The organism is Candidatus Neomarinimicrobiota bacterium (assembly GCA_021157965.1).
GTDB lineage: Bacteria > Fidelibacterota > Fidelibacteria > Fidelibacterales > Fidelibacteraceae > Fidelibacter.
On the sequence record JAGGVO010000015.1, the window covers coordinates 1 to 57671 of the forward strand.

Consider the following 57671-nt stretch of genomic DNA (forward strand, 5'->3'; position numbering starts at 1 on the left):
ATCTGAAGCGAATACTCCCCGGGGGCAATGTCTATGCGGCCGGGACGATAAGGCTGGTTATTGATCAGAACCTGGGCATCCGGGGGATTTACTGACAGGTCAAGGGTTGCAATATTGCGCGTTAGGGTATAGCTCAGGTCGTTCTGCTTTTCCTCTTCTATGAGAACCGTATCCACAATATCCAGATACCCGGGTTTCATAATCTTCAGTTCATACTCTTCCGGAAACAGGAAATCACTCCAATAGGACTGACCACGAAGAACTCCATTCAGGTAAATATCCGCCCCTTCGGGTGTCGTCGTGATGGTTACCGGTGTGACATCAATTTGCTTCAATTCATATCCTCGAAAAAGCGTATTATCTTCGGTCACAGTGATTGTTTGCGTGATCCCCCTGTAACCCTCTTTACGCAACCGCAGCACATGGTCTCCCGGCACAATTTTAAAGGTTTCATCGGTACCCAAAGATTTCCCATCAAGGATCTTCTCTGCATCAGATGGATCTGATAAAATGGTGACATTAACCGGCTTCTTCTCCCCTGTCACCTTCAGCTCCCATACCTGGCGGCTTTGCAGACGGATGCTGTAGTCACTCAGGATTACTTTTAACGGCTCATAACCGGACTTATATATCTCCAGAACCCGTTCATCCGGCTGCAAATACACCATGTCTGCGCCGGGAGCACGTTCGATACCCACAATCCCATTATTGGACTGGTAGCTGAACCCCCCCATATCGCTCACAACTTTAATCGCTGCGGCAATCCGGTCATTCACATCCCGGTGCCGGGAACCTACAAATTCATTTCGGAGCAGCCTGGGCGTATCAACCACCCGCATCTGGGGCAATTGCTGACTAAACGCAGTGATGCTGATAAATAATAGAAAAATGCCTCGCCGGATAATACTGATCTTCATGTTCCCATGTACTTATATTCTTATAAGGAAAATAGACTGTTTGGCTGCATGTGTCAAGCGGAAAAATGTTCAAAACTTAACGAAGGCGCCAATCAGAACTGAGAGAAAACCGGGCACGCATGGCTGTGTAATCTCATCCGGTTTTCCTGTATATATGAAATTGATAGGGTTCTCCGGCGCGGGGCATGGTTAAAAAGGGCGGTTGTGATGCTGCTTCCTGACTTTCTTAGTATTTTGACTGCCGACTTAAAAAGTGACGCGTGACGAGTTGACCATCCCTGACGACTGCCGCCTGTCCACTTAAAAAGTGACGCGTGACGCGTAACGCGTGACAAGTTGACCGATCCTGACGACTGACGACTGATGCCTATTTCATCAACACCATCTTCTGCGTTTTCGCAAAACTCCCGGCTTTCAATCGTGCAATATACACACCGGAGCTATAAGGAGATGCATCCCAGGTGACGGTGTGATAACCTGCAGGTGTGTGCTGGTTGATGATCTGCTCAACCATTCTTCCGGTGATGTCATAAATATTGAGGGTGATCTGTGCCGGTTCCGGCAGGGAAAATTCAATATGCGTAACCGGATTAAAGGGATTAGGATAGTTGGGATATAATACAAATGATTCCGATTTTATGACCGGTTGGATTTCCGTAGGCAGTTTTTCCGGAATGCCATGCAATGCCAGATCGGCAACCAGGCCAATCACTGCCCGGGCCCGGTCGTGAAAGACCGGCAGATCGAAAAATTCCATATCATCCCGGCCAAACCCGTGCATATTGGGGTTGGAGATTAAATATTCATAGCTTGTATCCGGATGAAAAATACTCTGCGTAAAGGATATGGACGGCAAGGGATCTGCCTGGCCGTATGTAGTTCCTTCCCATCGTTTTCCAATGGACAAATCGAGATCATTCTGATACAAAACCGACTGCATCCGATCCAGAACATAGCTTTGAATGGCAATATTCTCATCTCTGTCGAAATACTGAGGGACAATCTCTCTCAAATTCAGCGTATCGTACCCGATGGCTTCCACATCCACATTGAAGAGGATCTGATCCCACCAGGGATTGTCCGGCCATTCTTTGAAAGATTCGGCACCAATCTCCCAGGATCCCCACAGAGCAAATAGGATGGAATAAGGTGTATCAACATCTTTCAGGATTCGGGCACACTCCAGAAGTGCGGCCACACCGCTGGCATTTAAATCCGCATTGGGATTGATAACAGACGGTTTTGACCAACACTCTATGCCATCGTAAAAAGCCGTCATGAGTATACAGGAATCAGGATATTCAGTCCCTTCTTTATAAACCAGCAGATCACGGATATCTACACTTCCATACGCCTCAACAGGACGGGCAAGAACCGTGTATCCAAAAGATTCCAGTGTTTCTGTTAAATATTGCTTTGCCAGGGGCATATCATTGGCTTCCGTCATATTGTTGGTGTAAAACCGTTCAACAATTCGTTGGGACGTACCTCCAATAACTGCCGTGGTATCTCCGGATAAAACACGGACCTGCACATCCAGATTCTCCTGTCTGACTGCATCAATAATATCTGTTACAGTTGCTGAGGTTTCAAAATCAAACTGAGCATCAAACAGCTTTTGGACATATTCTTTTGCAAAACGCAAGGCCGCCACGGAACGGATATGGTTGTGTCCCTGGGCAACGATGATGGCCGTCACAATCTCCTGGGTATCGCAGGGTGCCATTTCAAAAGGACCCGCACTGAAGAGGAACCGGCGGTCCCCCGGTGGAACTTCCGTAATATTCAGCCATCCCTCTCCCGTTACCGGATCACCGGTGTAATGAAAGCGGGTCGGCTCACCCGTCGTCGGATCAATCCACGATCCTCCCCCTTTTTTCAATCCCCGGACAACATGATATGCCTCTTCCTTATTGTCGGGATCCTGATTCAGTGTCGGGGACCCCTTTAGAACGATAAATCCGGATAAATCTGCTTCCCTCCAGCCCGGACGGGGGGTACCGGACCAGCTTGCCGTATCTCCGGGGCTTTTTACCTGAGGCCTTTGAAGAAAGGTAAATCCTACTGCAGGGGGTGTTAAACCATATTTCAAATCTTCCGGAACACCATTAAATACATATCCCATTGTTAGACTGGTATCAACCCCTGCACAGTTATCCCACGCCATTCCCAATTCCGGAGCTGCCCAGATGCCGGCATACATCTCTTTATAGTGGTTATCCGATTTGTTGATGACAAGGCTCCGGATAAAAAGCACATCTCCCAATATATCACTCCGGTCAAATCCGTATAATGTCGTTTGTATCTCAACACCCATGGGGGCTCCACCCAGATTGGACGTATGAAGGCTCGTATCCATATCATTGCAGACACTCCATACCATCTGATCACCTGAAAAGAGCGGTTTCCCGGATTCATCCACCGGGGCGCCCTGTTCCGACGGCCAGTTCAGGTAATCGGCAGAAAGACTGTCATGCCGGTTGATTTTATACAACCTGTAAGACGGATCTGCCGGATCTGCCGCTTTCCAGATGCAATGTTCCTGAGGATAGTTACTCATAGGCACCACAACCTGGTTTAATGTATCGAAATAGAGAATCTGTCCGGGCTGAAACTGTGAAAAGAACTCAGCAACCGCCGTCCGGATATCCTCGTGGAATGTGAGCGAATCCTTTTCCTTTGTCTGTCCGCTTACCAGAAAGAGTCCGGACTGGAACACATTCGATATTCCGGAACCTTTCGGCCATTCCATGCCGGGATACGATGTGGCCCGAAAAGAAACCCAGTCCCCCACATTGCTGGTCCACGTGCAGATCCGGTTTCCGTCAAACTGACCATAATCCACGGTAAAATCCTGGGCTTCTGTCACAAAACGATCCGTCCCGTCCAGGGGCATGGCTCCATGCATCACGGATATCCATAGAAAAACAGACATAACGACTAAAATCAGGATATTTCTTTGCCTATTCATAACAGACCTCATTATTATGCTCTAAAATATTTTAACACTTAATTAGTTATATGTCAAGATTAATAGGAACCCTATTTTACAGGATCAGCATTCAGCATTCATCATTCTCATCTGTGCCACCCCGACCACCGTGTTCGGACAATACTCCAAAAATGTCCGCACTCCTGGTTTGTACACAAACGATGATCCAGCCAGACTTCTTTGGTGCCGTGTTCTACTGTTTTATTACCGCTACTGTATGTCGTTGTCAGCGTATGCTCTGATTTGTCCACCAGTTCAGACCCGGCATCAGAACCGGACCAGTTACGGCATTTGGAACACCGGTTATAGAGAAGGTCCGATTTCCATTTGCTGATGAATCCGATCGTCATGCCGAGTACAAAGAGAAAATGAATAAAGAAGTGGTTGTTGAATGTTCCGATATTAACATTAATAAACACAAAATAAATATATCCCAGGATAATCCCGGAAATTGCCGCAACGAGTAAAATGATTTTATTTGCCAGTTTCTGATTTAAACTGACACTGAAAGCGATTTTATTCGAGATATAATAGGGGACAAACAGGATGATATAGAAAAGGGATATAAAACTGATGACCACGAGAATAACCAGTATCCAGGAAAGCCACCGTGGTGGATTATAAATGGTTTCGGATAATCTGTCTCCAAATCTATTGTAAGATTTATGATAACTTAAATCGAACACATGCCATAAATTATTCATAATAATGGGGAAACGGAGGGTTGCACTCAGGGGAAAGCGGCCAATCAGCTGTCCCGGCCGGGCGCTGTAATGAAAATCCTGAATGTTTCCATTTTCAGTAATGACCTGTGTACCTATCTCTTTCCGGTGACCATTGAATAAATAAAGATTGTTGAAAAAATATATTTTCCGTCCATCGTCAATCATAATGGCATGAGGTTCTGAATATCTTCCGATAAATTTTTCAACCGGCCGGCCTGTCCACCGTTTCACGATTCTTTTTTTATTATAACGCCATTCATCCCTTTGAATCAGACGGGGTTGTTTCCAGCCTATCCGTTCCAAATCATAAGAAAAAACCCACCCTTCTTTCCCATCTTCTGTCCGTATACGGGTAAATGCCTGTTTATTCAATGCTTTTGGAGATTCTTCAAGCCGGGTGACCCATTTGCGTCCACGAACTTCCCCAATCACTTTATGACCTGCTGTCTCAGGTTTATCCCAGATATCAATTGTTCTGCTTTCAACTTCCCTTACAAGGACCTTTTCAGATGGTTTAAGGTGATTTTCATGAATCCAGCCCATCGTCCCGTCATCCATGAGAATTTTATACCATTCTGAATGTCCTTCCATCACTTGCACCGGCGTACCGGCCGAAACCTGACCCACAACACGACTTACCCAGTCATCACTGGCTCCCCTCCAACGATGATTAGACATTAAATCAGCATCTTCAATAATAACTGAAGCATAAGGTTCGGCTTCATAAATGCGTCTGTCTTTTTGAAATACATTCACCAAAAAAGTAATGATAACAGCAAAAATGGCGGCATACAGTGCATACTTTGCCTTCATGATGATCTCCTGTTTTGTGATTTCGGATTATAGGATTTTGTACAGTGCCGGATTCGAATACATTCGAATATCCATGGGGATATTTGATATAATAATACCACTATGAATAATTTGTTTCATTTAAAATTACTCTTACAAAATATCACCAACAAGCAAATTTATTGACAAAAAGATTTTTTTATTTTCGGAGTCCGTTCATCATAATTTTTTTCATAAGGCAATCACAATTTCAGGTTTGTCGGTTACACCTTTGATATTCCATTGATAAACCCTCATGTGTTTTTTATTATATTGGTGATCCGCATTATGAGTCTTGATTTCTAAATCAGAGTCCACCAGAACCTTCAGAGAACCTTCTATGCTTACGCCCAGTGCCTTCAACTGTTGAAAATCAGCTTCTGTCGGACTAAAACCTTGTATAGACAATAAGTTTTCTTCCTGAAAGAATACAGAAAAAATCTGCAAATCATCGGTGATAAATGAGTACTTCTCACCTGCTTTTCCACGATAGTCGACGGATATTTGATAACGTCCTTTTCCCACATATTTAACCGATTTAAAACCTTTCAGTTCTTTCAGTTTTTCAACATCTTTTTTCAGTTCGCTCTCTTCTTGTTTACCCAGTTTTCCCTCTTTTTCCAGGGATAATGCCATGACATTCGTCAGTTTTCCTTTATACGTAAACCGGTAACTCCCGTCTTTATTCACATAGAACTGCGCGTCAAAATCTTCGGGAATCCAGCAACCCCACACAAATATGAGAATTAAGCCCATAAGAATAAAAGTAATCGCATGATGTTTTTTCATAATGACTCCTGATTATAAGTAAACATATCTATTTATTTTCAATTAATCAAATAATTTCTGAACGCTGAATTTTTCCTTCTGCAGAGCTCGCTGAAACGCAGAGAGTTTTGAATGCCATGAATCTACTCTTGAATTGCTGAACCCCCTCATTCCTCATGTCAACAGTGTGAAAGCACTTCAGTTTAATCCCCCGGACTAAGTCCAGGGCTGTCAATCATCCAATCGAATCAATCTGATCAATCCTCTTTCGGCTGCCGACTGTCCACTATTGACTGCCGACTTAATAGTGACGCGTGACAAGTTGACCAATCCTGACGACTGCCGACTAAATAGTGACGCGTGACGCGTAACGCGTGACAAGTTGACCAATCCTGACGACTGATGACTGACGACTGACGACTGCCGACTGCCGACTAAATAGTGACGCGTGACGCGTAACGCGTGACAAGTTGACCAATCCTGCCGACTGATGACTGACGACTGTCCACTGACAACTACTGTCCCAATCTTCCTACTTCAGCTTCTCCGGATTCAGCCCTTCCAATTCCGGCAGGACAAAACGTCCGTCTTTACGGATCAGTACGTCATCAAACCAGATTTCTCCACCGCCGTGTTCCGGTGTCTGACGTAAAACAAGATCCCAATGAATGGCACTTTTGTTTCCGTTATTTGTCTCTTCGTATGTATCTCCCGGGGTAAAATGGATGGAACCTGCAATCTTTTCGTCAAAAAGGATATCCAGCATCCCTTCCGTGATCCAGGGATTGAGTCCGATGGCAAATTCACCTACGTACCGGGCACCTTCATCCGTATCAAAAATAGCTTTCAGCTTTTCAGGATGATCTCCCTGAAAATCCACAATTTTACCGTCTTTGAAAGTCAGGCGGATATCCTGAAAGATGGTTCCCTGGTATAATGTGGGGGTGTTGTAGTGGATAACACCGTTTACGCTCTCCTTCACTGGCGCCGTAAAAACCTCACCATCCGGAATATTGGCTTCACCGTCGCATTTAATGCCGTTGAATCCTTTGATGGAAAAAGTCAAATCCGTGTCTTTTCCGGTAATCTTGACTTTATCGGTTTTGTTGATCAATTCCACCAGGGGATCCATGGCTTTAGACATTTTTGAGTAATCCAGGGTGCAGACTTTAAAGAAGAAGTCCTCAAAAGCTTCCGTACTCATCCCTGCCTGCTGGGCCATGGAAGGTGTGGGATAGCGGAGAACCACCCAGCGGGTTTTGGGAACACGAATCTCTTTATGGACGGGATATCCCCACAACAATTCATACCGTTTCATATCCTCTGCGGAAACATCGGACATTTCGGAAATGTTCAGGGCTCCCCTTACTCCGATGTAACAATCCATCTCCTTCATGGCTGCGGCTTCCAATCTGCCGCTGAGGGAAATCTGATCATCATTTCCGTTTCGCAGGAGTTCCCGGGTAACTACCGAGGATTTCAGGTTTACAAATGGATTCCCCTTCCTTGTCCGGACAGACCGAATCAATTGCACTACCAGTGAATCGGGAATATTAAAAGCTTCAATCAGGACATTCTCATTTTCCTGAACATTTGTTGAATAATTAACCAGTACGTCGGCCAGTGCCTTTTCCCTGGGATCCGTCATGCTTCAATCCTCCTTTTTTCCTCTGAAATACCCCCGGTTTATGAGTCCTGCCAGCTCGGGAAAACCACCTTTCAAAGGCTTGTCATCCAACACGATGCCCGGCGTGCCCCAATATCCGGTTTTTTCATACAGGAATTCTTTATAGTTGTCTTTTCCCGTCACTTCGATTTCGGTATAGGGTATCTTTTCATGTTCCAGCATCTTTTTCAGAGCCAGACATACGGCACACCATTCCGCAGTATATATTACAAGTCGCTTTATAACATTTCCCCTATTTCTTCTTCAGAATAGATATGAATTCCTGCGTCACTCAGGACTTTAGCCGTTATGCCGGACCCGGGAACAGTTTTTCCGGTAAATGTTCCATCATAAATGCGACGTGTGCCGCAGGAAGGTGAACCTTCTTTTAAAATAGCCTTATGGATATCCAGTAAATGTGCGATATGTAATGTTTCCCGGGCACCCCGGATGAATGCCCGGGTACAATCCATTCCCTGCCGATTCAGAATTTTACCTTGTCCGGAGAGAATTTTTTCCACCGGCGCCTGCAGTTCACAGGGAATCCGCGGAGTAGCCAATCCTCCGGCCTGTTCGGGACAAACCGGAACCAGATCATACCGTTTGCTTAATTCCAAAAGACGGTCAAGAACATGAGTCCCTCCGTCATATCGGCAATGAAGCCCCGCCAGACAACCGGAAATGATGACTTTTTCTTTCATTTATCCTTAATCTGTTCCAGCAAGACTGCTCCACGGGGATCGAGGACAATCTGACCGACAATACCCTTATGCACCGGAGCATCCAGCCCTGCTTTTAATTCATTGGCCCGAACATCCCACGTGCCGTCAGGAAGTTTATACATGGCATGTTTGACCGGATCCCCGTTCAATAAAATCAAATAGCGCTTTTCCGAAGCAGGATCATTGATTTCATAGCCAATTCCAAACTGTACATTGTCAGAATACTTACGTTTCAGGTGCTTTCGGTCAGCTCTCCTGAGTTCGGGAATCCGTTTACGGAGTTTAATCAGATCGGTATAATAGGACACCAGCTCTTTATTCTTTGCCATTATATCATAGTTGATATAATTGGTTTCATTATCTTTTTCATAGGAATTATGGTCAATATGGCCTACATGAGAATTTTCCACACCCGAGGGTGCAATAACTTTGGAGCGGGCAAATTCCTGTCCCGAATGGACCATCATGATGCCCTGTGAGGTGGCCAGCGTAAAAGCTGCCAGGCGATTCAATGCAAGCATGTCCCCTTTTACCAGATGGTACTCATCAACGCTTTTATTCTGAGGTGTCCAGTTCAGAAAAAGACGGATAAAATCCCCCAGAGTATAATCATCATGGGATGCAAGATAATTCACCGAATGGGCGGATGTCTGAAAAAGTCCCCCGTCATTAACCAGTGTCCCGGTTAAAAATCGAAAAACGTTATCCCGGTTCACCCCGTCATCCCAGCGTCCAAAAATAAATCCAGGCCGATTATCGGGATTCTGGCCCTTGACGCCATTCCGGAACTGATCATTCCATGCTGCCCACCCCAGTTCGCTGAAACGGTCCGGTTTATATCCGCCACCCCAGGGTTCAGCGATGATCACCACATGGGGATTCACTTTCCGGGCTTCCTCAAGGATCATGGCACAGGTTTCTTCATCAATCATGGCAGCCAGATCGAAACGGAAGCCGTCTATATGGTATTTTTTCATCCAGAAAATCACACTGTCGATAATCAGCCTGCGGGCCATGGGACGCTCCGTGGCGTAATCATTGCCGCATCCGCTTACAGAAATAAAATCCCCCTTTTCATCCAGCCGGAAGTAGTATTTCTTGTCAATATATTTCAGGGGATTATAATCGTATTCACTGACATGATTGTACACGACATCCATGAGAACGGCAATACCTTCGTCATGAAAAGCTTTCACCATATCCTTCATTTCCAGCACCTGCCGGCCGTCGTGCCCGCTGTATCCTCCCTCTTTCAGGGATGGATTTGTGGCATAGTAGGATTCGGGGGCAAAAAAGTAGCTGGTCATGTATCCCCAGTGATTCCGTTCATAAGGATTCCAGGTGTTGTATTTCCGTTCCACACTGTCTTTATAGGGAATTTCAATGTTGCCGAAATCCATCAGTGGGAGGAATTCCACTGCATTGACACCCAAAGATTTAATGTACTCAAGTCCGCCTGTTATCCCTTTTTCCACCGCACCCCTATATGTCCCCGGTTTTGATGCGCCTGAAGAAGGATGGGCGGTCAGGTCCCGAAGATGGGCTTCGTAAATTATCAGATCCCGGGGATCTTCCGGTACGATCCATGTGTCACGACCCCAGTGATAATCATCTTTCAGGATGATGGATTTTCCTTCATGCGTAAAATGATTTTTCGTCGAAACAGCAATGGAATAAGGGTCGGCAATCACAAGACTGTCATCAAACATCTCGCCGGGACCTTCCGGGCCGGAAACCTGATACCCGTAATAATCACCCCAGCGTTTTGCAGGACTGACATACTCCCACACCCCCTGATCATCCCGGATCATGTACAGGGTTTCATAGGGAGTTTCATCACTATATTTCTTAAAAAACAGGATTTTCACCTGTGTTGCCCGGGGGGCAAAGACCCGGAAAGTCATCTTTCCGTCTTCCACATTCATACCCAGGGCTTTTTCGGAATAGAGCTTGTCAAAATCTTCTTCCGTAAAGGGTTTCACCTTTTGCGGAGACTGATAAGCGGCGTTTTCGCCCATGCATCCTCCCAATAACATCACCATGCACGCAGTAATGATTGTTAACTTCATGACTGTCTCGATTTATGATTTATCCAAACCGTTCAAAAGCGATGAAATCAGGGATTTCATATTTCCGCTGACTTTCAGAGCTGCCTCTGTGACTTCTTCATGATAAAGAGCTTCCTTTTTTATCCCGGCCGCATAATTTGTGGCACAACTGAAGGGATAGACTTTCATACCGTAAGATCTGGCCCGAATAACTTCAGGCATGGTGGACATTCCCACCACATCGGCTCCCAGTTCTTTGAAATATTGTATTTCTGCCGGTGATTCATAAGATGGTCCTGTAGTCCATACATAAATCCCCTGTCCGATAGACACACCGGATTGCATGACAGCCTTGTCAATAACCTTTTTTTCATCTTCGCGGATTCCGGCAAGGGAAAGATCACCCGCCGCCGATGCTTTATGAGTAAAATCAATAAAATCATCAATCCTCAGAATCACCCCTTTTTCATATTTTTCATTGATTAAACCTGCAGCATTGGTCACGATAAGATGCCGGATACCCACGTCATGAAAATACTCCACAATCGCCAGGATCTTGTCCATGCTGTAGCCTTCATAATAATGAAAACGGCCTTTGGCAGCCAATATTCGATGACCGTGCCAATCACCCAGAATAAACTGTCCGGCATGGCCTTCCACCGTGGATTTCGGAAAACCGGGAATTTTATCATAGGGTAAAACCTGCTCTGCCTGGATTTCAGAAGCCACATCTCCCAGACCGCTTCCCAGGATCATACCAAAATCGACAGGTTTTTTTTCAAGATATTTTTTTAGTGTATCAGTCATAGACTTCCTTCTTCATTTGGGTGTATAATTGTCCGCACGCTGCCTGTTTATCGGATCCACCACTCCACCGTATCATGACGGGAAAAGGCGCTCGTTGCTGTAAATAGTCTGTAAAAGACTGTATCTCTTCTTCAGCAGGCCTTTCATAGGGAGCCTCTGTCATATTGAAGGGAATCAGATTCAGTTTACAATCCAATTCACCAAGACGGGAAACCAATTCATCGGCATCCCTTTGTGATATATTGACATTCTTCATCATCACATATTCAAAAGTGACTCTGCGATGGGTTTTCTGCGTGTAAAATTTAACAGCTTCCAAAAGTGCAGACAAAGGATATTGTCTGTTGATCGGCATCAGCGTTTGCCGTAAGTCATCCCGGATAGCATTCAGCGAAACAGCCAGTTTAAATTGATAGGGCAGCTCTGCAAAGGCAAGGATTTGGGGGATAATTCCTGCTGTCGACAGGGTGATATGCCGGGCGCCGATATTGAGACCCGATTCATGATTCAGGATCCGTGCTGCCTGAATCACTGACTCAAAATTGAGAAAGGGCTCTCCCATGCCCATAAACACAACATTTGTGATTTTTTCAGATACCATACGACGGATATGCAAAACCTGATCCACAATTTCCCCGGGTGTCAGATTCCGGTGAAACCCCATTCGGGCAGTCTGACAAAAAGAACAGTTCAGGGTACAGCCTACCTGGCTGCTTACACATATTGTTTTTCGGTTTTCAGCCGGGATATAGACACTTTCCACGGCTTTTCCGTCCTTTAATTCAAAAAAGAATTTATGGGATTCCGAAAAATCTTTTGGCACATTACCGACAAGACGGATCAGTTGCAGGTTCCCTTCTCCAAGAATTATCTTCCGAAGTTCTTTGGGCAGCGTATGCATTGCTTCCGGATCGTCCAATCCTTTCTGAAAAATCCACTGTGCCATTTGCCGCCCTTTATAGGACGGATAGCCTCTGAACCGGACCCAGGATTCCATTTCTTCAGGAAGCAGATCTTTCAATGAGTGCTTTATCATCATAGCGTTAAAAATAGTGAGTTCACAGCTCAGGGTCTATTCTTTTCCACTTTTTTCACTAAAATAGTTTCTCATCCCTTGCAGATTCATTAAATTGCACAGCTTTTTGAGAATCCATCGGGGTGTAGCGCAGCCCGGTTAGCGCGCGTCGTTCGGGACGACGAGGTCGGAAGTTCGAATCTTCTCACCCCGACAACAGGTCAATAATGAAATTTTTAAGTCCGTTAGATATTCTCTCATTCTCATTGTAAATTTAATTTCATGAAAAGTATCAAAGACAAACTGCAGGAGCTTTATCACTCCTCCTCTCCCTTTAAGAAGCACGAAAATGATGGGAGTCATGTTAAACAACAGCTTGAACGGATTTACTCCCGTAAAAATGAGATCAAACATTTTCCCGACACACGACTTCAGCAGCAATCTTCCGGTCTGGAAGAGCTTGTGGGTGGCTGTTGGATCAACTCATCTTTCGGCGATATTTTCCGGGCAGAATATTCCTGGAGTTTGAATAAATTATATGGCAATTGTAATCTTTCTACTATTTTCTCTATCGACCCCCGGGACTTTTCTACCGTTTTTAACACTCCATCCCTGTCTTCCTGGGAGTCTCTCATCTTTTTGGATACGGAAACAACCGGCCTCAGCGGCGGTTCCGGAACGGTAGCATTTATGATTGGTCTCGGCTTTATTAAAAACGGCTTATTTCGTGTGTATCAGTACTTTATCTCCCGCCTAAGCCATGAAGAAGGGATGCTTGAAATGGTCCGTGCTCTGCTTGATGATTTTCATACCATCGTGACATACAATGGAAAAATCTACGACATTCCCCTTCTTAACACCCGGTTTGTGATGAATCATCTTCCGCCCCTGAGTCCGGAAATCCCCCATGGAGATTTGCTTCATCACAGCCGCAATTTGTGGAAATTTTCCCAGAAAAACTGCAAGCTGACAACTCTGGAGCGGGAAAAACTGGGTTTCGAACGGGATGAAGATATCCCGGGTGAGATGATTCCGGGTGTGTATTTCGAGTATATGCGCCTGAACCGGGTGGATCTGCTGGCAAAGGTTTTTATTCATAACCGGTGGGATATTATCACTATGCTGGCCATTCTCATCCGCATTCTGAAGAGTCATGAGCGACTTCAGGCAGAAGACAATCCGCTGGATGACTATGCCAAGGGACGTCTTTTCAGGAACCGTATGGATTTTGAACGGAGTATTGCCCATTACCGGTATGTTCTGGAATCGGACATCACACCTCAGCGACGACAGAAAACCCTGCTGGAGCTGGCGGCTATTCTGAAAAAACGGGGAGACTGGACTGATGCACTGGATGCCTGGACGGAAGCCTGTGACTCCCAATATCCCTTTTCATACGAGGCTTACACAGAATTGGCAAAGTACTATGAACACAGGGGAAAGAATTTTGAAAAAGCATTGCAGGTTGTTCATAAGGCTTTATCACGAATACCCGGCCGGCGTCAGGCAGATCGTGAAGCCCTGAATCACAGGCAAGCAAGACTTCAACGTAAAATCAAGGCAGGAAAAAAGGATGACAGAGATCATGCATAAGGAAACCCGCTCGGTTGAGACTTTATTAACCCGGTCGGAACGCTTTCATCCCAACATAGTCCATATTCATCATATAGAAGGCAACGAGGGAGATTTTCGTGACTTTCCCGAAGAGCTCCATCCGGATATCAGGCATGTTTTGAAATCACGGGGAATTCACCGTCTCTATTCTCATCAGGCGGAGGCCTGGGAACAAACATCTGCCGGTAAAAACATCACAGTCGTCACACCAACTGCTTCGGGAAAGACACTGACTTATAACCTTCCGGTTTTGCATAAAATCATTGAGAATCCCAAAGCCAAAGCCTTGTACCTTTTTCCCACCAAAGCCCTGAGTCAGGATCAGATGACCGAACTCCACGAGTTAATCACGGCCCTGGAGCGGGATATCAAAGTCTACACCTTTGACGGGGATACACCCACCAGTGCACGGGCAGCCATACGGAAGCAGGGCAATATCGTGGTCACAAATCCGGACATGCTCCATCAGGGCATTTTGCCTCATCATACCAAATGGATGCAGTTTTTTCAGAATCTGGAAGTGGTCGTCATCGATGAAATGCATATTTACCGGGGAGTTTTCGGATCCCACATGACCAATGTGATCCGGCGACTGAAACGGATTTGCCGGTTTTACCGTTCAGATCCTCTCTTTATCCTTTGTTCCGCCACCATTGCCAATCCGGGAGAACATGCCGGCCGTTTGATTGAGGATCAGATCACCGTGATTGATCGTTCCGGAGCACCGGTAAGCCCCAAAACCCTGATCTTTTACAATCCGCCTATAATCAATAAAGAACTGGGAATCCGTGCCAGTTACATCAAGCAGGCCCGGTATCTGGCGGAGTTTCTCATTCGGAACAACGTGCAAACGCTTGTCTTTGCCCTTTCACGTCTGAATGTGGAAGTTTTAACAAAATATCTCAAGGATACCTTCGACTCGGACCGGGAATCCATGGGCCGGCCGGAAATGATTGCCGGTTACCGGGGAGGATATCTGCCCAACAGGCGTCGGGAGATTGAAAAAGGAATACGGAGCGGTCAGATACGCGGGGTTGTATCCACAAACGCCCTGGAGCTGGGGATAGACATCGGAAATTTGGATGCGGCCATTCTGGCGGGATATCCGGGGAGCATATCCAGTACCTGGCAACAAATCGGTCGTGCGGGACGACGGGGAAAATCCGCCATCGGTATTTTTATCGGCCGTTCCGACCCGCTGGACCAGTTCCTCATGCAAAACCCCGACTATTTTTACGGGCAGTCCCCGGAACACGCCCGGATGAATCCGGATAATGTGATGCTTCTCGTGGATCATATTAAATGCGCCGCCTTTGAACTCCCCTTCCAGGAGGGGAATACCTTTGGGAACGTGGCGGCGAACGACTTGCAGGCAATTTTGGAATTTCTGACCAATGGCGGTATTTTGCATTATGACAACCGGCGTTGGTACTGGTCTGATACGGCGTATCCGGCCGTGAATGTGAACCTCCGGCGGTCACCCGAAGGGAATTTTGTGGTAGTGAATACGGAAAACAACCATCAAATCATTGGAGAAGTGGATTACAGTGCGGCGATTCTCACCATTTATCCCGATGCCATCTACCTGGCGTCCGGACAGCAATACATTGTAGACAAACTGGACTGGGACGGCCGGAAGGCACTGGTCCGCCCTACCGATTCCGATTACTACACCGATTCCATAGACTATACAAAGGTCAAAGTCTTAACTGAGGACGAAGAACGCCATGCCCGGAATGCCAGGGTTTTTCAGGGAGAAGTACAGGTCATGACCCGGGCGGTAGGATTCAAGAAAATCCGCTTTTATACCGGTGAAAACACAGGTTATGGTAAAATAAACCTGCCGGATCTGGAAATGGCCACTACTGCCTATTGGTTTACCATACCCAACAGTGCAATTGAACGCCTGCCCCGGAATCGGGCGGATATTGTGGATGGTTTGTTGGGCATCAGCAAAGCCCTTCACTCCGTCGCATCACTCCATATCATGAGCGAACCCCATGATATTCATAAAGCCGTGGGAGACAAAAGCTCGGAATGGTTTGCCATGAACACCATTACCGAACGGGGTATCTATTCCGCCCCGGATGAAAACAAGAAATCCGTCAAACTCAATCCGGAGGATCTGGAAAACTTCCAGCCGACATTGTTTATTTACGACAACTACCCCGGAGGCATTGGTTTCAGTCCCCTCCTCTACGATGCCCATGAAAAACTCATCCGGGAAACTTATTCCCTGATTAAAAACTGTACCTGTCCCAATGGATGTCCCTCCTGTGTAGGACCGTCAAATGAAGTAGGAATCAATACCAAAGAAATCGCTCTGGATATTTTAGCCGTTTTGATGGAACCGGAATCCTGACCTATCATATCAATTTAAAAACCTGTTGAAAAAAACGCCCGTCTGCAGTAAACTATCGGGCTTTTGGGAGGATTAGGCTAATTGGTAAGTCAGCGGTCTTGAAAACCGCCGCCCTCTGGGCTTGGGGGTTCGAGTCCCTCATCCTCCGCTAACAGAGTTGAGAGTAAAGAGTCGTGAATTTAGTTTTTGAGTCGGGAGTTTGGTTTGAAACGTTAATTGATGATTGTGCCGGATAATCTCCCCTCTTCAGAGGAGTCGGAAATGTGTAAAAACGTAACAAAAATGCATGACAAGGGGGAAGATAAAATGATGAGTGATGAATTGGGTACAGTGCGTCAATAAATGCACAAGCCAATCTAATCAATCCTCCCAATCCTCCTTCTTCCCCCCTTCCATTCTTCCAACAAATGTCATATATTCATGCCAACATGGCACAATTTAAAGTCAAATCGCAGTTTAAGCCAACGGGAGACCAGCCTGAGGCAATACAATCCCTGGCAGATGGACTGAAACGGGGTGAAAAATTCCAGACGCTCCTGGGTATTACCGGTTCGGGCAAAACTTTTACAATGGCAAAAATTATTGAAAAAGTCCAGCGTCCTGCTTTGATCATTTCACACAATAAAACGCTCGCTGCCCAGCTTTACGGGGAATTCAAAAGTTTTTTTCCGGAAAATGCAGTGGAGTATTTTATCAGTTATTACGATTATTACCAGCCTGAAGCTTACCTGCCGGTAACGGACACATATATTGAAAAAGATTCAGATATCAACGACGAAATTGAAAAACTTCGTTTAAAAGCTACGGCTTCCCTCCTTTCCCGCCGGGACGTGATTGTGGTGGCATCGGTCTCGTGTATATACGGCCTGGGCTCTCCGACAGAATACAAGGATCAGATAATTCTCCTGCAAAAAGGACATGTATATCCCCGTGAAACACTGCTAAAAAAACTCATCGCCATTCATTACGTACGGAATGATATGAGTTTTTCCCGGGGGACCTTTCGGATCCGGGGTGATGTGATGGATATTTATCCGGCGTACAACGACAATCCAGTCAGACTCGAATTCTGGGGAGATGAACTGGACAGCATTACCTTTATTGACCCCATTACCGGGAAGACGCAGAGCAGTTCGGAATGGATCATCATCTATCCCGCCCGACATTTTATCACCAACGAAGAAAACATGAAAATTGCGTTGAGAGATATCCGAAAGGAGCTTTCCGAACGGCTGACGGAACTTCGGCAGAACGGAAAACTGGTAGAAGCCCAGCGTTTGGAGCAGCGTGTAAACTATGACATGGAGATGATGCAGGAGCTGGGATACTGTTCGGGAATAGAAAATTACAGCCGGCATCTGACCCGCCGAAAACCGGGAGAGCGCCCCTTTACCCTCATGGATTTTTTCCCGGAGGATTATCTCCTTTTTATAGATGAATCACATGCCACCATCCCACAGATACGCGCCATGTACAACGGAGACCGTTCACGAAAGGAAGTCCTGGTGGAATACGGTTTCCGCCTTCCCAGCGCTCTGGATAACCGTCCCATGAAATTTGAAGAATTCGAGGAGACAATTCATCAGGTAATTTTTGTCAGTGCCACACCGGCTGATTATGAAATGGAGAAGACAAAGGGGGTTTTCACAGAACAGATCATCCGTCCAACTGGACTCCTGGATCCGGAAATCGAAGTCCGTCCCACAGAAAACCAAATTGATGATTTGATAGATGAAATAAAAAAACGAACAAGCCGGAAAGAACGGGTCCTGATTACCACATTAACCAAGAAAATGTCTGAAAATCTGGCGGATTACCTGAAAAATGTCCAGGTGAATACCCGATACCTTCACTCGGAAATTGACAGTCTTGAACGAATATCCATCCTCCGGGATCTAAGGCTGGGAGAATTTGATGTGCTGGTGGGTATTAATCTCCTCCGGGAGGGACTGGATCTGCCGGAAGTCTCTCTCGTCGCCATCCTGGATGCGGATAAACAGGGATTTTTACGCTCTGAACGTTCATTGTTTCAGATTGCAGGCCGGGCCAGCCGGAATGTGAACGGCAAAGTAATTTTTTATGCGGATCGGATCAGCGATGCCATGAAAACAGTGATCGATGAAACCAACCGCCGTCGGAGGGTCCAGATGGAATACAACCGGATTCATGATATTACACCTGTCACAATCTATAAAACTCAGGATGCCGTTCGCCTGAGCACATCCATCGCGGACTACTCACATGTAAAAGAGAAACAGGCACGCTACAAGCTTGAAAGAGACACAGCAGCACTGTCCAAACTGGACATTCTGAAACACATTGACGAACTGACCAACGAGATGAATCAAGCGGCTGAAAACCTGGAATTTGAGCTGGCAGCCAAACTCAGGGATCAAATCGTGGTCTTAAAACGGGCTTTGAAGAAATAAAATGATTGAAATCGAACAAAAATATGGCATCATCGGTAAATCCGATGCCATCAAAGAGGTCATCAGTTCTATTGAACAGGTGGCTCCTACGGATATCAGCATACTAATCAGCGGGGAAAGCGGAACCGGAAAGGAACTGGTTGCCCGGGCGATTCATCGCTTAAGCCACCGGAAAAACCGGCCTTACATCGTGGTCAATTGCGGAGCGATTCCTTCGGGAACAATAGAAAGCGAACTTTTCGGTCATAAAAGGGGGAGTTTTACCGGAGCGACGGAAGACCGGAAAGGTTTTTTTGAGACAGCAAACCAGGGGACAATCTTTCTGGATGAAATTGGTGATCTGCCTCTGGAAACTCAGGTAAAACTCCTCCGTGTCCTTGAATCGGGCGAAATCATTCGCGTAGGCGAAAGCATTTCCCAAAAAGTAGATGTCCGCATTCTGGCAGCCAGCAATAAAGATTTGAAAGAGCAGGTAATGAAAGGAAATTTCCGGAAAGACCTATTCTACCGTTTAAAAACCATTTCCATTCATCTGCCGGCATTACGGGATCGCCGGGAGGATATTCCCATGCTGGCGGAATTTTTCATGATTGAATATGCAGACCGTAACAATCTGCAATACAAACCCATCGCCCCATCCGCCATGAAAATCCTGGAATCTTTAAACTGGCAGGGAAATATCCGGGAACTGCGAAATTTTATCCATTCTGTATTTGTTCTGGAAAAATCCCATATTATTCAGGTGGATACTGTCCAAGAATATCTCAGAAAACATGCGGGGTTTATCGAAAGCGGACATTTTGACACACGTTTTCCGGTCCGGATAGATAAAGATGTGGACAGGATGGAACGTGAGTTGATTCTCCGGCAGCTTTTTCTTCTTCGGCAGGATGTGGATGAAATCAAAAGCATGCTGAAGCAAAATAATCAAATGCTTGAAAAGGGGCAGGTTTCACTGGATGAAATTCCCCAGCGGTTGAATCGATATGACAAAGAAGCAATTCAACCGGGAGAAATTTTACCCGCGGAGGATAAATCCATCCGGGATATGGAAAAAGAACTGATAGAACAGACTCTGGATAAATATCATGGTTCCAAGCGAAAAACAGCCCGGGCTTTGCAAATCAGTGAACGGACCCTTTACAGAAAGTTGAAAGAGTATGGCATTCAAAGTTAAATTCACGACCTTTTTATTATTAGTGACACATCTGTTTTTCACCGGTTGCGGAATTTACTCGGTCCGTTCCGGAACCATTCCTCCTGGCATTAAAAGTATCGCCGTGGAAGATGTACTAAACGAAACCGCCGAATTTGGTCTGGGAAAAGAGCTTACTGCTGCCCTGATTTCCCGGATCTTATCGGAAAACATCCTGCCCCTGTCTGAACCCCAGACTGCCCACTCGGTCATACGAACCCGTATTACACGCATTTCAGACGATCCCCACACCTTTGATGAGACCGAGACAGTCAAAGAGTATAAAGTGTCATTGACCCTTCAGTTTGAATGGGTTGCTACACCGGAAGAACGGGAGCTCATGTCCGGTTCCTTATCTCAATGGAGTATCTACTACAGTGATAATTATAACAATCAACTGTCCTCCGGAGATCAGATTGTGCGGGAAGATGCCATTGAAGATGTCCTGGATAAAATCTCACAGGATTTGATTGAAAAGCTTACATCGGATTGGTAGTATACTTTTACTGTTATTTGGATATAGTTGATAATCAACTTATTACAAGTTTTGTCTACACTTGATTATTCCTGATTATCTAAATACCGTAAATGATAAAATTAAAAACAAATGTACATTCAACGGGATTTAACTATTGGTAAAAATCAATCAGTGCCGTAAAATTTGAGAATAAAAAACAAACATAATTGATGGCGAAAAAAAGAGACAAACATCATTCGGAAGATCCATTCAGAGTAAATTTTCATTCACGACACCGGTGGAAAGATAAATTAATTCATCTTGCAAATCCCATTTTAGAGCATATGTTTGCTTTTGGGCGTCTGAATAAATTGTATTCAAAACTCCTCAACCGGCAGGATCATGAATCGTTTGAAGCCTGTGTGCTGAAGAACATGAACATCACATACGCCATTTCCGATGCAAAGACACTGCACAATATTCCGGAGAAAGGTCCATTTATCATCATTGCAAACCATCCCTTTGGTGTTCTGGACGGACTCATTCTCATGGATTTGATCTACCGGATCCGGCAGGATGTTAAATTCATTGCCCAGAAAGAGATAAAATACATTCCGGATATTCGGGACCGGCTTATTCTGGTGGATACTCACCGGACACCGGAAGCTAAATACATGAACATCCGGGCAGTTCGTCACAGCCTGCAATGGTTGAAACGCGGCGGCGGACTCGTTTTATTTCCTTCCGGGGCAGTTTCACAATTTCGTGTCCGTCACCAGGATATTACAGACCCCGGATGGATTGAAAATACAGCCCGCCTTATCCAATTGGCTTCTGTCCCTCTGATTCCCGTTTATTTCGAAGGAAGAAACAGCCTGACCTTTCTTTTAGCAGGCATGTTTAACCAGAATTTGCGCATGTTCATGTATCCCCGGGAATTTTTAAAAACAAAAAACAAACACATCGTTGTGAAAGTCGGTGATTCTATCCAGCCGAAACGGTACCACAGTTTTGAAAATCCAAGAGATCTTTTAAATTATCTCCGCCTGAAAACCTATGTTCTTCAATACAGACCCTTATCTTCCGATAATCAGAAACAGCAGAATACCTTGAAAGAAAACCCCTTAGAGGAAATTCCCGAACGGTTTGATACTGAAGTTCTGACAAAGGAAATTGAATCCCTGTCACCCGGTCAAGTGCTTCTGAAAAATCGGGAATACAGTGTGATATACGCCAAAGTTGATGATATCCCCTTTTCTGTCCGTGAGCTGGGACGCCTTAGGGAAATTACATTTCGTGATGTAGGTGAAGGAACAGGGAAAAGTCTGGATTTAGACATTTTTGACGAATACTATTACCATCTGATCGTATGGAATCATGTAAAAAAAGAAATTGTCGGTGCATACCGCCTTGGCCCAACTGACGAGATAATCCGCAAATATGGTCCTTCCGGACTTTATACAAGCACATTGTTCAGATACAAACCGGATATTTTTGATAAAATGGGACCTTCCATTGAACTGGGTCGATCATTCATCCGTAAAGAATACCAGAAAAAATACGCTCCCCTCCTACTCCTGTGGAAAGGCATCAGCCTTTTCATTGTGCGAAATCCTCATTACACCAACGTTTTCGGTCCTGTCAGCATTACCGGAAACTACAATGCCGTTTCACGGCAAATTTTGGTCAATTTTTTAAAAAATCATTACATGGATAAAGAACTGGCCAGATATGTCCGCCCCCGGAACCCCTTTAAACACAAATCCATGAAAATTTGGGATAAAATCCCTTCACAGCACCTCATCAAAACCCCTGAAGAAGTCTCTTCATTGATATCGGATATCGAACATCAGATAAATGGAATTCCCATTTTAATTAAACAGTATCTGAAACTGGGAGGTAAAATTTTATCATTTAATATGGATCCGGATTTTAACTATTGTCTGGATGGACTGATATATGTCAATCTTCCCTCAACGGATGGTGAAGTTCTGAAATGGTATATGTCTCCGGAAGGGTATGAATCATACATTAAACATCATCAAAACTGATTATCCTTCAATTAATATTTCATTCAGTTTTTGAAGATTTTTTAATTCAATGGTCCGGCCTTTTACAGCAATCAGTCCCTCCCGGTGTAATTCCGACAAGACACGGGACACAGAAGGCCTTTCCACATTAAAGAGATCTGCCATAGCTTCACGGCTAATGGGCACCAGGACACTAAGGGACTGGTTTTTGCGGAGGGACAGAAGATACCGAGCCAGTTTCTGGCGGATTGTGCGGAAAGAAAGCATCTGTATCTTCTTTGCCAGCATAACGGTCCTGTCAGTTACATCCCGGATAATCATCCGAATAAAATCCGGATTCTGTGCAATGAACATAAAAATGAAATCTTTTGGAATCAGTACAATTTCACAGGATGATACAGCTACGACATTAACGGGAAAACGATTTTCTCTTGCAAATATAAATGCAGAAGCCACCGTATCGGGAGCATTTATCACTTCCACCGTAAAGGAGCGTCCGGAAAAATCCAGCATCTCGCCCCGGCATTTCCCCTGTATTAAACAATAAAGTGACTCTATGGGATCTTTTGAAAAAGCAATAACATTTCCAGGTATATAATGCCGAACATATATTCTGTCTTCCGGCAGATATTTGGATAATGCCTCTTCATCGAAAGAGCTAAACAGAGGAATTTTTCTCAATTTTTGATATATATTTTCCATATTTGTAACATATGTTACGTTATATAACCCGGAAATACCATTATATTTTTAGAGTAAAGAAAAAAGGAGAACTGAATGTCAAACATGTTTTGTTTTCAATGTCAGGAAGCGGCAGGAGGTACCGGATGCACCATCAAAGGTGTTTGCGGTAAAAAACCGGAAGTCGCCCGGATGCAGGATCTGCTCATATACACAGCGAAAGGAGTAGCTGTTTTAAGCCGTGAAAAACGCAAACAGAACACGCTGTGTGAAACACTCGACCGATATCTGGCGGATTCCCTGTTTACAACCATAACGAATGCCAATTTTGATATGCAGGTCATCGCGGATAAAGTCTTACAGGGACTTGCTTTACGGGATCATATCAAAGAGAATATCGATATGGATGCACTCCCGGAATGGCTCAAGAACCACGATGTCATCACCTGGAAAGGAGCAACCATTCCCGAATTGGAAGAAAAAGCAAAGAACGTAGGTGTTTTAGTGACGAAGGATAAGGATATCAGGAGTCTCCGGGAACTGCTCACCTATGGTTTAAAGGGAATGGCTGCTTATGCAGAACACGCACTGAACCTGGGTTATTCGGATAATGATGTCTTCGGTTTCATGGAAAAGGGGTTGATTGCCACCCTTGATGAGAGTTTGAGTGTCGAAGATTTGACAAATCTGGTGTTAGAATGCGGTAAATTTGGTGTCAGCGCCATGGCTCTTCTGGATAAGGCAAACACTTCCACCTATGGTCATCCAGAGATCACACAAGTAAATATTGGCACCCGGAACAATCCCGGAATTCTGATCAGCGGTCATGACCTGAAGGATTTGGAAGAACTTCTTAAGCAGACCGAGGGATCCGGAATCGATGTCTACACACACAGTGAAATGCTGCCGGCCCATTATTATCCCGCATTCAAGAAATATGATCATTTTACAGGGAATTATGGGAATTCCTGGTGGAAGCAGACCGAAGAATTTGAGACCTTCAATGGCCCCATTCTTTTTACCACTAACTGTCTGGTTCCTCCCCGTAAAAAATCCACATATAGAGACCGTGTATTCACTACGGGGACTGCCGGATTCAGCGGTTTTCCCCATATCGAAGACCGGCCAAAAGGTGGCACCAAGGATTTTTCACCCATCATCGAGATGGCAAAAACCTGTAAACCGCCGGTAGCCATCGAAAACGGCACCATTACTGGCGGGTTTGCCCACAATCAGGTTGAACAATTAGCTGATAAAGTGGTAGACGCCGTAAAAAGCGGAGCCATCCGGAAATTCATTGTCATGGCCGGATGTGACGGCAGAATGAAAAGCCGTGAATACTATACCGAATTTGCCCAAAAACTTCCGAAAGATACGGTCATCCTAACGGCCGGTTGTGCTAAATATCGTTACAACAAGCTGCCTCTGGGAGACATCGGTGGAATTCCACGAATTCTGGATGCGGGGCAGTGTAACGATTCATATAGTCTTGCTGTGATTGCACTCAAGCTGAAGGAGCTCTTTGAACTAAACGATATTAACGAGCTCCCTATTTCATACAATATTGCCTGGTATGAACAAAAGGCAATCATTGTCCTGCTGGCTCTGCTCTACCTTGGTGTAAAGAATATTCATCTGGGACCCACACTCCCCGCGTTTCTCTCCCCCAATGTAACAGATGTACTTGTAAAAAACTTTGGAATTGCTCCGATTGGCTCTGTTGACGAAGATATCAAACTTCTTGCCTGAACAAGACCCTATAACTCACTGGAAAAAAGACCGGTATAAAATCCGGTCTTTTTTTTCAGGGATAATCTTCCCGGATCATGGAAAAAATTCACATTTTATGACAACTTTTTCGGTAAATTTTCAATCCGAATTTGGATAAACAAGAGGAAACGACCATGAATCACACTGTATTACGGACTGGAATGATTATACTTTCAGGACTTGTACTGCTTTTCAGCATAGCATGTACTCCGCAGGAGATGCTGAAGGAATCTGCAACTGTTCAAATGTATCCTGCCTTTGATATATCCAATATGGATTTGTCCATCAAGCCTGGCGAAGATTTTTATCTCTATGCCAATGGGAAATGGTTGCAGAATAATCCTGTACCCGATAACAAAGTCAGCGTGGGTGCTTTTCGGGAAGTGTACGACCGGAATCAGGATATGATTAAAACCCTGTTAGAAGAAGCCGCAAACAACATGGACTCAGATCCTTCCAGTTTACGTGGTCAGATAGGGGCTTATTACACCAGCGGACTGGACAGCGCTTTAATTGAAGAAAAAGGGTTAACTCCATTAATGTCACAACTTGAGATTGTGAAAACCGAATCTCCCCGGGAGATTGTTAAGACAATTGCCTGGTTTCACTCACATTTTATGGCACCGGTTTTTGATATATCTTTTTATGAAGATCCAAAAAATACAGATCTTGTTATTGTGCAACTGGGACAAAGCGGCTTGGGCCTCCCGGAGCGGGAATATTATTTGGGACAATCAGAAAGATTGAAGGAAATACGAAATGAATATAAAGCCTTTCTGAACCGTTTTTTTCAGGCAGGAGGATATACACCGGAGAAAGCTGAAACAGCGGCGGCATCCATCCTGTCATTTGAAACCCGTCTGGCTGAAGCATCCATGAACATTGTAGACCGCCAGGACCCTCAAAAAACATATCATAAAATGTCCCTGTCAGAATTAAAAGAATTGACTCCTGATTTGGGTTGGAATCTTTATTTTAAAGCTTTGGGACTCGATTATAATCAATATTATAATGTTCACCAGCCTGACTTTTTCAGGGAAGTGAATCAAATGCTCACAGAGATCCCTGCTGAGGTGTGGAAAGATTATTTTACCTGGAATATGATGAACCGCATGGCTCATTATTTACCGGATGAGATCAATGCTCTGCGTTTTGATTTCTTTAACCGGTACTTATCCGGGCAGAAAGTTATGGAACCCCGGACAAAACGAGTATTAAACCAGTCAAACTGGATTCTGGGCGACATGCTGGCGAGGCTTTATGTGGAAACCTATTTCCCTCCGGAAGCGAAAGAAAAAATGATCGAATTGACAGGGAATTTGAAGCTGGCCCTGAAACATCGTATTGAAAATGTAGATTGGATGACAGATGAAACGCGGCAAAAAGCCCTGGTTAAGCTGGAGGCAATGCGGATAAAAATTGGATATCCGGAAAACTGGGATGATTACTCAGGACTGACGGTCAAACGAGATGATTATTTTGGAAATTTTTTGCGAATTGCTGCTTATAATTTTGACTTAGAAAAGGTAAAAGCCGGGCAAAAACCGGACCCGGAAGAGTGGCACATGCCGGCTCATATTGTCAACGCCTATTATAATCCTCTGGGAAACGAAGTAGTCTTTCCTGCCGGTATCCTCCAACCTCCATTTTTCAACCTCTATGCCGACGATCCCATAAACTACGGAGCCATTGGTGTTGTTATCGGTCATGAAATGACCCACGGTTTTGATAATCACGGCAGGCAATATGATGAGAACGGAATGCTGAACGACTGGTGGACTGCCGAAGATGCCGAACAGTTTGATGAGCGAACGAAAAAACTCGTCGAACAATATGATAACTACGTTGTCATCGATACATTCCGCATCAATGGAGAACTGACACTGGGAGAAAATATAGCAGATTTGGGCGGTGTAAATGTGGCTTATGATGCACTGCAACTGGCTAAAAAGAACCATGAAATGAAAAATATCGACGGGTTCACACCCGATCAGCGCTTTTTTCTTGGTTTTGCCCAGATCTGGCGGCGAAACATGAACCGGGAAACCATGATACGGCGTATTATGGAAGATGAGCATTCTCCGTCACATTACCGGGTTGTGGGACCTCTGGAAAATGTGGATGCCTTCTATGAAGCTTTTCAAATCCGCCCCGGTTATCAAATGTACAAATCTCCGGAAGAACGGGTTGTCATCTGGTAAAAAATGCCAGTACAATCAAATTATTAAGAGGGTCTAAGACCCTCTTTTTTTATATCCAAAATATGCGAATTCATTAAAACACATTCGATATATTTCTATATAGCAATATATTTGACTATCTCCCCCCACCCCGGGGGAAAAATACACCGGGACCCAGAAAATGTCAAGCTTATATTATTATTAATATTATTGTATATTTTTAATTAATGATTTTTATACTTCGGTTTTCGAATTTCCGTCAAATCTTGTGTATCGGGGAATACAGGGATAAAGGGACGGTTTATCCGCTTCAGACTCGAAAATATATTATCCACAACATCTATTCGGGGATTGAACTCCTGAAGGTCATTGAGCCATTCTCTGATGCGATTTCGTCGTGAATGTTCCGCTGCAGGACATGTTTCAGGGGCAACAGGCACTTTTTGTTCTCCTGCATAGGTTTTTAAAAGAGGTGCAGGTATCATGTACATAGGTCTGCAAATATGAAACTGACCATCAAAGAGAGGTTGTTTTGGTAGCATGGTACTGATTTCGCGACCATATATCTGGTTCAAAAGAAAGGTTTCAACTACATCATTTTTATGGTGACCAAAAAATATTTTATTAAACCCATTTTTTACTGCAAAGGATACAACAGTTTTTCTCCTAAGGCGCATACAGATAAAACAGGGGTTTTTCCCTGCATCGGGTGCAAAAGCCTTTTCGTGAATGTCGGTTTTAACCAGATGAATCCGGGCGTATTTCTTGCAATAGTCCAGAAAATGGACCGGCAGTTCGGAATTGAGCTGCACGTGTACTGCATGGAGTTCAACAGGAAAGCGGGATAAAAGTGTAAGGAGGCTTAAGGAATCTTTCCCGCCGGAAACACCCACAAGCAATTTTTCCCCTTCCTGAAACAAGTCCCAGTTGCGGTTTGCTTCCCGGATACGGGCAAGGAGGATTTTTTCCAGTTTTGTCGTCATGATTGAATTTACAAAAAAAGGGAACAGTCAAACTGTTCCCTTTTTGGGTTATCTGTGTTATTTTGTTTATTCAGCCATTTTTCGGTATTCTTCATAACGCTGTTTAGCATATTCCACAAACTTTTTCCTGTATTCTTCTGCATTTTCAGGAAAAGTTTGCTTCAGGGAAGAATAGCGTTTTTCTCCTTCGAGGAAATCCAGAACATTCCCTTTTGGTTCTTTTGAATCAAGAATGAAGGGATTTTTGCCTTGCTTTTTCAGGGCCGGATTATAGCGATAGAGCAACCAGTATCCTGTCTCAACGGCTTTTTTCTCTTCCAGCTGGCTCTGGCTCATGTCAATGCCATGATTGATGCAGGGAGCATAAGCGATAATGATGGAAGGTCCGGGGTAGGCTTCAGCTTCGGAAACAGCCTTAATCAGCTGATTCTTATTAGCCCCCATAGAGACCATGGCCACATAGACATAACCGTATGTCATCATCATCTTACCAAGATCTTTTTTAATGGTTTTCTTGCCTGCTTCGGCAAAACGGGCAACGGCACCAAGCGGGGACGCCTTTGACGCTTGTCCGCCGGTATTGGAATAGACTTCCGTATCCAAAACAAGAATATTGATATTTTTTCCGGAGGCAAGGACATGGTCCAGGCCACCGAATCCAATATCATAAGCCCAGCCGTCACCACCAAAAGACCAGATGGATTTGTCCACAAAATAATTTCTCAGTTCGTAGACTTTCTGAGCAATAGGTTTCAGTTCAGCAGGGGCCTTTTTCAGGTATTCCGGCAGTAATTCTTTGATTTTCCTTGCATTGGCTTTTGTTTCCTGATCCACGGATGCCCAGTTTTCCACTGCGATTTTCAGGGCTTCACCCAATTCGCCCTTTACACCGGCATCCAGAAGTTTCTGAACCTTATTTTTCAATTGTTTCCGGTTGGCATCCACAGCCAGACGCATTCCAAAACCATATTCAGCATTGTCTTCAAAGAGTGAATTTGCCCATGCCGGACCATATCCATCTTTGTTTTTCGTGTAGGGAATCGTGGGAAAAGTCCCGCCGTAAATGGACGAACATCCCGTGGCATTGGCGATGATCATTCGATCGCCGAAAAGCTGTGTGACCAGTTTAATGTAAGGTGTTTCACCGCAGCCGGCACAGGCACCGGAGAATTCAAACAAAGGCTGTTTGAACTGGCTTCCTTTAACAGAATTTTCGCGATTGTTACCCAGGACATCGTTGGGCAATGTATTGAAAAAATCCACATTGACCCGTTCTCCTGCTTTACGTTCATTCTCGATGGGAGAAAATGTCAGAGCACCGGTGGGACAGTCATTAATACAAACACCACAACCCACACAGTCGTCAATATACACCTGGATTTTATATTTATATTGGCTGTCTTTTCCTTTCACATCCAGCACATTGAAAGTTTCCGGAGCATTTTCCAGATCAGCCGGATCGATAAGTTTGGCCCGGATGGCTGCATGGGGACAAACGAAAGAGCACTGGTTGCACTGAATACATTTTTCAGCTTCCCAATGGGGAACCCGGGGAGCAACACCCCGTTTTTCAAGGGCTGTGGTACCCGTTGGAATTTGTCCGTCATAAGGCATCTGGCTCACGGGAATCTCGTCTCCCTTTTCCCGCATAATCCGCTCAATCACGTTTTTCGTAAAGCCTTCGGAGTCTTTGGGGACCAGATCATTGACTTTTGCACTCTTTGAGATTTTTTCAGGAACTTTAATCTGTTTCAATGCCTCGTCGGCTCTGTCCACAGCTTTCCAGTTCATCTCAACCACATCTTTACCTTTTTTCATGTAGGACTTTTCGATGGCTTTCTTGATCATTTTTACGGCATCTTCCCGGGGAAGCACCTTAGAAATAATGAAAAAGGCAGCCATCATCACCGTATTGATCCGGGATCCAAGTCCAACATCCTGAGCGATTTTCAATGCATCGATATTGTAAAGATTGATATTTTTTTCGATAATAGTTTTCTGCATATCTTCTGTGAGATTTTCGAAAACTTCATCATCTTTCCAGTTGGAATTCAGAAGAAAGACGCCGTTTTCTTTAATTCCTTCGAGGATATCATAACGTCCGATAAAGGCTTGATTATGACAGGCGATAAAATCAGCGTTTTCAACCAGATATTCGGATTGAATTTTTTCTTTTCCAAAACGGAGGTGACTGCGGGTAATTCCCCCGGACTTTTTTGAATCGTACTGAAAATATCCCTGGGCATACATATCCGTATTGTCACCGATAATCTTGATGGAATTCTTGTTGGCACCGACTGTTCCGTCTGAGCCAAGTCCCCAGAATTTACAGGAAATCGTTCCTTCGGGGACGGTATTGATATGTTCTTTAACCGGAATGGAAAGGCCGGTTACATCATCTGTAATTCCAACGGTGAAACCATGAAAGGCTTTCCCGTCAAGATGATCATACACTGCCTTCACCATGGACGGTGTAAATTCCTTACTGGAAAGTCCATAACGTCCACCAATGATTTCTATCTCTTTCCGCTCTTTCAAAGCGGCCACAACATCCAGATAAAGAGGCTCACCAATGGAACCCGGTTCTTTGGTCCGGTCTAAAACGGCAATTTTTCTGACAGAATCAGGAATTGCTTCTGCAAATTTTTCAACAGCAAAGGGACGATACAGGCGAACTTTTACAAGTCCCAGTTTTTCGCCATTTTTATTCAATTTATTGATTGTCTCTTCAATGGTGTCACAGGCACTGCCCATGGCCACAATCACCTTTTCCGCACCGGGATCCCCGAAATAATCGAAGAGATGATATTGGCGACCGATTTTCTCAGCCACTTTATCCATATATTTCTGCACGATATCCGGAGTTGCCAGATAATATTTATTGACGGTTTCACGGCCCTGGAAATAGACATCCGGGTTCTGGGCACCCACTTTAGCCATGGGGATTTCCGGATTCAGGGCTCTTTTTCTGAATTCTTCCACATATTCCGCGCTGCCTTCCAGGAGTTCTCCCATGGTACCGTAATCAATCATTTCAATTTTCTGGATTTCATGGGAATTCCGAAAACCGTCAAAGAAATTAAGGAAGGGGACTTTCGCTTCGAGGGTTGCCAGATGGGAAACAAGGCCGAGATCCATGATTTCCTGGATGGAAGATGCAGACACTAATGCAAAGCCTGTATTCCGGGCAGACATTACATCAGAGTGATCACCGAAAATGGAGAGAGACTGAGCTGCCAGTGAGCGGGCACTGACATGAAATACTGTCGGAAGCATCTCCCCTGCTATTTTATGCATATTCGGCAACATGAGCATGAGTCCCTGTGAAGCCGTAAAGGTTGTTGTAAATGCACCGGCAGACAAGGAACCGTGCACTGCTCCGGAAGCACCGGCTTCACTTTGCATTTCCACTACATCCACAACTTCATCAAAAAGATTCTTTTTCCCTTTGGATGCCCATGCATCAGCATATTCACCCATATTTGATGAAGGTGTAATGGGATATATGGCAGCCACATCGCTGAACGCATACGCGACATGAGAAGCGGCAAAATTTCCATCAATCGTCTGTTTTTTAAATTTGCTCATTTGCATATCTCCTATTTATATTTTTTAATCTCAACAATCCCATAGCATTAAAATATACAAAATTATTTTCTGATTTTTTAAGCTCTTTATTGATATTTTCTCACTTATGAAATGCTTCAATGTGTCGTTATTTTACCTTTTTTAAATGGATGAAAGATAATCCCTGATCGTTTCCGGGAGCTTCTATTCACATGTTACTAAACACTCTATGATGCAGAAGAAATTATGTTTCGTCTGGAGAGCTTGCAGCACGGATGAAGGTTGAAAACAGTAAATTCCGGTGTTGTAAATTGTCAATACGTTCAGGGTGCCATTGAACACCCAGCTGGAAAGACCGTCCGCGAACTGAGATGGCTTCAGGGATACCGTCTGGAGCCAGGGCAATGATATCCAGCCCCTGACCCACATAAGCCGGATCCACCGCCTGGTGATGGTAAGAATTGACAATCAGGGTTGTTTCAGAAAATATCCCGGCAAGAAGTGAACCTTCATGGATCGTTATTTGATGATAATATTCACCGGTATGACGCATTCCTGTTTCAAGATGGGGAATCAGCCGGCCACCGGCGGCAATATTCATCATTTGCATACCGGCGCATACAGCAAGTAAAGGTTTTTGCTGTTTTAAAACCTGTTTCATCATCAACAGATCATGTTTCGTCCGCCGGGGATGGGCCAGTTCCATGTCCGGTAACACTTCACCGCCGTACAAACCCGGATCATAATCATCTCCCCCGACAAAAAGAAAACCATCCAAAAAGGAAAAATAGGATTCCAGGTGGTACTCATCTTCAAAAGGCGGAATGACTACCGGAATCCCTCCATTTTCATATACCGCATCAAGATATCTTGCGGGCACTGTCACCCAGGGCGCTTTCTTTCTCTCTTCAAAATTACTGTTCACACCTATCAACAGTTTCTTATCCATCATACTCCATACCATCTTTCCACTAAACTCAATTCATCTTTCATCAAAACCAATATTTCAGCTTCATCCTGAATCGAAATTCGTTATACTCTTTCTCCACATCCACTTCATCACTTACAACAATCAAATCCATATTACCGTTAATTGTAAAGTTTTTCATTATTTTATAACCCACACCGGCTTTAAGTGTAAATTTGCTGTTATCAAGCTGGATTTCATCAGTATAGGGTTCTCCTTCATTGTACTGGCCGTCTTCATTGATGTCCACGTAGGATTCCCCGGGATCAAACAAACCGTTTTTATCCCTAAAACCATCAACCATACTATAGCCGATATATGTGTTCAGCCGGTTATTCATCCATTTATACCCTATCCGGCTGCTGTGAATCATAAAACGTGTCCCGGCCTGAGTCACATCCTCAGGATTTGTTGTTGAAAATCCACCGCCCAGTGTTACGGAAAGGGGAAATTCAAAACCAGCTGTCAAAGCTGTTGTCAGCGACTGGGTCAGGTAGTTTGTATTATAATCTTCCGTGGAGTTTGCGTCCTTATAATTCATTAACATATAGCTGGCATTGATATTAAACTGCGTTTTAAACGCCGTAAACTGATATGAGGGACTCACCGTATGTGTAATGGTGACATTGTCGTTCAGTGTCAGTTCTTCGGGATTCTCGTAACCTTCCGCCGGTTCGCCAAGCCTGTTCATAACCCGCATGGAATAATTCAGCATGGGGAAACCATAAAAATTGAGTCCGATACCTCCAATCAGGGATTCAGTATTTGTGGTTTGATTCTTGGTATTTCCGGCTACGTTGTCAAAGGTATTTTCAAATCGGCCGGTCAGCGACAATTGGTTTTTAAGAAGACGTATTCTGGCTCCGGAACGGAATCCCATAATATCTGTCTGCAAGGATGGATTACCAATTGTAACAAAATTAGCCGGAATCCTGAAATATTCTGAGTTTAAATCTATTTGGAGCCATTTTAAATCGAGGGGTGTGCGAAATGCTACCCGGTAGGTTCCTCTTTTCACCACATCTTCAATCAGATAGGACGCGGGGTCAAAATCATCCAGATCCGGAAAAGGAATTGAAAGTCCCATTCCCTGTGCGCTTCCCAGAAAGATATCATCCGTTAGTGGATAACCCAACAAATCATTGATATCATTGAGCAATGTGGTATCCAGTCCGCCTTCATGAATCAAAAGGGAATCATCCGCTCGAAGATCATTGGTAGCGGAAATTGCCAGTTCTGCAGATAAAACCGTCCGTTCATGGTTAAAGTGGAGCTCGGAATTAAGCCCCACCACAGAATTTGCTAAAAACAGATAATGATCTTCCAGGGGTTCATATTCCAAATTGAGTGAACTCACATCATCATAGGATTTAAAAGCGGAAATACCGACCCGGAAATGGCGATAAAAATCCAGGGATGTAGACAATCCCCTGAATTCCCGGATAGGCGTTCCTTTATCATGATGTATATAGAGAGTATCCCCTGTAAGATTCCGCATCATTTGCCAGTGTGTTGAATCGGGGTTAGTTTCCACAATGGGTTCAATAAGCTGCCGGGTTGTTCCATGGACATAAGCCGTTTGCCACCAGCCCAGCTTAAGCCATGCAGATATTCCGCGAACACGGGTTCCTTTTAACGTTAATTCAGTAAACTCCGGTGCGGCATCACCAAAGGTTACATCGAGAAGAGGCGACCTGAAATCAACACGCAAACGGTTTAAAGGCTGTCTTCGCAAACTTAAATCATGTGCCTTTTTATCAATAACATGGGTATTCAGGAGAGCTGATGTATTCAATTGGATTTTCCCATAGCGCAGGCGAACCCTGGCGGACGCTTTGTGGACATCCATAGGACGGTTTTCCGGTTGTTCCTTCCCATAGAATATGTCGTAATCCGAATCGAGTCCTACATTCGCATTGATTTTCAGCTTATCCTGCCAGGCCGGCCGTATCCCGCGGCCTGCAACGGGGACTCTTTTACCGATGCTGACGGGATAACGTTTCATAAAAAGGGTTTTCCCACTTTTATCTTCCAGAAGAATTTTCACTTCCTGAGACCCGCTTGAAAGTTGTCTCTCAGGAATATAAGTCACAACAGCCCCGTCCTGAATAATTTTATTTGATACATCTGTTGCATTCAAAACAATCCGCAATTGATTTTTACTAAGCAAATTCTCCGGATCATGGACCAAAAACACAAATGTGGGTTTATCATCATCCGTCTGAACATTGGGCTCAGGATAGAGCATCTGAATGGAAAAACGTTCAGGTTCAATCTCCGATTCAAAACGGCCCACTTTAATCCGCAATGGATCCTTTTCTCCGCCTTCCGGATAGAAAGCCTGATTGTTATAGGCATCTTTTGCCCAGAAATAATACTCTAAAATGCCTTCAATTACTTCAAATCCGGGGATCTCTGCTGTATAATTCACATCCTTTTCCATTTCAACGGATGTAAACCCACCGGTTTCCGCCGTTTTATAATAGAGCCTGACCGATTCAATGGGGGATGCATCGGTGATAACAATTTCAAATCGGATGGGACTGCCGGCTGTGATATTACCAATTTGGGGAACAGATACAAATGTGGGAGCCTGTCCGTCATCCTGGGCAAAAAGCGAAAGGGTAAAACCAAGCACGATCAGAACTATTTTGCGACACTTCATGGGACATCTCCCCGTCATTTAGGTTCAACAAATATTCTGAGACTGATAGTCCCGTCCGGATTTTCAACCTGTATAATATCCAATACCTTATATTCCCCTTTATCAACCTTGTCCAGAACATCATTGACAGTCTCACCGGCACCACTGACTTTAGCTGTCTCAAGTTTTCGGTTCTCCGACAATTCGCCGATTTCTTGAATTTTAGAATGGGAACCCAACCTTTCCACATTCTTAGCGATTTTCTTTTTTTGTTCCACCGTCCTGTCAAATTCAAACATCACTCTTCTGGATTCAGCCCCGTCCATGGAGAAGGTACATCCAAAATCACCAGGATTGAGTCCCTTTAAGGTAAAGGTTCCGTTTCCGTTTGAGATGGCAATTTCAGCCTGATCTTTCAATGCATCGGAGGAAACGCCCACTTTCAGGGATGGAGAATCGGATACTACGGTAATCCGGCCGGAAAATTGATTGGCTGTCTTATTAGAGGATAAATTTTTCACCTGAATCGTCACATTGACCGGTTGCCCGGCCGGAATTTTTCCCTGTTTTTCAGGAATCACGTGAAATCCCCATTCCGGCTCGATTTTATCTTTCCATCCGGGTATTTCCGATTTTTTCAATTTTGAAACACGCTGTGGTTTTTGCCGGGGTTCAATACGTGACATGGTCATTTCTCTTGCCAGAATGGTTCCCAGTTCATTACTGAATTCCACGGTGCCACTGATCACAAAAAGATCGGATATATTTTCAACCTGGTTATACAAAAGGTCAAATTCCGTGCCTTTAACGGAAGCAACAGAGACAGGAGTTTGAATTTTAAACTCGCCCTTTTGTTTTTGCACTTTCGTCCAGATTTCTCCCTGAGTCAGATATAAATCTGTATTCTGAACAGATTGGGATACCTTCTGAGCACGTATTTCGAGCTCCGTTAATTCCCTGATTTTCAGTTGGGATCCATCCATAAAGACGATGGCTGCAAATTCATCCCTATTTGTCTTCAACCAATCACCATCATAGAGTATTTGACCGACATAACTTTGTTTATAGAGTTTTCCCGCCGCAGGTTTCACCATGACATTCCCCTTGATTTTAATCACTGCGGCCACTTTTTCTGCTGCCGTGAGGGATAGTGAGAAAACCAGAAGCAGCAAGAGACATTTATTCAGGTGTTTCATCATTCACCTCCTTCGGCAGCAGAAAAGATTAATTCAATTTCAATCACCTGCCCCTTTATTCTGAATTTACCGGTTTGAGACGGATCCGCCAGATGATTCCCTTCTTCATCCGATGAAATAACCCTGCAGAAATAATCCATGGATGGATTCAGGGGCACTGGAGCTTCAGCCGGATAAGAAAACTGATTGGCACTCAAAGGCGGTGATTCAAATAAAACCGATGTAAAATCGCTGCTGGTGCTGATCTGAACAATAGCATGACTCACTCCGGCAGGTCTTTTCCAGGAAAAGGAAATGTTTCCCGGTTCAAACAACTCATCGAGGGGATACTCCAGGGTTGTAATCCGGTCGCCTGACAGGGTAAACTGAAAAGGAGCTGACCATGGGAAAGCATTAGCACTTGAAATAAGACTCCGGACCCGCCAAAAACAGTTATGATCATACTTCAACTCTCTTCCTACAGCTTCAGGAAGACTGATATTTGCTTCTGTCACCCGGTCGTGGTTCCAAATCAAAGAAGTAAACTCTTCGTCCTCGGCAACCATGATTTCATAGCGGTCTGCGTAACGAACATTTGACCAGGAAAAAACAATGGCGGAAGAATAGACTTTTTCTCCATTTGCCGGAGATTCGAGGGTAGGCGTCATATTGGAAACCACCTGAAAGGTGAGCACGTTGCTCCAATCTGTCAGGGGATTATTCCCTTCGTCAAGGGCCCTTACGCGGGCAAAAATATCCCGCCGCTCTTCAAAATAACCCGGTGCTGACGGCTGAAATTCTTTTGCTTCAACCCTTTCAGTCCGTGCGTCACTAAAGCCATCATCGTAGGAAAAACTTATTTCATACCGTACACTGCCTTCCGGTTCCCCACTCCACGCCAGTCTTAGCCGATTTACCGGATATATGCCCTGATTGGCAGGTGTAACAAAGTGGAGGGTTTCTTCTTCATTACCGGAAATTGCAGGTAATTCCTGAAATGCAAATGAAAAAACCGGTGAAATAACAACCCCTTTCACCGGATGAATTCCGCGAACTCTCCAGTAGTAGGGCTTATTAAGCTGAAAAATCCCTGTTTCTCCGTCATAAGACACTTGTTTTTCTGACGTTTCCCTGGCATAGAGGAAGGACTGAAAGCTTTCATCTTCCGAAATTTCCAGAACAAAGGTCAGATTTTCGGGACACGACCAGCTAAAGGTTGGGAGATTGATCAGTGAAGTTTCGGACCGGGGTGATTCAAGCTGGATATCCGGCCCAGGTGAACTCCTGTAGGATTTTACATTACTCCAGGCACCCCAGGGTTCGTCATCATAGTCCACTCCGCGAACCTGCCAGAAATAAAGGGTACCCCAATACAGATCAAACTGATCTTCCGTTATCAGATTTTGACTGACAACTGTTTCAATTACCTGACTGCGGAAATCGGGATCTGTCGAGAGTCTCACTTCATATTGAGGAGCCGGTGGAATTGCCGGATCCCACATAAGAAGGCTTTCGGACAAGACAGGCGGAACAACCGGTTCGATATAGACCCGCCGGATTTCAGACGGAATTCCATGGATTTCATCGTTTGCCAATGGGGTAATTTGAAAATAGACATTGGAGTCAAAAGGAAGGCCCAACTCTCCCCTGTCAATGGTTGCAGTCATGCCCGTCATGGCATCAAGGCGCCAGATTTCATCCATTCCTTCGGCATCGGAATAAGCCGTCAGGCGATAAGTATCCGCTCCGGCGACGGAATTTGTCCTTTCAACCATCATTTGGTTCTGATCTCTGAGCCAGTTTGCCACAATTCCCACCTGTTGGTTGGCGCCCGGTCTGGATGGAAGGATGACTTCATAAACTCCGGACCCGTTTCCAAGCGGCATCCCGTCCCGTAAGAGCACAAGCTGAACATACATCTGTTGACCGTATTCAAAAAAGTCATCAGTTACAAAGACCGGCAGGGCATTGGTTGAATACTCTTCTGAAAAGATAGGGGTTGAAAGTTCAGGATCTGTACCGGCATTCACCATGACAGCCCGGGCAAATGGTACAGGTTGGGTGTATCTTACCATAAAACCCGGATTTCCAGCCGGATCGGGTTCTATCAGGAATGGTTCATAAAGGACAGATACAAAGGCAGCAGGATTGATAACGATCGGTTCATTCGTAGATGCAATGATATTCCCCGATGAGAGAGCCTGTACATTTACATAAACCTGATCATATCCTGCAATCTGATTCCACACATCCTCAAGGGGAAATGGAAATCCCGGAGTGAAAAAATCCATAATCACCTCTTCACCTCCGGCATCCGATGACAGGGTAATCATATATTCATCAACGCCACTTACACCCTGAATCAGTTCAACGAGAGGCTGAAGTGGATTTTGTGGATTCCGGCTGAGACGAATAAACAAATCCACTTCATTAAAAAAGTTAAGATTCAGGGGACGTGGGACATCCCAGAAGAATGTATTACCATCCAGCGTTACCCCAATTTGTCCATAGAGTATCATTTCAGGCGTTATCTGCAACTCATTCACCGGCAGGCGCAAAGAGGTTTCCAACAACATATCGGAGTTCCATAGTGGCTGGATCAGACGTCCGTCTTCCCGGATATCCGGCATATCGGAGATCAAAATCTCATAACCCCGTGCTGACGCATAGGGAGACCAAAAAGCCGTAAGGTCCCGATTTGTCAGAGACCAGTCCACCACCGGAAAATCAAGAGTTTTTACTGAAAAAGAGTATGTCACAGAAGGACCGCCTGCTACTTCGTCGGGATTGAGGGGGATCACCTCCCAATAATAGGTTTCACCTGGCAGCAAAGGTACCTCGGAATCGGAGGGATACTGATACATTTTTTGCCGCAAAACGGTTGTAAAAAAGGGATTCTCAACATTTGGATCATCGGCGTATGAAAGGTGAAATTCAAACAAATCCTGACCTGCCGGTGCTTCCCACGAAAAAACGGGATTGGTTTCAGCCTGATTTTCTCCATTGGCAGGAGATTGCAGGGAGATATTTAATATTTTGAAATTGCCGATCACCGTATGGTCGTCGGGAAGTCCGAGCATGGTTTCATTGGCATCCAGTGGAATCAGTTTCCAAAAATATTGCTTTCCGGGATATAACCAGCCGTTTTCATCCATTCGCAATTTATAGGGAAGTGTCTGGATTACCGTATTAAGGACATTCCCGATATCTACGGTTTGATCATTGATATCACTGATCCGAAGCTCATAATAGGGGACTGCTGCGGGGACATCCGCATTGAATGTGGGTAAAACCGTAAAAACCTCATCCCCCGTAATCGGTTCGGTCAACTGGATGGGCGAGACGGTAAAAGTGCTGATATCACTCCAGGGGGACGGATCGGGCCCCGGATTCATGCGGATCTTCCAGACATAGCGTTTGCCGGGAACCAGGGGTTCTTCTTCCAAAGGATAGGTATAAGGCAGGCTTTGGATGGGATCGCTCTGCCACCAGGGGTTTTCCACCATAGGGTCGACATCAGCCTCACTGAGCCAGATTTCATATTCCTGGGCACAGGCCGTCAAATCCCAGTTAAAAATCGGATTGACACTGTTGACCGTTGCCCCGTAAGCCGGTGAAGACATCCGGTCCTGGGTAATCCGTTTGCCATAACTGAAAATATACACAGGACTCGTTATCGGATCAGGCCAGCCCCAGATTCCTTTCTGGCCGATATAATCGTAGCCGTCAATGTATTCTCTGGCTTCCACCTGCCACACGTATTCATAGCCGCAGGCCAATTCCCGTTCACTGGAGGGATACTGAAGAGATACTGTGCGAACGGTTCCCGTTTCAGGAACCCTGAAAATAGAGGTGTAAGATTCTTCCCAGCGGGTATCCAGAAAGACTGCTGTCACATCCTCAAAGGCATCATCATAACTGCTGTGAATTTCAGGATTATACTGGGCCACTTTGAGCCTGTAATCAATAACCACGCCGGGGCGGAATCCCGGTGAATCCCAGCGAAACCAGGGTTGAAAATCCGTAACATCCGCCCTCTGAACCGGTTCATTTAAAACAATTTTACTGGATAAAATATTGGTCAGATTTTCACCCGGCATCTGGGCTTCTGGTTTATCCCAGGTCCAGTTCCGGTCGTACCGTTTATCTACAAAGCTGTGGTCCCATGACAAATCCAGCAACCGGTTTTCGTCCGTATCCATCACCAGTCGTGAATCTCTGTCTGTATCTGCCCTTGTCACATTTTCCCAGGCAATCATTTTAATATCATATTTACCAGCCGGCAGATATCCGTTGGTTTCAATCATATCCTGAAATTTCTTTGTGATTTCAAACACCATCATCCGGTCCTCGGTAAAGCTGGAATTCATGAGGAGTATTGTTGAATTGGGTTGCACTTCATAGGGATCGGTGACACCCCAGGCAACGGGATTATCACTTTCAGAAATACCGGATACATTCTGAACGCTGAGACGGAACTCCACATTCACATACATTACGTCATCCGTCTTATTCGTCAGACTCACGGTCCATAAATTGATATTGGGATCGTTCCAGCTTTGCAAAGTGAACTGTCCTGTCATTAACAGCTGGACTTCAATATCCAGCTCCTCTCCCATCGGGGCCGCGTCAACAAAATGTATACACAATAAAAAAGCTATCATCAAAATGGAAATATTTTTCATGAGGGGTCCCTCCCTGAATATGGATATTGTGGGTAATTTATAAAAATTCCGTGTTCATGTTACATTATACTTTTAAATATCACTCCATGCAAGGTCATGGAATAAATATTCCAAAGGATATGACGACTCTCACATTGCAGAGTGATTCTTAAAATGTCTCTGTCAGAACCCGGTGTTCCACCTCTCTCATAATGTGGTGCCGACTGATCAGTCCTTTGATTTTTTTACGGGTTTCATCAGTCACAATATATTCGCCATATCCCTTTTGATTCATGAGGGCCAGGGCTTTATCCAGGGGAGTACCAGGACATATTACTTCTTTGGGGGGATCGGTCATAACATCCGAACTTACCATCCACTGCCACAGGGAAGGATCCGGCAACACCTGACGGATACCGCTGACACTCAGCAAGCCAATCCACTCACCGTTCCGCTTTACAACAGGAAATATTGACTGGTCAGCCTGGGCCATCATGTCCACAGCTTTTTCAAGGGAGAGATCTTCATTCAGTATCACGGGGGACGGATTCAGAACATCTTCTGTTTTCATTTCGGCCAGGACATCCTCAACGGTTACATTTTTTCCGGCTTCACCGGATTTTTTTATAATCCATTTGACCATGGGAGGTCCCATAAGCTGGACGAGAAAAGTTGTCGTTGTTACGCCAAAAATCACCACGTCACCAAGAGTCATGGTTGATGAGACGGGAATATGCTGCAGGTGGTGACTGGCCATAATGGAAAGGCCGATAGCGACACCACCCTGGGCAAAGAGTCCGAGACCTGTATATTTTTTTACAATAGGATCAGATCGGGACAACACTGCACCAAACCAGGCGCCTGTAATTTTTCCTATGGTTCGAGTAAGGACATAAACACCGATAATCAGCCAGAGCCATCCCGGCATGGCATAAAGGGTTAAACGGGCACCGACAAGAACAAAAAAGAGGATGTAAATGGGATCGGAAAAGTTCTTCAATTGTTGAATCACTTTTTTACTCCGGTCATAATCCAGATTAACGACAACAATCCCCATGGTCATGGATGCCATGATAACATCCATATTAAAAAAGACAGCAGTCCCGATTGTTAATAGTAACAGACCAATTGCAGAAGGCAGAATCACTTCCAGTTTATCGGTATACCGAAGAATTAATTTCAGAATAACGGCGGCAATGAATCCTGTTATGATGGCACCGCCTAATTCCACACCAATACGGAGTATTTGCTCAAGCCAGGCAACATCTCCCCCGGATAAAATTCCTGCAATTCCGGTCCCCACGCCATACAGGGTCATAGCCAGCGCATCATCGAGGGCTACAATAGCAATGAGTGTCGTGGTTAAAATACCGGCGGACCGGTATTCCCAGATCACATTGATGGTAGATGCCGGATCAGTGGCACTGGCAATAGCTCCGAAAATAATCCCTGCGGCTATGGCTCCGGACCAACTTCCCATAACAGTATAGAGAATAACCGTGATTGACAATCCGACAAGAAAAAAAGTCAGTAATCCTTCAGAAATCAGGATTGCGGCAAATTGTTTTCCATATTTCCGGAGTGTGGAAAAGCGGATTTCTGCCCCGACCAGAAAACCGATAATCCCCAGGGCAAAATAGTTAAAGGCGCTCAGTGCCTGGATATCCTCCTGAGTCACCAAGCGGATACCTCCTTCTCCCAGAAGGACTCCCAGGAGAATATACCCCAAAACCTGGGGAATACTCAAACGCCTGGCCATTAAAGCACTGAGAATACCCCCAAACACACCAATTCCAAAAATAATCATAATGCCCGGATTCAATCCATTCATGACAGATCCTTCCCCGTAAAGACAGACCATAACTCCTTTTCTTCCGCCTTCAACAGAGCTTTTACCACGGAATCATCTTTCATACGGCCACTGACAAGGGAGAGAAGCCGGATATATTCAGCATGCTGGTCACGCCCTGCAGCAATCATAATAATATAGTGTACCGGCAGACCATCCAACGACTTATAGTCAGCAATCCCTTTCCTGGAAACACCCAAAGCCATAACCGGTGATTTGACCGAATTCAGGCGGACATGTGGAACGGCAATACCCCAGCCGATGCCGGTACTCATCAAATCCTCCCGCTGACGAAGAGCAGACATAAGTTCTTCTTTTGATTTTATCTTTCCAGTCTGAATAATCAGATCTGCCATTTCATCCAATGCGCCCCATTTGTTGAGTGATTTGATTAATTTTACCGATTCCGGTTTCAGAACTGCTGAAACAGTCAGACTGAATTCTTTGGATTCATCGGGGATCTGAGTCGTAAGCCTGCGGTTGACCCAGTTTTCAATTTCAGACCGTTTAAAACGCCAGGAAGTGCCGATTTTACCTCCGGGGATCTCCCCTTTTTGAACCCACTCATATACCGTCCGCTCAGATACCCGTAAATATTCAGCAACTTCTTCAAGAGTCATCAATTCATTCATCTTCATCCTCCTGACATATATTATCATATTTTTCAATCAATTTCAATTCTTTCAATTTAATACCCACGTTTTACAATATTTGCTTAAAGCGGGGAAAAATCAGGACAGATTATTCATCATGAAAGAAGTAAAACAAACGGAACAATCCGGATGAAATTTCTTTGGAAAGCTGTTTTTTAAATCCATTCTTTTACATAAGTTTATATCTTGAGTTTATTATGATGTGCGAAACAAACATGAGGGAGATATGAAACCGATCATACCGGCAAAACGGGTTGAAAATGTCAAATACGCCATACGGGACATTGTTGCCATTGCAAATAAGGCCAAAGCTTCTGGAAAAGAGATGATTTATCTGAATATTGGTGATCCGAATATTTTTGGCTTTCGGACGCCTCAGCACATGCTGGATGCGGTGACTGACGCCATGAACCGCAACATGAACGGATATTCGCCATCTTCCGGCATTGAAGAAGCGGTGGAAGCGATCCGGAAACAGGCAGGGCGTTCGGGAATTCGGAACATCCGGGATATTTTTGTCTCAACAGGCGCCAGCGAAGCGATTGAATTGTGCCTTACAGCCCTCTTAAATCCCGGAGATAATGTTCTTCTGCCCTATCCCGGATATCCCCTGTACACGTCGGTTGTGGGCAAACTGTCAGCCGAAATCAATCCCTATTATCTGAATGAGGAAGATGGCTGGAATCTGGATGTGGCAGATATTGAGAGCCGCATCAATGAAAAAACCAAAGGTATTGTTATCATCAATCCAAACAATCCCACAGGCGCCATTTATCCTCCGGAAACATTGAAACAACTCATTGAATTGGCCAAGAAATATAATTTGGTGATTTTCAGCGATGAAATTTATGATAAACTCTGTTTTCACGGACAAAAATATACCTCACTTGCTTCCCTGACACAGGATACACCGGTCGTAACCTTTAACGGACTTTCCAAATCATATCTGGTCCCGGGTTTCCGGATTGGCTGGGCTATATTCAGCGGCCCAAAAGAACTTATGCAGGATTACATTGATGGTGTTAACAAGATGGTCCGGGCAAGATTGTGTGCCAATCACCCCATGCAATATGCCATCAAACCAGCGCTGGAAATGGATCAATCCCATATCCAAAATGTTCTTTCCGAACTGGAAAAACGCAACCGGATAACAGATGAGATGCTGAATGATATTCCTGAAATCAGCTGTGTTCCTGCTAAAGCGGCATTTTACGCCTTTCCGACTCTGAATATCCCGGACCGGGATCTGGATTATGTCTCAGATTTGATTCGTGAAACAGGGGTTGTCACGGTTCATGGAAGCGGCTTCGGACAAAAAAAGGGGACACAACACATGCGGGTGGTTTTTCTGCCGGAAGAAGACCGTCTTATAAAAGCCTATGAAAAAATCCGGGATTTTACACGGAAGCGATATCATTCTTAAAACTGTAAAACATATCTGAAAAAGGTCCATACCGGACCTTTTTTTAATATTCAATTTTCACGTAAATCTGTACATTGGCCGGACCCAGACTGGATGATCCCGTACCACGCTCCGGATTAGGAAGTATGTGTCCCAAATCGGGTACCGTCTGGACCAGGTCGGTTTCCATGCTTACTTCATCACCCGGCAAATATTGGAAGAGTCCTTCCTCTACCCTGCCGTCATGATACACCAGTTCAAGCCATTCACACAATCCAACGGGAGGTTGAGTAACCACATAGATCCCTTCATAAATAACAGGGGAAACATTCTTCATATAGGTATACATCTTAAATTCACCGGTCTGATAAAACACAATTTTCATACTGTCGATAACGGACGGTTGCAATGCTGAGAGGTTGTCGCCTTCGCTGATCCAGACACCGGTGAGATTTTCAGATTGGACATCACTGTTCCCTTCACAACCTTGCAAAAAAAGATACATTGTTATAATAAGGGAGAAAGTCGCAATTTTCTGAAGATGCTTAATCATGTGAGGAAACCACCTTTTATAAGAATTTGATTACTTTTTACTGATAAATCAAGAATCATGAAAACAGAGAAAGACTTTACTTCGTATCTTTTTCCGTTTCCGACAGTTTCATTTTACTGGTCAATACTCCCAGGCTCACAGAAAGCTGAGCATTCTCCACGATCACGTCATCGGGAACAATCAGGGCTTTCGGGACAAAATTCCAGATACCTTTAATAAACCCCTGTACCATCAAGTCGGCAACCTCCTGAGCCGAGTCTTCGCCTACTGTGATAATCCCGATATCGATTTTCATTCTCAAAGCCAGATTGGGCATTTTTTCCACCGGGAGAACATCCACCCCAAAAATTGTTTTACCGATACGCCTGGGATCTTTGTCGAATGCCGCCACAATATTCAGACCATACAAACGAAAGCGCTGATATCCCAGCAGTGCCGTCCCCAGATTCCCTACCCCGACAAGAAATGCATCCCTTTTAACATCCCATCCGAGAAAGGCTTTGATCTTATCAATCAGTTCCTTAACAGAATATCCTACACGGGGTTTACCCACAATCCCTGTCAGCGCCAGATCTTTTCGTACCTGGGTCGGGTCCAGATGCAATTCATTGGAAATAAATGTACAGGAAACATACCGTCGGTTTTCCCGAAGTAAACGGGTAAGGACATGTAAATAAGCGGGAAGACGCCGCATGGACGGTTCCGGGGCAGAAAATTTCCTGATTTTTCTCATAACGGTTCTCCAACAGAGAATTAATTCACGAATAATAGCTGTTTTTACAGGTGAAGTCAAGACTTCATCCTCAAATAAATGGCTCCGGAAATAGTTTAGGCTTTTTTTCTCATTGAAATTGAATAATTTTATATATGATTGCTTCACAGCGCAAATTACTGGTACAAATTCTCCTATTTGTATTCGGGCTGATATTCATTGGATCTTTTGGATATCATTTCATTGAAGGATTATCCTGGTTTAATTCTTTATACATGACAGTGATCACCATCAGCACCGTAGGTTACGGCGAAGTCTTTCCCCTGTCCACTGCAGGTCGTGTGTGGTCGGTGATCCTGATTTTATTCGGGGTAACCATCCTGGGGATCATTGCTGGAAAATTTGCTGAAATATTAACGGACATACAGGTTTTCAGGAGATATAAAATGCTTAAAAATATTAAAGAGATGAAAAATCATATTATTGTATGTGGCTATGGAAGAATGGGACGTATTGTGGGCGAATCCCTGATCCATTCCGGCCAGCCTTTTGTGGTTATAGACCGGGATGAAAAAGTGATAGAAGAACTGATGCAGGATCATATACCGGCAATCCAGGGAGATGCAACCCTGGATGAATTTTTGGAAAAGGCAAATGTCAAGGATGCCCGTGCCTGTGTATGTACCCTGGAAACAGATGCGGACAATCTCTTCGTGACTTTTTCTGTCCGTGAAAAAAATAAAACGGCGCTTATTATCGCCCGGTGTAAAGAGTCGGCCAACACAATCAAACTTCAGAAAGCGGGTGCAAACCGTGTGATCAATCCTTATGAAGTGAGTGGAAAAACCATTGCTCAAATTTTACTTCAACCGGCTATTCACAATTTCATTGAGATTTTTCGTAACAGGGATATTGATTTGGCCATGGAGGAAATCGAAATTCCCAAAGAGAGCTTCCTGTCCGATAAACGCCTGATCGATGCCCCTCTCCGCTCCAGATATAACCTGATGATCACGGTTATCTTTGATAAAAGCCACGATCCTTATTTTAATCCATCATCGGACCATGTCCTGAAAGCTGGTGATCATATATTGATTATGGGTAAGACCGATGATCTGAATCATCTGAAGAAAGATTTGGGAATCTCATCCTGAAAGACTTTTTCTTTTAGAAACCGGGATTATTGTAGTTGATATGTTTCATCGTATTGTGGGATATGAACCGTCCAATGAAAAGTCTCTTTAATTTTTTCAGCCAGGCTTTTGGATGCTTCAGGTTCGCCATGGACAATAAAAACTGATTTAGGAGGATGGGTTAATCCCGCCAGCCAGGCCAGGATTTCTTCATAATCGGCATGGGCTGAAAAACCGCTGATTTGTTCAACCCTGGCTTTCACGGGAATGTGTTCTCCGTGAATTTTAACCTTTTTCTTCCCTTCCAACATGGCTCGTCCACGGGTACCTTCTGCCTGATAACCAATAAACAATACCGTATGTTTCGGATCCGGCAGGCGATACTTGAGATGATGTAATATCCGGCCGCCTGTCAACATACCACTGGCACTGATAATGATACAGGGTTCTTTGAAGTCGTTGATTTTCTGAGATTCTTCCCGGGTTTGGGTAAATTCGGTGTTTTGAGTTCTGAAAGCGTCTACCCCTTTAATATAGAGTAAACGGGCCCCTAAATCTTGATTTTCAATGTGTTTTGCTGTGATTTCAGTGGCATTGATCGCCATAGGACTATCCACAAAGACGGGGAGTTGCGGAATCCGTTTCTTTTCTTCAAGGTCCCTCAGAATATACAACAGCTCCTGAGTACGCCCTACGGCAAAGGAGGGAATAATCACGCTCCCCTTTTTTCGGACTGTTTCACGAATGATCTCTTCCAGTTTTCTTTCCGGGTGGTGCTCTTCGTGGAGACGATTTCCATAGGTGGATTCCACCAGAAGATAATCTGTATTGTAAATGGTGGAAGGATCTTTCAGAATTGGCCTGTTGGCACGCCCCAGATCCCCGCTGAATACAATTTTCCGATTTTCACCTTCATCATTTTCCCAATAAAGATTCACAAAAGAAGAACCCAGGATATGTCCGGCATCTTTCAGCTTTGCCCGAACACCGGGAATTACCTCAAATTCGAATCCGTAAGAAACAGGTTCCAGCAAGGCAATGGCCTTTTCTGCATCATTCTTATTATAAAGAGGAAGGGCCGGCCTGTGTTTGGTTGCACCAATTTTATTCAGAAAACGGGCATCTTCTTCCTGCAGGTGAGCAGAATCCATAAGCATAATTTTCAAGAGATCCACGGTGGCTGCATTTGCATACACCGGACCAGAATACCCCTGTTTTACCAGGCGGGGCAAATATCCCGTATGATCAATATGGGCATGGGTAAGGACAATGGCTTCAAGCGAGCGGACATCCAGAGGCAGGGGTGACCAATTGCGTTTCCGCAGTTCTTTGAGCCCCTGAAACAAACCGCAATCAATCATGATGCGCTTTCTACGGTACTCAAAAATATATTTTGACCCGGTTACCGTACCCGTCGCCCCCAAAAACCGTAGAGAACTCATGAGAACTCCTTCACTTATAATATTGTTATTCTTTAATTATCATTATAATTTACGCCATAATTTTCAATAAACTAAGGAATGAAAAAAAACATGGATACTCAACGCGCTTTTTCGGAAGATCCTTTTCATCATGATATCATTCTTAAAACACTGCAATCCACTCTCAATGTTAATGATTACATTTCTGTTTTGGACAGAGATTTTACATACCGGTATGTCAATCAGGCCTATAAAAAATATTTTAATCTGGATGAAGCCGATATACTGGGCAAAACGCACAAGGAACTGTTTGGTACAGATTTTTACAAAAAGACAATCCGGCCTAACCTGGAAGCATGTCTGAAGGGTGAATCCGTCTACTATTCCGCCTGGTATAAACACAGGGATATTGAAAGATACATCAGTGTAACCTGTCTTCCCTATCGTCCGTTTGGTGACGCTATCATGGGAATCATCATCAACGGACGGGATACAACAGAGCTGAAAAATATATCGGACAAGCACAAAATACAAAAAGCTTATTTTGAAAACCTGTTTCAGCAATCTCCTGATGCCATAGCCATTTTAGACAACAACGACAGGGTGATTAATGTAAATGATGCCTTTACAGAGCTCTTTGGTTATACCCTCATGGAGTGTCAAGGCAAACCTATCAATGACCTGGTCGTTCCGGATAACCTGAAAAAAGAGGGATTGGAAGCAACCATGAATGTCGCCGACGGGCAGAATATCAGCCTGGAAACCGTCCGAAGAACTAAATCGGGTAAGCTTATTCATGTATCTATTATCGGCAAGCCAATCCTGATGGAAAATAATCAACTGGCCGTCTACGGTATATACCGGGATATCACTCACCGAAAAAAAATAGAGAAAAAAATTGCCCGGGATTTACAAGAGAAAGAGGTCATGTTGAAAGAGATTCATCACCGGGTTAAAGATAATATGCAGATCATTTCATCCCTGTTAAACATGCAAATCCGCTATGTTAAGAATGAAGCAGACAAGGCAATTTTCAAGGAAAGCCAGAGCCGAATCAAATCTATGGCGTTGATTCATGAACGGCTTTATAAATCGAATGACCTGGCCCACATCAATTTTGAAAAATATACACGCAAAGTTGTCAGTAACCTTCTCGCATCCAACGAATCCGGTCCTAAAAATATCATGTTTAACTTTGATATGGAAGATATAGCTATTCCCATCAACCAGGCAATCCCTCTCGGACTGATTGTCAATGAAATTATATCCAACAGCATCAAATATGCTTTCAAAAAAACCGAAAAACCGGCAATTCATATATCGCTTCATAAAAGTGACCCATGGTTTGAAATGATCATACGGGACAACAGATGCGGGCTGGATATATCAAAAATACCGGATCAATCAAAAACCGTAGGAATGCATCTTATTAAATCACTGATCACTCAATTACACGGATCATTGGATGTAATGTCGGATCAGGGACTGTCATACACCATCCGCTGGCAATAATCAGCCTGTAATTTCAAGCATTTTATTCAAGGCTTTGTAGGCATCCCGTGCAATGTGAGGATTTACTTTGACCTGATGTATCACGTGTCCTTTGGATAATTCCGCTAATACATGGTGCAATTTTTCCGGCGTTGTCATCGACATGGTAACACACTGATAGCCTGGATTTGTCAATTGTAAAACCGTTTTGCCGGAAAACTTCTCCTGAAGCCTGTTAACCATGTGTGCTTCAGTCCCAACCGCCCAAACACTGCCGGGTTCACTCTGTTCCACCTGGCGGAGTATTTTCTCCGTACTTCCCGAATCATCTGATTCCGCCACGACTTCATGACGGCACTCCGGATGGACAATCACCCGAACTCCCGGGTGGTTCTTGCGGATATTGACTACATCTTCCGGCATAAAACGACGGTGTACACTGCAATATCCGTCCCATAACAGAACTTTTGCCATGTGAATATCCTCCGGGAAGACAGGATTGAGCATATCCCCTTTGAGATGATAGATCAACTCCGTTGGGATTCCCTTAGCCAGGGCTGTATTTTCACCCAGGTACCGGTCCGGAAGAAAGAGTATTTTATCCCCCTGTTTCAAGGCCCAGTCAAAAATTTTCCCCGCATTTCCGCTGGTACAAACCGTTCCTCCGTTTCGACCCACAAAGGCCTTGATCACGGCAGTTGAATTGATATAAGTCACAGGGATAATTTTTCCCCCCACATGATTTTGCAAAGCACGCCATACACTTTCCACTTCGGTAATATCAGCCATTTCAGCCAGTGGACACCCGGCATTGGGTTCAGGCAAGAGAACCACCCTGTCCGAAGAGGTTAAGATATCGGCACTTTCCGCCATGAAATGGACACCGGCAAATACGATATATTTTTTATCCCGGATTTTTGCCGCTTCCTGCGCCAGTTTCAGGGAATCACCTACGATGTCTGCCACGGACACAATTTCATCCTGCTGATAATGATGGGCCAGCAAAATCATCTCTTGACTCAGCTCTTTTTTCAGAGTCCGGATATCTGTGAGAATCTCATCCTGAGTCCGGCAGAGTTTGAAATATTCCACACCATTTTCTAAGATTTCCATTTGTATCCTTTCGGTTTAGAAATCAATCCCTTTTTTACCGGGAATTCCCTTTTGAAAAGGGTGTTTAATTTCCTTCATTTCTGTCACCAGGTCGGCAGCCTGTATTACAGCATCACCGGCACCCCGCCCCGTGAGAATTAAATCAACAGTGTCCGGCTTGTCCCGGATAAAATCAAGCAATTGCTTTTCCGAGATCAGGTTTACCTGAACTGAAACCAGTATTTCATCAAGAATCATCAGGCGATATTCTCCGGAATTCATTTTTTCACGGGCAAAAGCCAGGGCACGTTCAGCTGCATCCCGGTGTTCCTTTTCCGGTACTTTATCTCCCATTATATGATAAAATCCCTTTCCCATCCGGTGTATTTCAAAATCAGGCGACAGTCGTTTGACGGCATCCAACTCACCATAGTGCCAATCTCCCTTGATAAACTGGACCATGCACACTTTACAACCATATCCCAGGCATCGGAACGCTGTTCCCAGGGCAGCCGTGGTTTTTCCTTTTCCGTTTCCGGTATACACAAGAACTAATCCTCTTGATTGTTCCATTTTTACTCCGATTTTTGGCTTAATATACAGAAGATTTCCGGAAATGACCCGGGATTTGAAAATGGATGATTTAAAAGCTCCTGCTTTTTTATTATATTTCCAAAAACAGGATACCCGGCATGAAAAATACATCCGATCATACAAAAAACACCAACAATCAAAATCAGACTTCACCAAAATCAACATCCAGTGAAAAGGAAGACACCTACTGGGAATTGTTGAAAAAAAAGCGAATCCAGAAAAAAATCACTCTTGAAGATCTGAACCTGAAAACAAAAATAAATGTCCGCTATTTTGAAGCCATTGAGCGTGGAGATTTTTCCACACTCCCCGAAACATATATCCGGCTGTTTTTAAAAACTTATGCACAGGAACTGGGGTTGGATTTTGAAGAAATACTGTCCCATACACCCGAATCCATTCAAAATAAACTAAAAGTCCCGGTTGCAACACCACCGAAGCACAAGCCATCAAATCCCCTCCGAATCAGGAGCCGCCGCAAACGCAATCCCCTTTTACTTTTATCCGGTATCATTATCATTGCAGCTGCTGCTATTGTTTTAAAATATTATCAGAATGCATCAGATGATCCCGTCAACACGCCCTTAATCGACACTCTGGCTCAAACAACACTCCGGAATGATTCAGAAGTCATCCAGCTATCCAACGATATGGAAAATCTGAATTCGGAGCGCGAAACGGTCCTTACTCAACCCTATACCATTGAAATCTTCCCTGAAGAGAATCTCATCTATCTGCTCCAGATTGGCAATGAAAGATCCCGGGAGAACCTTATTCAGAAAAATATTAACCACAGTATTACATTGAATTCCCCTTTTAAACTGAAAATTTTTCAGCCTGACAAATGCCGGATCATGATAAATAAACACATTCTGCCGGTTGAGTCCAACAAACCTGTCGTCATTCAGGTGGATGATTCCGGAAAATTGACACTTTTCGGATCTGCACAATGACATTCAGGCAATTTCTTCTACTCTTTTTTCTTGCTTTATTCACCATAGCCTGTCAATCCAATATTAATCAAATTGAGGTGGAGATTTTAGCGGATACACAATCTTTTCCAGTCGACTCATTGAAATATGCCTTAACCGGCCTTCAAGGAATCAATTATGTGGCCATGAGTCCCGATACCTCTCATATCACCCTTAAATATGACCGGTATAAAACCCATTCCGACGTGATACTCCAATGCATTTCAGAGTATGGATATCATCCCCGGTTGATTTCCAAAAAATCCATATCTGTTAAAAAGGAGGCTGTCCATTGAAAGAAACGATGACTTATGATGAAGCTCAGAAACTATTTAACAAATATCTGAAGACAGATTATCTGAGAAAGCATTCCCGGGAAACTGAAGTCATCATGCGTCATTTGGCCCGGGTTTTAAATGAAGATGAAGATTTCTGGGGTATTACGGGACTGTTGCACGACCTGGACATGGATGTATGCAAAGGCGATTACAGTCAACACGGGTATAAAACCCTGGAAATCCTCAAAGACGAAGGATATAACATTCCCTCTATGTTCAAGGCCATTCTATCCCATACCGAAGGGTTGGATAGCCGGCGGCCCAAGCGGGAAACCCTCCTTGATTATTGCCTGGCCGGTGCGGAAAACATTACCGGCATTATATCGGCTTATGTATTGCTGAAACCCGGTGGAAAACTTGAAGGGACAAAACCCAAATCTATCCGGAAAAAATTGAAAGATAAATCCTTTGCCGCCTCCATAAACCGGGAATTCATTGCCGATGTCCCCCCGCACACTTCCATGGAAGAATCGGAATTTATACAGCTTGCCATCGATGCCATGACAGAAATATCGGAAGAAACCGGTATGTAAAATCACTTTATAACACCTGTAACGGGCAGGTCTTTGTTTTATAGTCAGGAAATCCTTATATTCAAAATGAAATGTTAGGGGTGCTGTCCTAAAAAGGGCGGCTGAGAGCAAACCCTTGAACCTGAAACGGATAATACCGGCGGAGGAAAACATGAAAGCTCATCATCTTATCATCGCCATCATTCTTTTAATCAGTAATAGGGTTCACGCCGAAACACTTGAGGGACTTATTTTATCTTCGGTGACCGGTGAACCGGTACCCTATGTAAACATCTCAATAGAGGGGACAGATCTGGGAACTATTACAGATCCGGACGGATATTTCACCGTGAAGGCCGACACTCTGCCTTTAGAAGTGAAAATCGGTCATATCCAGTTTGAAGACCGGATTGTTGATTTGTGGAATCCTTTCACAAAAATCATCCTGGAACCGGATGTCCTTCAGACGGAAGAAATCCGGGTTATTGCCAGCCGAGCCGTCAAAGGAAAAACACCCGTAGCCTTTTCCACGATCGATCAGAAGGATATTCAAACATCCTACTCCCATCAGGATGTCCCCATGGTCATGAAAAAAACACCGGGAGTATATGTTTATTCCGATGCAGGAAATGGTACGGGATATTCTTATCTGAAAATTCGGGGATTTTCCCAGGATCGGATCGGCATTATGCTGAACGGTATTCCTTTAAATGATCCGGAATCCCATTCTGTGTACTGGGTGGATCACGGAGACATTCTGGCATCGGTATCCAACATTCAGATACAAAGGGGAACCGGTAATTTTCTCAACGGAGCTACAGTTTTCGGGGGAACGGTCAATATGGAAACCAATTATGCCCATTTGCCCCGGGGACTTCTCATCACAGCCGGTTATGGGAATTATATGGGGACGGGAGGACTTGATTTGCCGGGCTATAAAATTTCCTCCACATACAACGGCAGGCCATTTGCCGCAAAACCTCTCTATTTTTACGCTCGGATGAGTTACATGGACAATCCCGGATACAGGGTGGGAAGCGGTACCACCCAAAAATCTTTCCATACCGGATTGCAAAAACAGAGTCCGGATAAAATGACGCGGGTGGAGTGGATTTTCGGCGATGAAATAACCCACTTTTCCTGGGACGGAATTTCACCTCAATATGGATATAATCTGGATAACCGGGATGAGCGCCGCTATAATTACTATGCCGACCCCGCCTATAACGGTGGCTATGACGATGCAAACAAGGATGTATTTTCACAGCATATTGTTTCTTTACAACACAGTCGGAAATTTACTTCCTCCCTGTTGAACCTGACCTTATATGCCGTAAAAGGGGATGGATATTACGAACAGTTTAAAGGCAATCAGTCCGTCAAAGAATACAATCTTACATCCATACTACCAGATACAGCCTCTGTAGACCTGATCCGTCAGAAATGGTTAAAGAATGATTATCAGGGGCTGCTTCTTCAATATAATATGCAACATCTCAATAACATGGACATTACTCTGGGAACAGAAGCCCGTTTTTACCAGTCCGATCATTTCGGAAATGTCTCATCGCTGGAAAACATCCCCCTTTCCCCGCCGGATAATCATAAATACTATTGTTCGGACAGTTATAAAAACACAATCTCTTTCTATCTTCATAGCATCTACAATCTCAGAGAAAATTTGAGTTTTCTCGCTGACCTGCGTTTTCTCTCCCATTTTTACACTTTTAACCAGGATCGGATTGGTGCTTTTAAAGGATATGAATACAAATTAAAGTACTTGTTTCTGGATCCCCGTCTTGGAATCATGTGGGAAGCTGCTGACGGGTTAACACTCTTTGCCAACATTTCCACTGCCCACCGTGAACCGGCGGATTCAGATATTTATGACCAGTCCGATCCTGAGGCCGAGCCGGCAATTCAATTGACAGATTCTAAATATGCTGATCCGCTTGTAAAAGAAGAGCGGCTGATACATACCGAACTGGGTATCGATTATTCCAATGACCGCTTATCCGCTGCTTTGAACCTGTACCGGATGGATTTCAGGGATGAGCTGATTCCCATGGATTACCGGTACCGGGATGACGATAACATTCTCAAAGGGAATGTACCCAAAACCATCCATCAGGGCATCGAAGCGGATATTGCATTCCGGTTGAACCGCCATGTATCCCTGCGTTCCAATGTAAGTTATTCACATAATTCATTTGTTGAATTTTTTGGAGATGCACTGGGTTGGGGAGGATATGGGGCCCTTGCAGATTATTCCGGAAAAACCATTCCCGCGTATCCTTCTCTCATGGCCAATATAAGCGGAACAATCAGTCTGGGGGGGTATTCTCTAAACCTGGATTTGCAATATACCGGAAAACAATATATCGATTTTTCAAACACGGAAGAAGCGGCAGTATCGCCACATACCATTGTAAATATGGCCTTAATCCTGCCATTGATTCAATCCCGTGCGGGAAATCTGACGGTAGACGCTAAAATCTACAATGTTTTTGATACTTTATATGAAACCTTCGGATATAATTATTATCTGGATCCCGATACACGTATTGATGTCTACTGGCCGGCAGCTACGAGGAATTACTTTTTGACAGCCACCTGGCACATCAAAGCCGGGTTATGAAGGAATCAGTTCGTACTCCCAGTGTTTCAGGCTTCCCAGGGAAAAGACATGGGGTATCCCCTTCTTTTTAAGAAGGTCCACGGCTAGGGACGATTTGAGTCCGTTCTGGCAATATACTACAACAATTTTATGCTTGGGAATGGTATGAGCTTTTTTTTCTAATTGTGAAAAAGGCAATGAATGAGCACCGGGGATGTGTCCTTCTATATACCGGCCCGGAGATCTCAGATCCAGAATAAAAAGATCCTCCGGTGTATTCTGAAATATTTCATGTAATTTTTGTCCGTGAATGACAGGAAAAGATTTTATTCTGTCAGGCATGAGATTTTATCTGTTTTGAAATTTAGCAGCTTTTACCGTATTCACCATGAGCATCGCAATCGTCATGGGGCCTACACCACCGGGAACGGGGGTGATGGCAGAGGCAATCTCGGCCGCTTCATCAAATTTCACATCACCTGTCAGGCGATACCCTTTTTCTGTTGAGGGGTCATCCACGCGGTTCATGCCCACATCGATCACAACCGCACCGGGTTTGATCATATCCCCGGTAATAAATTCCGGTACACCGGCTGCTACAATCAGAACATCCGCCATCCGTGTAATAGAACCCATGTCCTGAGTCCGCGTATGGCAAATGGTTGCCGTGGCATTGGCATGCTTCTTTTTTTGATACAGCATATTCAGCATCGGTTTACCTACAATGTTGCTCCGTCCCACAACGACGGCATGTTTCCCTTCCAGGGATATCTTATAGTAACGGAGAATTTCCATGATACCCGCGGGTGTACACGGCTGAAAACCCTCTTCATCCAGAATCAGCCGTCCCACATTCTCAGGGTGAAAACCGTCTACATCCTTTTCCGGACGGATACGGTGAATGATTTCAGAAGCATTGAGCTGTTTGGGCAAAGGCATCTGAACCAGAATTCCGTGGAATTTCAGATCATGGTTCAGTTTATCAATAATAGTATTCAATTCCCTTTGGGATACATCTTCCGGCAGGGTGATAGTTTCAGAAAATATCCCCAACTTTTCGCAGGTCCGGCCTTTATTTCTAACATATACCTTTGATGCCGGATCTTCTCCCACTAAAACCACGG

Annotated in this window: 41 protein-coding genes, 2 tRNA genes and 1 riboswitch (1 of these 44 running past the window's edge); of the genes, 17 read left to right on the forward strand and 26 right to left on the reverse strand. The window is 44.4% G+C overall.

Going from position 1 to position 57671, the window contains the following annotated elements; translation table 11 throughout:
* The 10 genes from J7K63_01960 to rlmN form a co-directional block, all read right to left on the reverse strand.
* Positions 1-917, reverse strand: a 917-nt coding sequence (locus J7K63_01960; GenBank protein ID MCD6233790.1) for a PEGA domain-containing protein, incomplete at its 3' end; no start/stop codon positions are given.
* 367 nt (positions 918-1284) lie between these two features.
* Positions 1285-3888, reverse strand: a complete 2604-nt coding sequence (locus J7K63_01965) for a T9SS type A sorting domain-containing protein (protein ID MCD6233791.1) — start codon at positions 3886-3888, stop codon at positions 1285-1287.
* Between the two features lie 107 nt (positions 3889-3995).
* A complete protein-coding gene (locus J7K63_01970; GenBank protein ID MCD6233792.1) occupies positions 3996-5447 on the reverse strand; it encodes an SH3 domain-containing protein in 1452 nt (483 codons plus the stop codon).
* Between the two features lie 210 nt (positions 5448-5657).
* A complete protein-coding gene (locus J7K63_01975; GenBank protein MCD6233793.1) occupies positions 5658-6254 on the reverse strand; it encodes a hypothetical protein in 597 nt (198 codons plus the stop codon).
* 511 nt (positions 6255-6765) lie between these two features.
* Complete coding sequence (locus J7K63_01980) at positions 6766-7881, reverse strand: aminopeptidase (GenBank protein ID MCD6233794.1); 1116 nt, start codon at positions 7879-7881, stop codon at positions 6766-6768.
* 3 nt (positions 7882-7884) lie between these two features.
* Positions 7885-8142 (reverse strand): glutaredoxin family protein, encoded by a 258-nt coding sequence (locus tag J7K63_01985; protein ID MCD6233795.1) that lies wholly within the window; start codon positions 8140-8142, stop codon positions 7885-7887.
* A complete protein-coding gene (locus J7K63_01990; GenBank protein ID MCD6233796.1) occupies positions 8139-8600 on the reverse strand; it encodes a DUF523 domain-containing protein in 462 nt (153 codons plus the stop codon). The genes J7K63_01985 and J7K63_01990 overlap by 4 nt, the downstream gene beginning before the upstream one ends.
* Positions 8597-10639 (reverse strand): pullulanase, encoded by a 2043-nt coding sequence (locus tag J7K63_01995; GenBank protein ID MCD6233797.1) that lies wholly within the window; start codon positions 10637-10639, stop codon positions 8597-8599. Before J7K63_01995 ends, J7K63_01990 begins: the two co-directional genes overlap by 4 nt.
* A 63-nt stretch (positions 10640-10702) precedes the next feature.
* On the reverse strand, positions 10703-11476 hold the full coding sequence (locus J7K63_02000; protein ID MCD6233798.1) for a purine-nucleoside phosphorylase: 774 nt from the start codon (positions 11474-11476) through the stop codon (positions 10703-10705).
* On the reverse strand, positions 11469-12497 hold the full coding sequence (gene rlmN, locus J7K63_02005) for a 23S rRNA (adenine(2503)-C(2))-methyltransferase RlmN (protein MCD6233799.1): 1029 nt from the start codon (positions 12495-12497) through the stop codon (positions 11469-11471). The genes J7K63_02000 and rlmN overlap by 8 nt, the downstream gene beginning before the upstream one ends.
* Positions 12498-12630: 133 nt before the next feature.
* Between rlmN and J7K63_02010 the strand changes: the two genes are divergently transcribed.
* The 8 genes from J7K63_02010 to J7K63_02045 all read left to right on the forward strand — a co-directional run bounded on the left by J7K63_02010 (position 12631) and on the right by J7K63_02045 (position 22599).
* A tRNA-Pro gene (locus J7K63_02010) sits at positions 12631-12705 on the forward strand.
* A gap of 68 nt (positions 12706-12773) precedes the next feature.
* Positions 12774-14084: a ribonuclease H-like domain-containing protein gene (locus J7K63_02015; protein MCD6233800.1), complete on the forward strand. Its 1311-nt coding sequence runs from the start codon at positions 12774-12776 to the stop codon at positions 14082-14084.
* The gene (locus tag J7K63_02020; GenBank protein MCD6233801.1) at positions 14065-16467 is read left to right on the forward strand and encodes a DEAD/DEAH box helicase; all 2403 of its coding nucleotides are present in this window, start codon (positions 14065-14067) and stop codon (positions 16465-16467) included. The genes J7K63_02015 and J7K63_02020 overlap by 20 nt, the downstream gene beginning before the upstream one ends.
* A gap of 66 nt (positions 16468-16533) precedes the next feature.
* Positions 16534-16615, forward strand: a tRNA-Ser gene (locus J7K63_02025).
* Positions 16616-16895: 280 nt separating this feature from the next.
* Positions 16896-18896, forward strand: coding sequence for an excinuclease ABC subunit UvrB (uvrB, locus tag J7K63_02030; GenBank protein ID MCD6233802.1), 2001 nt, complete (start codon positions 16896-16898; stop codon positions 18894-18896).
* A 1-nt stretch (position 18897) separates the two neighbouring features.
* Entirely contained in the window at positions 18898-20073 is a 1176-nt protein-coding gene (locus J7K63_02035) for a sigma-54-dependent Fis family transcriptional regulator (GenBank protein ID MCD6233803.1), read from the forward strand.
* Positions 20057-20587: a hypothetical protein gene (locus J7K63_02040; GenBank protein ID MCD6233804.1), complete on the forward strand. Its 531-nt coding sequence runs from the start codon at positions 20057-20059 to the stop codon at positions 20585-20587. The genes J7K63_02035 and J7K63_02040 overlap by 17 nt, the downstream gene beginning before the upstream one ends.
* Positions 20588-20982: 395 nt before the next feature.
* Positions 20983-22599 carry a lysophospholipid acyltransferase family protein gene (locus J7K63_02045; GenBank protein ID MCD6233805.1) on the forward strand — a complete coding sequence of 539 codons (1617 nt, stop codon included), beginning with the start codon at positions 20983-20985 and terminating at the stop codon, positions 22597-22599.
* Here J7K63_02045 and J7K63_02050 read toward each other — a convergent pair whose 3' ends face one another.
* Positions 22600-23280: a Crp/Fnr family transcriptional regulator gene (locus tag J7K63_02050; GenBank protein ID MCD6233806.1), complete on the reverse strand. Its 681-nt coding sequence runs from the start codon at positions 23278-23280 to the stop codon at positions 22600-22602. It lies immediately after the preceding gene.
* Positions 23281-23364: 84 nt separating this feature from the next.
* On the opposite strand from J7K63_02050, the gene hcp reads away from it, so the two are divergent.
* The gene (gene hcp, locus J7K63_02055; GenBank protein MCD6233807.1) at positions 23365-25008 is read left to right on the forward strand and encodes a hydroxylamine reductase; all 1644 of its coding nucleotides are present in this window, start codon (positions 23365-23367) and stop codon (positions 25006-25008) included.
* A gap of 155 nt (positions 25009-25163) precedes the next feature.
* Positions 25164-27230 (forward strand): M13 family metallopeptidase, encoded by a 2067-nt coding sequence (locus J7K63_02060; GenBank protein ID MCD6233808.1) that lies wholly within the window; start codon positions 25164-25166, stop codon positions 27228-27230.
* A 203-nt stretch (positions 27231-27433) separates the two neighbouring features.
* Here the strand turns inward: J7K63_02060 and J7K63_02065 are convergent, their stop codons facing one another.
* The 8 genes from J7K63_02065 to J7K63_02100 all read right to left on the reverse strand — a co-directional run bounded on the left by J7K63_02065 (position 27434) and on the right by J7K63_02100 (position 43690).
* On the reverse strand, positions 27434-28192 hold the full coding sequence (locus J7K63_02065; protein ID MCD6233809.1) for a hypothetical protein: 759 nt from the start codon (positions 28190-28192) through the stop codon (positions 27434-27436).
* 66 nt (positions 28193-28258) lie between these two features.
* Positions 28259-31780 carry a pyruvate:ferredoxin (flavodoxin) oxidoreductase gene (nifJ, locus tag J7K63_02070; protein ID MCD6233810.1) on the reverse strand — a complete coding sequence of 1174 codons (3522 nt, stop codon included), beginning with the start codon at positions 31778-31780 and terminating at the stop codon, positions 28259-28261.
* 223 nt (positions 31781-32003) lie between these two features.
* On the reverse strand, positions 32004-32708 hold the full coding sequence (locus J7K63_02075) for a gamma-glutamyl-gamma-aminobutyrate hydrolase family protein (GenBank protein ID MCD6233811.1): 705 nt from the start codon (positions 32706-32708) through the stop codon (positions 32004-32006).
* A gap of 43 nt (positions 32709-32751) precedes the next feature.
* The gene (locus tag J7K63_02080) at positions 32752-35391 is read right to left on the reverse strand and encodes a hypothetical protein (protein ID MCD6233812.1); all 2640 of its coding nucleotides are present in this window, start codon (positions 35389-35391) and stop codon (positions 32752-32754) included.
* A 14-nt stretch (positions 35392-35405) separates the two neighbouring features.
* Positions 35406-36566: a FecR domain-containing protein gene (locus J7K63_02085; protein MCD6233813.1), complete on the reverse strand. Its 1161-nt coding sequence runs from the start codon at positions 36564-36566 to the stop codon at positions 35406-35408.
* The gene (locus tag J7K63_02090) at positions 36566-41230 is read right to left on the reverse strand and encodes a hypothetical protein (protein ID MCD6233814.1); all 4665 of its coding nucleotides are present in this window, start codon (positions 41228-41230) and stop codon (positions 36566-36568) included. The genes J7K63_02085 and J7K63_02090 overlap by 1 nt, the downstream gene beginning before the upstream one ends.
* Before the next feature lie 148 nt (positions 41231-41378).
* Positions 41379-43040, reverse strand: coding sequence for a cation:proton antiporter (locus J7K63_02095; protein MCD6233815.1), 1662 nt, complete (start codon positions 43038-43040; stop codon positions 41379-41381).
* Positions 43037-43690 (reverse strand): PTS sugar transporter subunit IIA, encoded by a 654-nt coding sequence (locus J7K63_02100; protein ID MCD6233816.1) that lies wholly within the window; start codon positions 43688-43690, stop codon positions 43037-43039. Before J7K63_02100 ends, J7K63_02095 begins: the two co-directional genes overlap by 4 nt.
* A 247-nt stretch (positions 43691-43937) precedes the next feature.
* On the opposite strand from J7K63_02100, the gene J7K63_02105 reads away from it, so the two are divergent.
* A complete protein-coding gene (locus J7K63_02105; GenBank protein MCD6233817.1) occupies positions 43938-45134 on the forward strand; it encodes an aminotransferase class I/II-fold pyridoxal phosphate-dependent enzyme in 1197 nt (398 codons plus the stop codon).
* A 43-nt stretch (positions 45135-45177) separates the two neighbouring features.
* Here J7K63_02105 and J7K63_02110 read toward each other — a convergent pair whose 3' ends face one another.
* Entirely contained in the window at positions 45178-45666 is a 489-nt protein-coding gene (locus tag J7K63_02110; GenBank protein ID MCD6233818.1) for a hypothetical protein, read from the reverse strand.
* A 76-nt stretch (positions 45667-45742) separates the two neighbouring features.
* Positions 45743-46399, reverse strand: a complete 657-nt coding sequence (locus tag J7K63_02115) for a redox-sensing transcriptional repressor Rex (protein MCD6233819.1) — start codon at positions 46397-46399, stop codon at positions 45743-45745.
* Positions 46400-46533: 134 nt separating this feature from the next.
* Here J7K63_02115 and J7K63_02120 point away from each other — a divergent pair, with 134 nt between their 5' ends.
* Entirely contained in the window at positions 46534-47532 is a 999-nt protein-coding gene (locus J7K63_02120; GenBank protein ID MCD6233820.1) for a potassium channel protein, read from the forward strand.
* A gap of 26 nt (positions 47533-47558) precedes the next feature.
* On the opposite strand, the gene J7K63_02125 is transcribed toward J7K63_02120, so the two are convergent.
* Positions 47559-48953 (reverse strand): MBL fold metallo-hydrolase, encoded by a 1395-nt coding sequence (locus J7K63_02125; GenBank protein MCD6233821.1) that lies wholly within the window; start codon positions 48951-48953, stop codon positions 47559-47561.
* 90 nt (positions 48954-49043) lie between these two features.
* On the opposite strand from J7K63_02125, the gene J7K63_02130 reads away from it, so the two are divergent.
* Complete coding sequence (locus J7K63_02130) at positions 49044-50444, forward strand: PAS domain S-box protein (GenBank protein ID MCD6233822.1); 1401 nt, start codon at positions 49044-49046, stop codon at positions 50442-50444.
* Here the strand turns inward: J7K63_02130 and nadA are convergent, their stop codons facing one another.
* Together nadA and cobO are read right to left on the reverse strand one after the other, a co-directional pair.
* Entirely contained in the window at positions 50445-51536 is a 1092-nt protein-coding gene (gene nadA, locus J7K63_02135; GenBank protein ID MCD6233823.1) for a quinolinate synthase NadA, read from the reverse strand.
* A gap of 15 nt (positions 51537-51551) precedes the next feature.
* Positions 51552-52088, reverse strand: a complete 537-nt coding sequence (gene cobO, locus J7K63_02140) for a cob(I)yrinic acid a,c-diamide adenosyltransferase (protein ID MCD6233824.1) — start codon at positions 52086-52088, stop codon at positions 51552-51554.
* 119 nt (positions 52089-52207) lie between these two features.
* On the opposite strand from cobO, the gene J7K63_02145 reads away from it, so the two are divergent.
* The 4 genes from J7K63_02145 (at position 52208) to J7K63_02160 (ending at position 56568) form a co-directional block, all read left to right on the forward strand.
* A complete protein-coding gene (locus tag J7K63_02145) occupies positions 52208-53062 on the forward strand; it encodes a helix-turn-helix domain-containing protein (GenBank protein MCD6233825.1) in 855 nt (284 codons plus the stop codon).
* Positions 53059-53376, forward strand: a complete 318-nt coding sequence (locus tag J7K63_02150) for a hypothetical protein (GenBank protein MCD6233826.1) — start codon at positions 53059-53061, stop codon at positions 53374-53376. Before J7K63_02145 ends, J7K63_02150 begins: the two co-directional genes overlap by 4 nt.
* Positions 53373-53951, forward strand: a complete 579-nt coding sequence (locus J7K63_02155; GenBank protein ID MCD6233827.1) for an HD domain-containing protein — start codon at positions 53373-53375, stop codon at positions 53949-53951. The genes J7K63_02150 and J7K63_02155 overlap by 4 nt, the downstream gene beginning before the upstream one ends.
* Before the next feature lie 66 nt (positions 53952-54017).
* Positions 54018-54116, forward strand: a riboswitch (TPP riboswitch).
* On the forward strand, positions 54103-56568 hold the full coding sequence (locus tag J7K63_02160; protein MCD6233828.1) for a TonB-dependent receptor: 2466 nt from the start codon (positions 54103-54105) through the stop codon (positions 56566-56568). Its footprint overlaps the riboswitch before it by 14 nt.
* Here J7K63_02160 and J7K63_02165 read toward each other — a convergent pair.
* Together J7K63_02165 and folD are read right to left on the reverse strand one after the other, a co-directional pair.
* Positions 56563-56889, reverse strand: a complete 327-nt coding sequence (locus J7K63_02165) for a rhodanese-like domain-containing protein (GenBank protein ID MCD6233829.1) — start codon at positions 56887-56889, stop codon at positions 56563-56565. The genes J7K63_02160 and J7K63_02165 overlap by 6 nt on opposite strands.
* 6 nt (positions 56890-56895) lie before the next feature.
* Positions 56896-57671 carry the 3' portion of a bifunctional methylenetetrahydrofolate dehydrogenase/methenyltetrahydrofolate cyclohydrolase FolD gene (gene folD / locus J7K63_02170; GenBank protein MCD6233830.1) on the reverse strand. 106 nt of this gene lie beyond the right edge of the window, so the window shows 776 of its 882 coding nt (coding positions 107-882); its start codon lies beyond the right edge, outside the window; it ends in the stop codon at positions 56896-56898.

What these genes read in the sequence shown, in the direction of transcription:
- J7K63_01965 (MCD6233791.1), bottom strand. Translation starts at nt 3,888, where the DNA reads ATGAATAGGCAAAGAAATATCCTGATTTTAGTCGTTATGTCTGTTTTT.
- J7K63_01970 (MCD6233792.1), bottom strand. Translation starts at nt 5,447, where the DNA reads ATGAAGGCAAAGTATGCACTGTATGCCGCCATTTTTGCTGTTATCATT.
- J7K63_01975 (MCD6233793.1), bottom strand. Translation starts at nt 6,254, where the DNA reads ATGAAAAAACATCATGCGATTACTTTTATTCTTATGGGCTTAATTCTC.
- J7K63_01980 (MCD6233794.1), bottom strand. Translation starts at nt 7,881, where the DNA reads ATGACGGATCCCAGGGAAAAGGCACTGGCCGACGTACTGGTTAATTAT.
- J7K63_01990 (MCD6233796.1), bottom strand. Translation starts at nt 8,600, where the DNA reads ATGAAAGAAAAAGTCATCATTTCCGGTTGTCTGGCGGGGCTTCATTGC.
- J7K63_01995 (MCD6233797.1), bottom strand. Translation starts at nt 10,639, where the DNA reads ATGGGCGAAAACGCCGCTTATCAGTCTCCGCAAAAGGTGAAACCCTTT.
- J7K63_02000 (MCD6233798.1), bottom strand. Translation starts at nt 11,476, where the DNA reads ATGACTGATACACTAAAAAAATATCTTGAAAAAAAACCTGTCGATTTT.
- J7K63_02015 (MCD6233800.1), top strand. Translation starts at nt 12,774, where the DNA reads ATGAAAAGTATCAAAGACAAACTGCAGGAGCTTTATCACTCCTCCTCT.
- J7K63_02020 (MCD6233801.1), top strand. Translation starts at nt 14,065, where the DNA reads ATGACAGAGATCATGCATAAGGAAACCCGCTCGGTTGAGACTTTATTA.
- uvrB (MCD6233802.1), top strand. Translation starts at nt 16,896, where the DNA reads ATGGCACAATTTAAAGTCAAATCGCAGTTTAAGCCAACGGGAGACCAG.
- J7K63_02035 (MCD6233803.1), top strand. Translation starts at nt 18,898, where the DNA reads ATGATTGAAATCGAACAAAAATATGGCATCATCGGTAAATCCGATGCC.
- J7K63_02040 (MCD6233804.1), top strand. Translation starts at nt 20,057, where the DNA reads ATGGCATTCAAAGTTAAATTCACGACCTTTTTATTATTAGTGACACAT.
- J7K63_02045 (MCD6233805.1), top strand. Translation starts at nt 20,983, where the DNA reads ATGAACATCACATACGCCATTTCCGATGCAAAGACACTGCACAATATT.
- J7K63_02050 (MCD6233806.1), bottom strand. Translation starts at nt 23,280, where the DNA reads ATGGAAAATATATATCAAAAATTGAGAAAAATTCCTCTGTTTAGCTCT.
- hcp (MCD6233807.1), top strand. Translation starts at nt 23,365, where the DNA reads ATGTTTTGTTTTCAATGTCAGGAAGCGGCAGGAGGTACCGGATGCACC.
- J7K63_02060 (MCD6233808.1), top strand. Translation starts at nt 25,164, where the DNA reads ATGAATCACACTGTATTACGGACTGGAATGATTATACTTTCAGGACTT.
- J7K63_02065 (MCD6233809.1), bottom strand. Translation starts at nt 28,192, where the DNA reads ATGACGACAAAACTGGAAAAAATCCTCCTTGCCCGTATCCGGGAAGCA.
- nifJ (MCD6233810.1), bottom strand. Translation starts at nt 31,780, where the DNA reads ATGAGCAAATTTAAAAAACAGACGATTGATGGAAATTTTGCCGCTTCT.
- J7K63_02075 (MCD6233811.1), bottom strand. Translation starts at nt 32,708, where the DNA reads ATGGATAAGAAACTGTTGATAGGTGTGAACAGTAATTTTGAAGAGAGA.
- J7K63_02080 (MCD6233812.1), bottom strand. Translation starts at nt 35,391, where the DNA reads ATGAAGTGTCGCAAAATAGTTCTGATCGTGCTTGGTTTTACCCTTTCG.
- J7K63_02085 (MCD6233813.1), bottom strand. Translation starts at nt 36,566, where the DNA reads ATGAAACACCTGAATAAATGTCTCTTGCTGCTTCTGGTTTTCTCACTA.
- J7K63_02090 (MCD6233814.1), bottom strand. Translation starts at nt 41,230, where the DNA reads ATGAAAAATATTTCCATTTTGATGATAGCTTTTTTATTGTGTATACAT.
- J7K63_02095 (MCD6233815.1), bottom strand. Translation starts at nt 43,040, where the DNA reads ATGAATGGATTGAATCCGGGCATTATGATTATTTTTGGAATTGGTGTG.
- J7K63_02100 (MCD6233816.1), bottom strand. Translation starts at nt 43,690, where the DNA reads ATGAATGAATTGATGACTCTTGAAGAAGTTGCTGAATATTTACGGGTA.
- J7K63_02105 (MCD6233817.1), top strand. Translation starts at nt 43,938, where the DNA reads ATGAAACCGATCATACCGGCAAAACGGGTTGAAAATGTCAAATACGCC.
- J7K63_02110 (MCD6233818.1), bottom strand. Translation starts at nt 45,666, where the DNA reads ATGATTAAGCATCTTCAGAAAATTGCGACTTTCTCCCTTATTATAACA.
- J7K63_02115 (MCD6233819.1), bottom strand. Translation starts at nt 46,399, where the DNA reads ATGAGAAAAATCAGGAAATTTTCTGCCCCGGAACCGTCCATGCGGCGT.
- J7K63_02120 (MCD6233820.1), top strand. Translation starts at nt 46,534, where the DNA reads ATGATTGCTTCACAGCGCAAATTACTGGTACAAATTCTCCTATTTGTA.
- J7K63_02125 (MCD6233821.1), bottom strand. Translation starts at nt 48,953, where the DNA reads ATGAGTTCTCTACGGTTTTTGGGGGCGACGGGTACGGTAACCGGGTCA.
- J7K63_02130 (MCD6233822.1), top strand. Translation starts at nt 49,044, where the DNA reads ATGGATACTCAACGCGCTTTTTCGGAAGATCCTTTTCATCATGATATC.
- nadA (MCD6233823.1), bottom strand. Translation starts at nt 51,536, where the DNA reads ATGGAAATCTTAGAAAATGGTGTGGAATATTTCAAACTCTGCCGGACT.
- cobO (MCD6233824.1), bottom strand. Translation starts at nt 52,088, where the DNA reads ATGGAACAATCAAGAGGATTAGTTCTTGTGTATACCGGAAACGGAAAA.
- J7K63_02145 (MCD6233825.1), top strand. Translation starts at nt 52,208, where the DNA reads ATGAAAAATACATCCGATCATACAAAAAACACCAACAATCAAAATCAG.
- J7K63_02150 (MCD6233826.1), top strand. Translation starts at nt 53,059, where the DNA reads ATGACATTCAGGCAATTTCTTCTACTCTTTTTTCTTGCTTTATTCACC.
- J7K63_02160 (MCD6233828.1), top strand. Translation starts at nt 54,103, where the DNA reads ATGAAAGCTCATCATCTTATCATCGCCATCATTCTTTTAATCAGTAAT.
- J7K63_02165 (MCD6233829.1), bottom strand. Translation starts at nt 56,889, where the DNA reads ATGCCTGACAGAATAAAATCTTTTCCTGTCATTCACGGACAAAAATTA.